The following is a 55,774-nucleotide window of genomic DNA, read 5'->3' as shown; positions in this document are numbered from 1 at the left end:
CCGGCACCGACGCGGTGAGGACCGGGAGCAGGACGCACGCCGCCGAGCGGAACGTCACCAGCAGCACGACGGCGGCGGCGAGCAGGCCGATCCCGGCGTTGCCCAGGTCCGGCGCGGCCGCCGTCATCGCGGCGAGCTCCCCCGACGCCCCGGCGGTCAGGTCGCCGGCGTCGCGGACGACGGCCGCGAAGGCGTCCGCCGTGCCCTGGCCGAGGTCGGCGGCCGGCGCGTCGAACCGGACCGGCAGGACCGCCGTCCGGTGGTCGTCCGACACCTGGCCGGGCAGCGGGCCGACGGCCACGACGTGCGGCAACGCCGCCAGCCGCGCGGAGAAGGCAGCGAGCCGGGCCCGGCCGGTGCCCGAGTCGATCGAGCCGTCCGGCGCGCGGACGACGACGCGTTCCTCGGTGCCGGTGCTGTGCAGCAGACGGGCCGCGGCGCTGCTGTCCGCGGCGGGCAGGTCGACCGTGTCGCGGAAGTCCGCGCCGGTGTGCAGCACGACGGCGACGAGCCCGGCCAGCGCCGCGAGCCACAGCGCGACGACCACGCCGGACCAGCGGAAGCACCACGAAACGACGGCCGTCATGGTGATCACGCTAACTACGGAAAGGGCCGCGAAGATACGGATCCGGCTCACAAATCGTATTCCGGAAACCCTTGCGCCCGTGAGTGTTCCGCCGTTTGTCGAACGGGTGACAAAACCGCGCGGGTCCGTTGGTCTCCACATGACAGAACCGGATCCGGCGGTTGCCAATCTCGTTTCCGTGTGCGTTCATGACCTTCGCGACGATGCGGAAAAGGGGTGGCCATGACCCGGACGATCGCCGTCCCGCACCCCCGTGGCACCGGCCGGGCCCACCAGCTGTGGGGCTCGTTGCCGGCCGAGCTCGCGCGGCGGTTCCGGCCGCACGCCGACCCCCTCGCCCGGCGGATCCTCGACGAGATCCAGCGAGCCGTGCCCGAGTACGCCAAGCCCCTCGAGGGCGAGTTCGGGAAGATGATCGTGCTGGCGATCGAGCGGGCCGTGGTCAGCTGCATCGACAGCATCGACGACGTCGAGTCCACAGAGGACAACTGGCCGAAGTTGTTCCGGGAGGTGGGAAAGCGCGTTCACCACGACGGCGGCAGCCTGAACTCGCTGCAGGCGGCCTACCGCGCGGGCGGCCGCGCGGCGTGGCGGTACGTGGCGGAGCTGGGCCAGGCCCACCGCTTCCCGGCGGCCGTGCTGTGCGTCGGCGCGGAAGCGATCTTCGCCTACGTGGAAGAGATTTCGTCGTACTCGGTCGAGGGGTACACGCTGGCGCAGGCGATGGCGACCGGGACGCTCGAACGCCGTCGCCGGCGGCTGCTCGAACTCCTCCTGGCCAGCCCGCCGTCGTCCCCGGCGACGATCGCGACGATCGCGGAGGCCGCCAAGTGGACCATGCCGGAGTGGGTCACGGTCGTCGCGCTCGACCCGCGCAGCGAACAGCACCTGACGCCGGCTCCGCAGGTCGCCGACGACGTCCTGCTCGACCTCGAAGGCACCGAACCCTGCTTGCTGACGCCGAACCCGGACCGCGACCTGCGGGGTCTCGAAGGCCGGCTGTCGGGCTGGCGCGCGGCCGTCGGCCCCCGGGTCCGGCCGGCCGACGCGGCGACGTCGTCGTCGTGGGCGCGCCGCACGCTCGACCTGGTCCGCCGCGGCCTGGTCGACGACCGCGCGGTGACGCACACGGCCGACCACCTGGCCACCCACTGGTTGCTGCTGGACCGGTTCCTGCTCGACCAGCTGTCGGCGAAGACCCTGGCGCCGTTCGCGGGACTGACGGTGAAGCAGCAGGTCCGGCTGGCGGAAACGTTGCTGAGCTGGCTGGAGCACAACGGGAACACCCCGGACATCGCGCAGGCGCTGGGCGTGCACCCGCAGACGGTGCGCTACCGCGTGAGCCAGCTGAGCGACCTCTTCGGCGACCGGCTGACGGACCCGGCGCAGCGGCTGGAGATCCAGATGGCGCTGCGGGCGCACCAGCTGCTGGGCACGCCGCCGCCGGGTGAGCACTGACCCTTGACCGGGCGGCGCGCCCGCAGCATGCTGTTAGCGCTAACAGAGCGCTGCGGAGGACCGGCCGATGACCCTTTCCGAGCTCACCCGGGAGTTCTTCGGGCGCGTCGGCGGCACCGACGTCCACCGGTACACACTGTCCCGGCCCGGCGGGCTCACCGTCCGCGTGCTCGACTACGGCGGCGTCCTCCAGTCCGTGGCAGCGCCGGACCGTTCCGGGCGCTCGGCCGACGTCGTCCTGGGTCATCCCGATCTCGACGGCTACGTCGCGAACAACCAGCCGGGCGCCTCGCGGGTCTTCCTGGGCGCGGTGATCGGCCGCTTCGCCAACCGGATCGCCGGCGGCGCGTTCACCCTCGACGGGGTTCTGCACCAGGTGCCGGTGAACGACGGGAAGAACAGCCTGCACGGCGGCCCGGCCGGGTTCGACACGCGGGTCTGGTCCGCGGTGCCCGTGCCCTACGGCGTGCGGTTCACGCTGGTCAGCCCGGACGGCGACCAGGGCTACCCCGGCCGGCTCACCACCGAGGTGACCTACCGCCTCGACTCGCGGCTTCGCATCACCTACCGCGCGACCACGGACGCGCCGACGGTCGTCAACCTGACCAACCACACGTACTGGAACCTGGCCGGCGCCGGCTCGGTGTACGACCATTCGCTGTCGATCGCCGGTCGCCACTACTGCCCCACCGACGAGTACCTGATCCCGGTGGGCGACCCGGCGCCGGTCGAGGGCACACCGTTCGACTTCCGCCGCGCGACGACGATCGGCGCCCGCCTCGGCGACCCGGACCCCCAGCTGGCGATCGGGCGCGGCTACGACCACAACTGGGTCCTCGACGACGGCGCGCCGTTCGCCGCCCGGGCCTGGGAGCCGACGTCCGGCCGGCTGCTCACGATGTGGACGACCGAACCGGGTCTGCAGTTCTATTCGGGCAACCACCTCGGCCGCCCCGGCGCGGGGTTCGCGCTGGAGGCCCAGCACTTCCCGGACTCGCCGAACCGGCCGGACTTCCCGAGCACGGTGCTGCGGCCGGGCGAGGTCTACCACCAGGAGACGGTCTTCGAGCTGACGACGGCGGACCGGCCGCCGGTGGCGTGAGCAACATTCGCCCCGCTCGCGGCCGTCCCGGCGGTTAGTCTCGCCGGTCATGGGAGATCTTTCCGCCGACCTCGCGCCCACCGGCGTGCTGCGCGCCGCCATCAACCTCGGCAACCCGGTACTCACCCACGGGACGGCGGCTTCGCCCGGCGGCGTCACGGTCGACCTCGCGCGTGAGGTGGCGGCGCGGCTGGACGTGCCGGTCGAGTTCGTCTGCTTCGACGCGGCCCCGAAGTCGTTCGAAGCGCTGACCTCGGACGCGGTGGACATCTGCTTCCTGGCGATCGAGCCGGTGCGCGCGGCTTCGGTGGCCTTCACCGCGCCGTACGTCGTCATCGAAGGCGTGTACGTGGTGCCGGAGGATTCGCCGCTGGCCTCGCCCGCCGACGTCGACCGGCCGGACGTCAGGATCGGCGTGAACGAGGGGTCGGCGTACGACCTGTTCCTGACCCGGACCCTCGCGCACGCGACGATCGTGCGCGGCCCGGACGGCGTGGTGGCTTTCGAGGAGCAGGGTCTCGAGGTCGTCGCCGGGATCCGGCAGCCGATGACCGCCTATGTGGCCGGGCACCCGGGGACGCGGATCATCCCGGAGCGGTTCATGCAGATCCGGCAGGCGGTCGGGACCACGCCGGCTCGCCGGCCTTCGACGGTCACGTTCCTGCGTGAGCTGGTCGAAGAGCTGAAGGCGAACGGGTTCGTCGCCGACGCGCTGCGCCGCGCGAACCAGCCCGACGCCGCGGTGGCGCCACCCGCGGAGTGACTTCTGCCCGCTAAGGGCGGTCAAGGCGCGGCAGCAAGTGCCTGCGCCGGCTTCGTGCTGCCCACCGCCGTCACTCTGCGCGGTTCCCGGCCCACGGAGTGATATCGCTTCGTTGTCGCCGCCGTCAGCAGTGCGACATAGCGTCTTCTCGACGGTCGCAACGAGTGCTACGTTTCCTACGGTCCAGGTCGAACCGAGGAGCTGCGATGAGGCTTACTCCCAGCGCTCACACCGACTCGTTCTGCCGTGACCGGCTGCCACCCGCGGAACAGTGGCCGCGGCTCGTCTTCGACCTGCCCGAGCTGGCCTACCCCGAGCGGCTCAACGCCGCCACCGCGTTGCTCGACGGCGCCGTCGAGCGCCTCGGCGCCGACCGGCCCTGCCTGCGCTCGCTCGACGAGACGTGGACCTACGGCGAGGTCCTCGCGCGGGCCAACCGGATCGCGCACGTCCTCACCGCCGAGCTCGGGGTCGTCCCCGGGAACCGCGTGCTGCTGCGCGGCACCAACACGCCGTGGCTGGCGGCCTGCTGGCTGGGCGTGCTCAAGGCCGGCGCGGTCGCCGTCTCCACGATGCCGATGCTGCGCCGGAACGAGCTCGACAAGATCGCCGACCGGGCGCGGCCGGCCGTCGCCCTGTGCGACGAGCGCCTGCTCGACGAGCTGCCGCCCGGACTGCCCGTCGTCTCCTACGGCACCGAGCTCGCCGGCCGCTGCGCGCGGCACCCGGCGACCTTCGCCGACGTGCCGACCGCCGCCGACGACGTCGCGCTGCTCGCCTTCACCTCCGGCACCACCGGGACGCCCAAGGCGACGATGCACTTCCACCGCGACCTGCTCGCCATCGCCGACACGTTCTCCCGGCACGTCGTCCGCCCCACCGCGGACGACCTCTTCTGCGGCACCCCGCCCCTGGCGTTCACCTTCGGCCTGGGCGGGCTGCTGGTCTTCCCGCTGCACGCCGGGGCGTCCGTGCTCCTCCTGGAACGCGCGACGCCCAAGGAGCTGGCTTCGATCGTCGCCGAACGGTCGGTGACCGTGCTGTTCACGGCGCCGACCGCGTACCGCGCGATCCTCGGCGCCGGGGACGGGCCGCTCCTCGACGGGGTGCGCCGCGCTGTCTCCGCCGGCGAAGCCCTGCCCGCCGCCGTGGCCGAGCAGTACCGCGACCTCGTCGGCCGCCCGCTCATCGACGGCATCGGCAGCACGGAGATGCTGCACGTCTTCATCGCCGCCGCCGACGAAGCCGCGCGTCCCGGCACGACCGGCACTGTGGTGCCCGGCTTCCGCGCCGCCGTCCTGGACGTCGACGGCACGCCCGTGCCCGACGGCACGCCCGGGCTGCTCGCGGTGCAGGGTCCCACCGGCTGCCGCTACCTCGAGGACCCGCGGCAGGCCGACTACGTCCGGGACGGCTGGAACATCACCGGCGACACCTACGTCCGCGAACCCGACGGCTACTTCCGGTTCGTGGCGCGCAGCGACGACATGATCGTCTCCTCCGGTTACAACATCGCCGCTCCCGAGGTCGAAGAGGTGCTGCTGAGCCACCCGGACGTCGACGAGTGCGCGGTCGTCGGCACGCCCGACCCGGACCGGGGCGCGCTCGTGACCGCCTTCGTCGTGCTGCGGCCGGGCGTCACCCCGGGCCCGGACGTCGTGCACGCCCTGCAGGAGCACGCCAAAGCCGTTGCGGCGCCGTACAAGTACCCGCGCCGGGTGCGGTTCATCGACGCGCTGCCGCGCAACGCGAGCGGGAAGTTGCAGCGCTTCCTGCTGCGCGAGCGGTGACGGGGGTGACGGGCCCGCTGCCGAGGTGGGGTGGCGGTGGGCCCGTCACGTCTGGGGGATGCCGGGGACATGCGTCTATCCTAGCCGGGGATTCGAACACCTGTTCGCGTCTCTTCAGGTGAATTCCAGCTACGAAACGTGACCGCCGCGGCGGCGATTCGCGCCGGGACAACACTTCCGAGTGACGGGCAGTCCTCAATGGACACTCACCGACCACGGCAAACGCGCCGGAAGCCCCGTCCGGGACGCCGTCACGCGACCCATCCCGCGCCGGCGAGCCGGCTGTGCGAACTGTGCGCTGTCAACGATAGAACTCCGGACACCGCACTGACCTGCGCCGGAGGACCATCACCCCGACGCGCCGCGAGGCGGTCGCCGGCCCGGAAAGCCGGTCCCATAAAGTCTTCGCGCAGCCAACCGGAGGTGAACGCCCGCGTGCCCGACGTCGACTACTACGAGGTGCTCGGCATCCGCCGGGACGCCACGGCGGCCGACGTCAAGACGGCCTACCGCCGGCTGGCGAAGACCATGCACCCCGACGGTGGCGGCACGGTCGGCACGTTCCGCCTGCTCCGCGAGGCCTACGACGTCCTCGGCGACCCCATCGCCCGGGCGCGGTACGACGCCGGCGGCGCGACCGTGGTGCCCGTCCCGATCCGGCCGCGGCCCCGGCGGCGCTTCGGGGACGAGCCCGGGTTCGTCCCCGACCTGCCCGAGCTGGACGCCGAAGACCTCGGCTGGTGGCACCTCGCCGGGCAGGACACCCGGATGCGCCACGGCCGCCGCCGCGGGCCCGGGCACACGCCGGTGGTCGCCGCGGTGGGTGGGATGGTGCTGGTGCTGCTGCCGCTGGTCACCGGGGTGGGGTTCAGCACGCCGGTGCTCATCGTGTGGCTGCTGCTGACCGCCAGTACCGCGCTGCTCGTCCAGCGCCTGGCCCGCGGCTACCTGAAGGCGAACAAGGCCCGCGAGGCGTACGCCGAGGAGTTCGGCGGCCGCACGGTGTTCGGCGCCCCCGGCACCGAGCGCGACGAGCTGGCCGAGCGGCTCACCGCCGACCTGCTCGAGAGCTACCTGACCCGCCTGCCCGGCGCGCGGATCTTCCACGGGCTGGCGTGGCCGGGGTCGGTGTTCGCCGACGTCGACCACGCGGTGCTGTGCGGCAAGCGCCTGGTGCTCATCGAGTCGAAGCTGTGGCTGCCCGGGCACTACGAGACGGCCGAGGACGGCAGGCTGCTGCGCAACGGCCGCCCGTTCCGCGGCGGCGGCAGCCGGCTCGCCGAGAGCCTCGCGGCGTACCGCGACCTGCTGCCCGGCGTAGCGCTGCGCGGCGCGATGATCGTGTACCCGAGCCGCAGCGGCGACCTGACGACAGCCGACCCCGGCGACCTGCCCACCGCACCGATGACGCCCGAGGAGTTCCTGCACGAGATCGGCGAGTGGCTCGCCGCGGATCCGTCCACTGTGGACCACCAGGCGCTGCGGACGATGCGCGACCAGGTCGTGGGTGGCGGCGGCCGCGCGGCCTGAGCTGACGCCCGTCGGCACCTTCCCGGCTATCAGGTCGACCCCGCCGCACCGGCACGAGCCGACAGTCGGCTCGCGTGCCCGAGGGGTCGACTCACGTGCCTGGAGAGTCGGCTTGCGTACCGGAAGGGTCGACTCGCGCACCCGGAGAGTCGGCTCACGTGCCCCGAGGGTCGGCTCGCGCGCCCGAAGGGTCGGCTCGCGTGCCTGGAGAGTCGGCTCGCGTGCCTGGGGAGTCGGCTCGCGTGCCTGGGGAGTCGGCTCACGTACCTGGAGGGTCGGCCCGGCGCAGGCGGCCGTGCGAGGCTGGCGGGGTGCATCCTGCCGCCACGCTGGGGACCGTGCTGCTGGCCTACCTCCCGGCGGCCGTCTCCCCCGGCCCGAACTTCGTGCTCATCGCGCACACCGCCGCGGCCGGTACCCGGCGGGCCGCCGTCGCGGTCGCGCTCGGGGTGATCGCCGCCGGTGGGGTGCTGGCCGCCGTTGCCGTCTTCGGGCTCGGCGGGGTGCTCGCCCGGGCGCCGTGGCTGGCCGCTGTCCTGCGCGTCGTCTGCGGTGGCTATCTCGCCTGGCTCGGGGTGCGGCTGTGGCTGCAAGCCCGCGAACCGAAGGCAACGAACCGCCCCGACGAAGCCCCACCGCTCGACCGCCGTGCCGCGAATGACTCATTCGCGGCGCCGGAGGTCCCGAATGAGTCATTCGCGACCTCGCGGACCGGCGCCGCACCGCCCCGCTCCCCGAGCCACTTCCGCCAGGGCGTGGTCAGCAACCTGACCAACCCGAAAGCCGCCGCGTTCTTCGGCAGCGTCCTCACCGCGACGCTCCCCCCGACCGAACCCACCGCCGTCAAAGCCGCCGCGGTCGCGCTGATCCTCCTCACGTCGACCGCCTGGCATCTGAGCGTCGCCCTGCTGTTCTCCGCGCCCGCCACCCAGCGCTGGTACGCGCACGCGAAGCCCACCCTCAACCGGGTCGTGGGCGCGATCCTCGTCGTCCTCGGCGTCGCCCTCGCCGTAACGCCGTGAAGGCCTCCCCGCGCGAGCGAGGAGGCCTTCACCGAACGAACCGGACTACTACCGGACCCCACCCGAAGCGCGCTGCTTCTGCGCGTGCGCGGAACGGGTGCAGACCTCACCGACGTCGACCGTCTGGCCGCGGTCGGCGTACACGTCCGCCACGCCCACGAGCTGGCCCTTCGGCGACGTGCAGGTCAGCTGGTAAGCCTCCTTCGGCCCGTACGTCGGCGGGATCGGCGACGCGAACGACACGTCACCGCTCCAGTCGTCGACCGTGGCCGGGTCGGCCTGGTCGTAGTTGACCACCACGGCGCGGTAGTCGCCGGCCGGCGGGTCGAACAGCACGGCGTGCTCGGTCGTCGTGCCGCCGTTCGCCGACGAGCTGACCAGGTTGCCCGCCGCGTCGTAGATGAACAGGTCCCAGTCGGTGGCCGTGCTCGCCCAGTTGATGTTGACGCTGAACTTCCCGTTGTCGACCTGCGGCAGGCCGTTGACGTGGAAGGTGAACGAGTCACCCGCCGGGTCGGCCGGGTAGTTCTGGTTGATCGGCGGCACCCCGGCCGGGTTGGTCACCGGCTGCCCCTGCTGCGCCGGGCCCTGCGGGTCGCGCCCGTAGCGGCCGGCCACGTACGGCCGGGTCGACGGGTTGACCGACCAGGCGAACCGCCCGCCGGTGGTGGTGAGCTTCGAGTTCAGGTCGTCGGTGACGTAGATCGGCGGCTTGGTGGAGCCGTCGGGCTGGATCACCGGCGACGTCGGCGTCTGGAACGTCTTGTGCAGCTTGAGCTGGTAGCCCTTCGGCGCCGAACCGATCAGCGTCGAGTGCTGCTGCGGGTCGGCCGCGCTGCCCAGCTGGTCCAGGAACGCCTGCCGGTTGCCGCCCTTGCCGGCGCCGGCCGCGGGGGCCAGGCCTTCGTACTCCGCGACGACACTGTCGGCGTAGGGACCGTGGAAGCCGTTGCCGCCGACCTCGATGGTGAAGCCCCAGCCGCCGGTGGCCCAGTACGACCAGTCCTCGGTCGAGCCGGTCGTGTCGTACAGCGCCCAGCTCGGCTGGCTCGTGTAGCCGTTGCGCGAGGCCAGCTTGTCGCCGAGGGCCTTGTAGGCCGGCTCCTCCAGCGGCGGGCGGACGTCGGCCACGCCCGGCGGGCGCAGCACCAGCGCGGCGACGGTGTGCATCGTCATCAGGTTGGTCACCTGGCGCGAGGACACGATCGAGCGGACGTTGCGGACCTCGGGCTCACTGAACGGCGCGGACCCGCGGAACGTGTCACCGCTCCAGGCGAGCTCGGCACCGGCGCCGCCCCAGAAGCCCGCGTAGTTGCGGTTCGGGTCGGTGCCGCGGACGCGGCCGCCGGGGTTGGCCTTGCAGACGCCAGTGGCGTACTGCGGCGGCGAGTCGTTGACGTTGCAGTTCTTGCGCTTCATCTCGTAGTCGAACCGGGTGAAGTCACCCTTCGGCTCGGCCTCGCGGGAGATCTCGAAACCGTCCGTGTTGATGATCGGCACGATGATGTTGCGGGTCTTGCCGACGAGGCTGCGGATCGCGGGGTCCCGGGAGTACCCGTTGACCAGCTCGTACGCCCACTCGATGACGTGCTCGGCGGCCGGCCACTCCCGGGCGTGGTGCACGCCCATGGTGAAGTTCACCGGCTTGCCGTCGGTGATGTTCTTGACGTCGGTCGCGATCTCGACGCCGACGACGTCCCGGCCTTCCCAGGTCGACTCGGGCATGGTGAACGCCGAGACGAGGCCGGGGTTCTTGCGGGCCAGCTCCTTCAGCTCGTAGTTGTAGTCGTAGAGGTGCCGGTAGCTCGTGCGCCCGGACGGCAGCGCCGACGCGGCGGTCTTCGCGGCGTACTGGCGGTCGGTCTTCGCGTCCTGGACCGACTTGGCCGAGAGGTCGGCCTCGAGCACCTTCGACTTGAAGCCGCTGTTCTTGAGCACCTGGCGGTCGGCGTCGTCGGCGAGGACGACCTCGATCCCGGTCGCGTCAGCCTTCTCGGTGACGTCGAGGCCGAGGGCGGTCAGCTTGTTCTTGTCGGCGCGCGTCGGCGTCTCGACCCGGACCAGCTGCGCCTTCTGCGCGGTCGTCGGCGTGCCCTGCGGGGTCAGCGCGAGGAAGTCGACGCCGAGCTGGGCCCGGTCGGCCGAGCCGCCGTAGCGGCAGCCCTGGACGACGAGCTGCTGGCCCTTCTTCACGAAGCTTTCGGCGAGTTCGTGGGTGCGCAACGCCGTGGAGGCGGCGACCACGGCGCCCGTCGTCTTGTCGAACACGGCGACGTCCCAGTCGCCTTCGGTGCCCGAGGCCGGCTTCAGCCGGGCTTGGACCAATCCGTCCACAGAGGACGTCAGCTCGCGTCGATCGGTGCCCGCGGTGCCCTTGGGCAGCACTTTCGCGAAGCACGAGCGCTGCACCGACTTGTCGGCACGCACGATGTTCTGGGCCGCGCCGGCGGTACCGGCCGGTAATGTGACGAACGCCGCCGCCAGCGCCACGACCGAAGCCGCCAGCACCAGTCTTCTTGGTGAATTCCCCACAGGCAAAGGACCTCCTCGACGAGACCGGTACAGCACGGACGTACCGGTAGCGAGTGACCGTAATGGACGAAAACCGACCAAGGTAACCGCCGTAAGTCGTACAGGCTTCACCCGGTTTTCACGCCCGCGTTCACCCCAAAAGACGCTTCACCGGGAGTTCAACCATCGGTCGGCTACTGTCGGTTCATGGTCACGGTCCCTGCGCGACGGACGTCGCTCGCCGTCTCGCTGAGCGGTATCGCCGCTCTCGTGATCGGCGCCGCGCTGGTGCTGCTGCTGCAGGTCATCCCGCCGACCGACGAGATCAGCGCGACCCGCCGCACGATCAGCGAATACGGGCTGTCGGATCACAAGTGGGTGTTCGACCTCGCGGTGATCCTGGTGGCGCTGGGCTCGGCGGCCGGGCTCGCCGTCCTGCACAGCCAGCGGCGGCTGCCCGTGCCCGCGGCCATCCTCGGTACATTGTGGACGGTCGGACTGCTGGTCATCGTCGCCTTCCCGAAGCCGGACTGGGCCACGGTCTCGCGCTCGGACTTCGGCGGCACGCTGCACCGGATCGCGAGCGTCGTGGCCTTCGTGGCGCTCCCGCTGGCCGTGCTGGTCGCGTCGCGTGCGACGTTCCCGGCCTCCGCCGGCCGCCGGTGGCTCGCCCGCGTGCTGGCGATCGCGTCGCTGGCCTGGTTCGCGGTGATCCTCGGGGCGGTGGTGGTCGCCGCGGTGGACGGCGGCCGCTGGTGGACGCTCATCCCGCTCGGGCTCGTCGAACGCGGGATGGCGCTGACGGAGCTGGTCGCGCTGGGCGCCCTGCTCGCTCCAGCGCGTTCTCAGGAGCGGTAGAGCTCCGTCAGCAGGGCGGCGGCCAGGTGCGTCGCCGGGTGCGCGTCGCGGTGGCGCCAGATCAGCCGGACCGGGACGCGGTCCGCGTCGCGCAGCGGCCGGTAGCGGATGCCGTCACGCCGGTACTGCGCCGCGGTCGCCTCGGGGGTGACGCCGACGCAGCGCCCGGTCGCGATGGCCGCCAGCCAGTCGTCGATGTCGTGGGTGTACTCCACCGCCGGCCGGGCGCCTTCGGGCCACAGGTCCAGGGACGTGGTGCCGGTGCGCCGGTCCACGACGAGCGTGCGGCCGCCGAGCTCGCCGAACCCGATTATCCGGCGCCGCGCCCACGGGTCGTCGGACGCGAGGGCGACGACCCGGCGTTCGTGGCCGACGAGCACGTGGGAGTACCGGCGGGTGTCGACGGCGGTGCGGACGACGGCCAGGTCGCAGCGTCCCTCGGCCAGGCCGCCGGTCGCCGTGTTGGTCCGCACCAGCTGCAGCTCGACGTCGGGATACCGGTCCTGCCAGCGCCGCTGGAACTCCGCGGTGTGCCGGCCCACGGCCGACCACGCGTGCCCGAGCCGGAGCCGGGTGTGGCCGGTGGTGACCTCGTGGACCAGCGTTCCGGCGTCGGCCAGCAGCACCCGGGCCCGGGCGAGGACCGTGACGCCGGCCGTGGTGGGTTCGACGGTCCGGCTGGTGCGGTGCAGCAGCCGCACGCCGAGGACCCGCTCCAGCGCGAGCAGCGTCCGCGACACCGTCGCCTGCGAAACGCCGAGCTCGATCGCGGCGTCGGTGAAGCTCCCGGTGTCCACGACCGCGACGAGGTGCCGCAGGTGGCGCAGCTCCAGCGCGGCTTCGGCATCCATGCGTCCAGCGTATAGGTGGCGTGTCGGATGCATTTTGCGTATGCGACACCGGCCCCGATAGTCGGGGCATGACAAGTGAAGGACGCCGGCGCGGAGCCGCGCTGATGCTGGGCAGCGGACTGTCCAACCAGGTCGGGGCGTCGGTCGCGGCCCTGGCCTTCCCGCAGCTCGGGCCGGCCGGCGTCGTGGCCGTCCGCCAGTGGGTCGCGGCCGTGGTGCTGCTCGCGACCGGGCGGCCGCGGCTGCGCGGGTTCACCGCCGCCCAGTGGCGGCTCGTCCTGGCCCTGGCGCTGGTGTTCGGGACGATGAACCTCTCGCTGTACAGCGCGGTCGACCGCATCGGCCTCGGCCTGGCCGTCACGCTCGAGTTCCTCGGCCCGCTGGCCATCGCCCTCGCCGGGTCACGACGGCGGATCGACCTGCTGTGCGCGCTGGTCGCGGCGGCGGCCGTCGTGGTCCTGGTCCGGCCGCGACCGAGCACGGACTACCTCGGCATCGGCCTGGCACTGCTCGCCGCCGCGTGCTGGGCGGCCTACATCCTGCTCAACCGCGCGGTGGGCGCGCGCATCCCCGGCGTCGCGGGCTCGGCGGCGGCCGCGGGCGCGTCCGGGCTGGCGTACGTGCCGATCGGCGTCTTCGCGATGATCGCGCACCGGCCGGGCCTCGGCGCCGTCCTGGCCGCGGTGACCGCCGGTGTCCTGTCGTCGGCCGTGCCGATGCTGGCCGACCTGCTGACCCTGCGCCGCGTCCCGGCATCGGTGTTCGGCACGGTGATGAGCGTGAACCCGGTCCTGGCGGCGCTGGTCGGCCGGGTGGTCCTCGGCCAGCGCCTCGACGCGCTCTCCTGGGCGGCGATCGGCGTGATCGTCGCGGTCAACGTGCTGGTGGTCGTCAGACCGCCCGCAACACCGGTTCCGTCGTCTCCGTCAGCCGTGGGTCAGGCCGTTCCCCCGACATCACCAGGAAGCCCCGAGCCACTCGGAGCAGCAGCGGCCAGTTCTTCGGGTTCTTCTTGTCCACCCCGCCGATCAGCTGCTTGAGCATCGAGAGCGTGTCGAAGTAGATGCGCTCGCACACCAGGCGTTCCTCGGCGTCGAACACGAAGTAGGCCGTCATGCGCACGCGGAAGCGGGACCCGGTCGCCGGGATCGCGCCGAGCGGGCCGAGGTGCGTGCCCAGCAGCCAGAACTCGACGACGACCGCGTCCGCGCTGTGCCGCAGCGCGATCAGCTCGTGGTGCTGGTCGGGGAACGCGGTGCGCGTGTCGTGGTAGTAGCCCCGGACGGCGCCGTCACCGTCGTGGACCGTCATCGTCGCGACCACCTCGTAGTGCGGGTGCGGGAACGTCGAGAGCGTGGCGTCCCAGTCCTGGGCGACCTCGTCGTGGAAGTGGTCGAGCACCAGTTTCTGGCGGGCCACGAGGACTTCGGGTGCGGGGATGTCGAACTCGGTCACCGGCGCTCCTTAAATCTACGACGTAGGTAATCGACGATAACCTACACTGTAGGCACGCTGACGGAAGGGGATGTCGTGACGGTGCTCGACGCAGCTCTGGCCCGGGCCAAGCCCGTCGTCCGGTGGGGCCTCGGCCACGCGCTCCCCCGCACCGTGCTGCGCCGCGAAGCCCGGCGCGGGGACCTCCAGGGGCGGATGGTCGTCGCCGCGGCCGACGGGCGCGACCTGACCGGGCTGTTCGAGGAGATCCGCGCCGCCGGTCCGCTCGCCCGCACCCGCTTCGGCTGGATGACCACGTCGCACGCCGCGGTCCGGGAGGTGCTGTCCAGCGAAGACTTCCGCGTCGGCGTCCTCGGCTCCGACGGCTCGGCGCTCGGCCGGCTGGTCGAATGGTCGGCCGGCGAGCACCTGCACCCGGTGCGGCCGCCGTCGCTGCTCGCCGTCAACCCGCCGGAGCACACCCGCTACCGCAAGCTGGTCACCGGCGTCTTCACCGCGCGCGCCGTCGAGCAGCTGCGCGGCCGGGTCCAGGAGATCGCCGACAGCCTGCTCGACGGGCTCGACCCCGACCGGCCGCTCGACCTCGTCGAGTCCTACTGCGGCCTGCTCCCGGTGACGGTCATCAGCGAGATCCTCGGCGTGCCGCCGGCCGACCTCGGCAAGGTGCTGTCGCTGGGCGCGGCCGCCGCGCCCAGCCTCGACCTCGGCCTGGGCTGGCGGACGTTCCGCGACGTCGAGACGGCGCTGGGCGAGTTCGACGCCTGGCTCGGCGAGCACCTCGACCACCTGCGCCGGCACCCCGGCAAGGACCTGTTCAGCAAGCTCGTCGCGGCCCGTGACGGCGGTGTGGGCCTCACCGAGACGGAGCTGAAGTCGACGGCGGGCCTGGTGCTGGCGGCCGGCTTCGAGACGACCGTCAACCTGCTCGGCAGCGGGATCGCCCTGCTCGCGGGCGACCCCGGCCAGCTCGCCGTGCTGCGCGAGCGGCCGGAGCTGTGGGGCAACGCCGTCGAGGAGGTCCTGCGGTACGACCCGCCGGTCCTGTTGACCGGCCGCCTCGCGACGCGCGCCACCGAGATCGCCGGGGTTCCCCTGCCGCGCGGGGCGCTCGTGACGACCGTCCTGGCCGGCGCGAACCGCGACCCCTCGGTGTTCACCGATCCGGGCACCTTCGACGTCACGCGGACCGGCGCGCGCGACCACGTGGCGTTCGGCGCCGGCCGCCACCACTGCCTGGGCGCGTCCCTGGCGCGCATGGAGGGCGAGATCGGCTTGCGCACGATCTTCGACCGGTTCCCCGGCCTGCGCGTGCTGCCCGGGGGCCGGCGCCGGGAGACGCGGATCCTGCGCGGCTACGAAAGCCTGCCGGCGGTGCTCTCCTCGTGACGGCCCGCCGTGGCCGTCCCCCCAGGGACGCGGACGTCCTGTCGCGCGCGCGAATCCTGAAGGAGGCGCTCGCGCTCGTCGACGAAGAGGGCTTGGCCGCCGTCAGCATGCGCAAGCTCGCGCGCCGTCTCGGCGTCGACCCGATGAGCCTGTACAACCACGTCGACGGCAAGGACGCCCTGCTGGACGGGGTCGCCGAGGTCCTGCTGGCCGCGATCCCCGCGCCGACGCCGGGAACCGGCCTGCGGGAGACGATGTCCGCGCTGGCGCACGGGTTCCGGGCCGCGATGCTCGGCCACCCGCGCGCGGCGCCGCTCGTGCTGACCCGGCAGCTCGCGTCGATGACGGCGCTCGCGCCGGTCGAGGCCGTGCTCGGCCCGCTGCTCGCGGCGGGCTACCCGCCGGACCGCGCGGTGCACGGGCTGCGGGCGGTGCTGGCGTTCCTCATCGGCACCCTGATGCGGGAGGTCGACGCGGCGCCGACGTTCAGCGGCGCCGGCGACCGGGGCCGGCTCGCGGACCTCGAAGGGTCCGGGCTGCCGGCCGTCTCCGCGGCCGCGCCGTACCTCGCGGTGTGCGACCACGAAGCGGAGTTCGAGTTCGGGCTGGGCATCCTGCTCGACGCGCTCGCGCCGTGATCCGGGGTCAGCGGATGCGTTCGTGCAGCGCCGCCATGCGGGCATCGAGGTCCGCCGCCGTCCTGGCCGCGGCCGCGAGCTCGCCCGCGAAGTCCTCCGGGACGCTGTCGGAGTACTTGTACGACAGCTTGTGCTCGACCGCCGCCCAGAAGTCCATCGCGATGGTGCGCAGCTGGACCTCCACCTTGACCTTCTCGACCCGGTCGGAGAGGAACACCGGGATCCGGACGATCAGGTGCAGGCTGCGGTAGCCGTTGGCCTTCGGCCGGGCGATGTAGTCCTTGGTGCGCAACAGCTCGACGTCGTCCTGCGCGGTGAGCATGCGGGCGACCTGGTGGACGTCGGACACGAACGGGCAGACCACGCGGATGCCGGCGATGTCGTCGAGGACGTGCGCGGCGGCGATCCAGTCGTCACCGAGGCCGCGGCGGTGGACTTTCTCCTTGATCGCCTCCGGCCGCTTGACCCGGCTCGTGATGTGCTCGATCGGGTCGTGGCTGTGGACGAAGTCGAACTCCTCGCTGAGGATCCGCAGTTTCGTCATCAGCTCTTCGATGGCGAACTTGTACATCAGCAGGAATCGCGGGAGCTGCCCGGCGACGGCGAGCTCGTCGGCCGCCTCCCGCAGGTCCTCGGCCGCCGGATCGGTGGTCACTGAAGCCTCGTGCTGTCGTCGGTCGGTTGGGCGCACCAGGTTACTGCGCTCCACTGGATCAACGAGCATCGACGGGCCGGAGTTCCCGCCGGTCACCGGATCGGGTCAGCAAAGCCGTAGAGCCGGCGCGCGTTGGCGCCGAGGACCGCCGCGCGGGTGGCGGGGTCGGGGACCCAGTCGGCGAGCAGGTCGACGAGGTCGCCGTCGTTCGGCATCGGGCCCCAGTGCCCGACGTGCGGCCAGTCGGAGCCGTAGACGCACCGGTCCGGCGCCGCAGCGACGAGCTCCCGGGCGAACGGCACGGTCTCGGCGTACGGCGGTTCGGCGAGCCGGTTGGCTCCCGACAGCTTGACCCAGGCACCGTCGGCGACCAGGTCGCGCACCAGCCGGTTCCTGGTCCCGGCCGTGACGTCGGGGACGCCGAGGTGGTCGAGCACGTACGGCACGCGGAGCTTGGCCAGCCTCGCCGGGTTCAGCGTGGCCGCGTCGGCGAACAGCTGCAGGTGCCAGCCGTGCTCCGCGCAAATCGCTTCAAGGCGGTCCAGTGCGCTGAAACCGACGCCGCCGCCGGTCAGGGTGTTGATCCGCAGCCCCGTGACGCCGGCGTCGTGGAGTTCGGCGAGCTCGCGGTCGCCGACGTGGGGGTCCACGACGGCGACGCCCTTGAGCCTGCCGGGGTGGGCGCGGAGGGTGTCGACGAGCAGGGTGTTGTCGGTGCCGTGCACGCTGACCTGCACCAGGACGCCGTAGGTCATGTTCGTGGCGTCGAGCATGGCTAGATAGTCGGCGGCGGTGGCCGGTGGCGGGGTGAAGCTGCGGTCTTCGACGAAGCCACGGTCGCCGACGACGTGCGCGTGGGTGTCGACGGCCCCGGGCGGCACGACGACCCGGACCGGGGCGCGGGGCCGCGGGTCCGGGCCGGGGCAGACGGCGAACTTCCGTTCGGGGGCGAACTCCACCGGGTCAGTGTCGCAGGTAAGGCTGACGGAGGGTGTGCACCAGCCCGCCGCCGGTGCACACCCTCCTGGTCTCACTTTCCTTCGGTTGCCGATTCGGTGGCGCTGTCGGGCGCGGTCTCGGTGCCCGTTGCGGTTGCGGTTTCGGTGCCGGTGTCCGCCGAGGCGGCGACGCACTTTTCCGCTACCGCTGCCGCGGCCGCCTGGTCGGCCGCGGCTTCGGCGTTCTTGTTCTTGCCCTTGGCTTTCTGGTGACCATTGCCGTTCTGGTCAGCGGCCATGCCGTTCTGGTCTGCCGCCATGCCGTTCTGGTCCGCGGCCATACCGTTCTGGTCGGCAGCCATTCCCTGCTGGTCCGCGGCCGCGCCGGAGTCGGCGGTGGCTTGGGTTACGCAGTCGAGGATGGCGGCACAGTCCTGCTCGGAGACTTCGTTCTGCGCCGCGGCATCATCCTGGGCCGCGGCTTCGTTCTGTGCAGCCATACCGTTCTCGTTGGCCATGCCGTTCTGGTCGGCTGCGCCGTTCTGGTCGGCCATGCCGTTGTCGGCGGCCGCGCCGTTCTCGGCGGCCATTCCGTTCTGCTTGGCCGCGCCGTTCTGCTTGGCCATACCGTTACCGTCGGCCATGCCGTTTTCGTCGGCTGCGCCGTTCTGCTCGGCCATGCCGTTCTCGGCGGCCATGCCGTTGGCGTCGGCGGCTCCGGCGGCCTGGGCCACGCACTGCTCCACCACACCGCAAGCCTCGGCAGCGGCGTCGTCCTGAGCGGCGGCGTCCTGCTCGCCGGCCATGGCGTTGTCCTCGGCGGCGCCGTTCTCCGCCGCCTTGGCCTGCTGCTTCGCCTTGCCGTTGCCGGCCATGCCGTTCTCGGCAGCGGCGCCGTTCTCGGCGGCCATGCCGTTCTCGTCCGCCGCGCCGTTCTCGTCCGCCGCCTTCTGCTGGGCGGCCTTGCCGTTCTTGGCCTTGCCGTTGCCCTTCGCCATGCCGTTCTCGTCGGCCTGGGCGTCCTCGCCGGCGACCGCGTCCTGCGCGGCCGCGTCGGCGATCGCCGCGCACTGGGCCGCTACCGCGTTCGCCGCCACCGCTCCGCCGCAGCCGGCCGCCGCGCGGCGTTGCTGGATCTGGTCGACCACCGCCTGGCGGTTGACTATCCGGGCCGCCGACTGCGCGTCCGGGGCCGCCTGCTGACCAGCGATGAACGTGAGGTTGTTCTGCAGCGCCGTGTCCAGGCCGCCGCAGCTCTCCGTCGCCGCGTTGCTCGCCGGGCTGCTGAGCGCGATCGCCGTCGCCGTCGCCCCCGCGACTCCCAGCAGCGCCGCCAGCCCGATCGTGGCCTGTTTGCGGTGTCGTCCGGTACTGCGTCCGTGGGGCATCAGCCCCTCCTCTCAGGTCGCCACCTCACCACGGCACACGGCGCCCCGCCGTGAATGGTTCACCGATCACCGAAAGGGATTTACCGGAACATCCACTATGGACACTGAATCAGGCGCTGAACAGCCGGTCGAGCCGGTATTCGACGAGCGCGGAAGCTTGTTCGGCCGTGTACGCTCCGACGAGGATCCCGGTGACGAGGCCGGCGGCCATCGTCGCGAGGGTGCCGGCCTCCAGCGCCGCGTCCAGGTCCGGGCCGACGCGATCGCCGTTCTGCGCCAAGCGGATCTGCTCGGCCAGCCCGCGGACCAGGTGCGGCAGCAAGGCTTCCTGGTCCGGCTGCGCGCCACCGCGGGTGACGTCGGCGGCGAAGTACGCGATCTGCACTGCACACAGGAGCCGCGCACGCTCGTCGGACGGCAAGACCGCGGCGAGGTAAGCCCGCACGACCACGCGTGCGTCGCCGGTCTCCAGCGCGCGGCCGACCTCGACGGCGGCCCGCTCGGCGCTCAGCTCCACCATCCGCCCCCAGGCGAACCGCAGCATGTCGTCCTTGGCCGGGAAGTAGTACTGGACGAGGTTCATCGAGATCCCGGCTTCGGCGGCGACCGCACGCAGCGTCACGGCCGCCAGGCCGTGGTGCGCGGCGATCCGGAACACGGCCTCCGCGATCTCACGCCGGCGCTGCTGGTGGTCGACGCGTTTCGGCACGCGGTCACTCTCCCACAGTCCTTCGATCTCACAGCCGTCGATCTCGACAGAATCGGACACGTACTGTTATCGTGCGTTTGCACTATAAAAACACCAGGGGGTACCGATGCTCGGAGAGTTCAAGGACCGGCGGGCCGAAGAGGCCTACCTGGCCGCCTACGACGAGGTCGCGAAGCACTGGCCGGCGCGCGAGCTGGACGTCGAGACGCGCTACGGACCGACCCGCGTGCGGACCAGCGGCGATGCCGGACCGCCGGTCGTGCTGCTGCCGGGCGGGATGGGCACGTCACTGTCGTGGTACCCGCACGTCGCCGAGCTGGCCGCCGCCCACCGCGTGTACGCCGTCGACACGATCGGCGAGCCCGGCCGGTCCCGGCAGACGCGCCCGATCACGGACGACGCCGAGTACGCGGACTGGCTGAGTGACGTGCTCGACGGCCTCGGCCACGACCGGGTCCTGCTCGCCGGCGTCTCCACCGGGGGCCGGCACGCGCTCGGCCTCGCGGCGCGGGGGTCGTCCCGGGTGGCCGCGGTGGTCGCGATCGAGCCGTCCGGGTTCGCGGCGATCGGCTCGAGCTTCATCTGGTGGAGCTTGCGGGAAATCGTGCGCTGGTTCGACCCGCGCCCGCGGGCCGCGGTCCGGCGCACCTTCCGCCCGCTGCTGTTCGGGGCGCTCAAGTTCCGCGCTCAGCTCCCGCCGCCGCGCCTGTTCACCGACGACGAGCTGCGCGCGATCACCGTCCCGGTCCGGCTGCTGCTCGCCGAACACAGCGTGATCCACCCCGCGCGCGACGTCGAACAGCGGGTGAAGCACCTCAACCCGCTGTTCGACGTCGAGATCGTGCCCCGCACGACCCACGCGCTGCCGCTGCAGCGCCCGGAGCTGGTGACCGCGCGGATCCTGACCGCCGCCGTGGCTTAGCCGAACTCGGCCAGCCGCGGCACGGCCGGCGCCATGCCCTCGATCCACGCGGCCGGCGAGCCCGTGGTCGGCGTGATGATCGCCGCCTGCACGCCGAGCTTCGCGTAGTCCGCCATGGCCCGGACGAAGTCGTCACGGGTTTCCGGCGACGGGCGCGGGTTGTTCGCCAGGACCGTCTTGCGGATCTCGTCGTAGTCGCGGCCGACGTCGTCGCAATGGCCGCGCAGCACGTCCAGCTTGTGCGCGACGTCCTCGGGCGAGGACGCGAAGAGGTTGCACGCGTCGCCGTACTGCGCGACGAGCCGCAGCGTCTTGCGCTCTCCCCCGCCGCCGATGAGCACCTTCGGCCGGCTGATCGGCTGGGGCGAGCACAGCGTCTCGGCGAGCTGGTAGTGCTTGCCCTCGAACGGGCCGTTGTCCGCCGGGTCCCACATCTGCCCGCAGATGCGCAGCGTCTCCTCCAGCCGCTCGAACCGCTCGGCGATCGGCGGGAACGGCACGCCCATCCCCCGGTGCTCGCGCTCGAACCAGGCCGCGCCGATCCCGAGCGCGGCCCGGCCGCCCGAGACGACGTCGAGCGTGGTGACGATCTTCGCGAGCAGGCCGGGGTGCCGGTAGGTCACGCCCGTGACGAGCAGGCCCAGCTCGATCCGGGACGTGTGCGCGGCGAGGAAGCCGAGGGTGGTGTAGCCCTCCAGCATGTTCGACTCGGCGGGCCGGCCGGTCGGCTCGATCTGGAAGTAGTGGTCCATGAAGGACAGCCAGGTCGCCCCGGCCTCCTCCGCCGCCGCGCCCACCCGGGCGAGCTCACCGGCGATGGCGGTGGTCCCGCCGTCGATGTCGAAGATGGGAAGGTGGAAACCGAGCTCCATGAAGCGTTCTCCTGACGTGCGGTCGGCGTGGCCCTCACGTTAGGACCTGGAGCGCACTCCAGGGCAAGCCCCGGCTTCAGCGCAGCCGCGCCACCAGGTCCGTGGCGATCCGGTGCTCCACCGGCGCCGGGACCGGCTGGACCTCGGCCGCGAGCCCGCCCGCGGCCACCGCCGCCAGGCTGCGGACCTGCAGGGTGAGCCCGAGGTCCATCGCCTGGATGGAGTTGCCGTTCGCGGCGGTCAGGTTGAGCATCCGGCCCCGGTCGAGGACGACGATCTCCCGGCCGTCGGCCAGGACGTGCCCGACCCGGCGGCCCGGCTCGCCGTACTCGACCGTGCGGACCGTCGCCGCCCGCAGCGCGGCCGCGTCGATCTCCCACGCGAAGTGCCCGACCCCGGCGAGCAGTGCGCCATCAGGCAAGGCCGCCAGCTCCGCGGAGCCGACGACGCCCGGAGCGCCCGTTGCGGTGAACACCGCCTGTGCATCGGTGAGGACTTCGATGGACGAGCCGACCCGGTGACCGTCCAAAATGGCCTGGAGCGCCCGCATCGGGTCGGTGTCGCACACCGCGACCCGCGCGCCGAGGCGCGCCAGGGTGTCCGCGACGCCCTTGCCGCACGGCCCGTAGCCGAGCACCGCCGCGCGCATCCCCGGCACCATCAGGTTGGTGGCGTTGAGGAATCCCTGCACGACGCTCTGGCCGACCCCGAACTCGTTCTCCACCAGCAGCTTCAGCCGCGAGTCGTTGATCACGACGACCGGGTGGCCGACGCGCGCTTCCCGCAGCCGCCGGCCGCCCGTGGTCGTCTCCTCGGTGCCGCCGAGGTACCCCGCGGGCGTCCCGGACTCCAGCAGCGACAGCGTGAGGTCGGCGCCGTTGTCGAGGGTGAGGTCCGGCTCGCACCCGAGGACCTTCGCGACGTTGCGGGCGTGAGCGGCGTCGTCGTCGGCGCGGCGCGTGTGCACCCGCACGTCGAGCGCCCGCAGCGCGTCGGCGACGTCGTCGTGGGTGGTGCCGGGCGAGCCGGTCAGCGTGACCTCGACGCCGGCGCCGGCCAGCAGGGTGACCAGCGCCGCCGTCTTGGGCTCGACGTGCAGGCACATCGCCAGGCGCCGCCCGGTGAGCAGCGGCGCGGTCTCCTCGACGGCGGCCGCGGTCAGCGGCATGTGCTTGAGCGCCCAGCTGGTACCGGCGTGCGGGGATGAAGGCATGACTTTCCTTACGGTTGAGGAGAAAGAGGACCCGGAGCGGGGCCGATCAACCGTAGAAGTCGCAGCGGTAGGAGTGGTCGCCGAAGATCGGCGCCACGAGTCCCGGTCCGCTCATGCCCCCAAGCTACCGCACGACCGCGGCCAGGAAGTCCGCCACCGCGGCCGGTTCACCGTCGCCTGCCGTCACCGGGACACCCGCCGTGCGCAGGTGGTCCGCGAACTCGGCCGACTTCCGGCCGCCCTGCCCGATCAGGAACGGCGGCGCGCCCGAGCCCGGGTAGGAAAGCGGGCTCGCCTCCCGCAGCGTCGCCGGGGAGCGGCCCAGGGCGAGCAGGATCGAGGCCCGGGTGAGCGGGTCCTGACCCACGAAGTCGAATTCGGCCGGCGCGTCCAACGCCGCCACCGCCCGGACCGCGCTGTCCGGCTCGCCGGTCACACCGAGCAGCGACGCCAGCGTGCCGCCCGTTCCCGTGCCCACGGCCGCGATCCGCGCCGGGTCGACGTTCAACGCCACCGCGTTGGCCTTGAGGAACCGGACCGCGCACCTAGCGTCCGTCAGCGGCGCCGGCCAGCGTGCCGCGGGTGCGAGGCGGTAGTCGATCGAGGCGACCGCGAACCCCCGCGCCGTCAGGGCGTCGCGCAGCGGGACGAGCCGCGACCCGGCGAGCAGCGCGCCCGGGCCGGCCGGCTTGCGGTTGCCGAGGATGAGCCCGCCGCCGTGCAGGAAGAGCGCTACCGGGGCGCCCCGGACGTCCGGTCTCGGCCGGGCGATGTCCATGACCAGGGAGATCCCGTCCGGGCGGCAGTATTCGACCGTGCTGCCGTCGAGCAGGCTGGGGGCCGCCGTGCCGGTGACGTTGTCGCCGGCCGCGACCGTTCCCGCCGCGCCGGTCGCGAGCACCAGCAGCAGCACGGGGAACAGCACGATCCACGCCGACACGCGCCGAAGCGTCGACGGCTGTGGGTGCGCCCGCCGCCGGGCGACGACCAGGAAGCCGAAGATGGCGATGACCTGCAGCGCGGCCGCGGCGTAGTCGGTGAAGCCGGCGACGGTGTCCGCCGGCTGCCAGGGGTCGAACCGCGTCAGCAGGCCGAGCGGCCGGCTCGCCACCCACAGCGCGAGACTCGCGGCCGCGACGAGCGCGCCGGCCCGGGCGGTCTTGCGGGTCGGCCACCCGAGCACCGCGACGAAAGCGACCAGCTCGACGGCGGCGAACAGGCCGAACAACATGGCGTAGAACTGCCAGACCCGCCAGAGCGCGGCGAGCGAAGCGGCCGGGATCAGGGCGCCGCCGAGGGCCGCGAAAGCGGCCGTGACCAGCACCGGACCGCGTCGCAGCGGCGGTGGCGTGGCGTAGCGCGCGGTCGTCGACGGGCGGCGTGTGCCGTAGTACCCGTCGACGACCTTCATGGCGCCAGTGTCACCCCGGCACCGGGTCCACCGCCACGAATCCGGCGAACCCGGCCAGTAGGCGCACCTCGATCGGGGCGGTGACCCGGGTCAGGCGTAGCACTCGGCCAGGGCGCCGAAAGCCGCCTTCGGTTCCCAGGGCACATCGCCGTACGTCCGGCCCGAGCCCTCTTCCAGCACCTTCACCACGCCCCAGCTCGCCATGTCCAGGTCCTCCCGCGGGTCGGCGCGGTGGACCAGTCCGTAACACACGAACGTGCAGGCGAAAGCCGCGTCGACGCCCTCCGTCGTGAAGATCTCCAGCAGCTCGCGGAAGTACCGCGCCTGCTCCTCCTCGTCGCGGACGTACTCGCCCTTCAGCCGGACCGGCAGTTCGCCTTCGTACTCCACGATTTCGCCGCTGCGGGCGCCGAGGTCGGCCGCTCCCCGGTACGGCGTCACGCCGAACTCCGTGATCGCCACCGGTTTGCCCGACGCCACCAGCGTGCGGACACCTTCGCGGTACACGTGCGCCACCTCCTTCGAGCGGTGCGCGTCCACCGAAATGATGTCGAACGGCTCCCAGTCCACCCGCTCCAGCGGGATCGCCGCGTACGTCACGCGGCCGCCGAACCGGGCACGGACCGCCTCGACCGCCCGGGCCAGGAACGCGTTGACCCGGTCCGAGAGCCCGGCAATGAGCTCTCGCGATGCCAGCAGCCCGGCCAGGCGCTCCTCGATCCCGTCCCCCGGCAGGAAACCGTGGTTGAACAGGCTCAGCTCGGCCCCGGTGACGAACACGACCTCGGCGCCCGCCGACCGGAGACGTTCCGCGCGCGAAGCGCCGTCGGCGAGCAGGGACAGGATCTCGTCCGGGGTGTGGTCCCAGGGGAACGGCGAAAACCACACCTCCAGCCCGAGCGCGGCCGCTTCCCGCGCCGCGTGCTCGATCCGGTCGAGGTCGGTGCCGATCAGCCGCACCGCCGTGCAGTGCAGGTCGTCGCGGATGATCGTCAGCTCGCGGCGGACCAGGTCCGGGTCGAACGGGCGGTTGAACCGCCCGCCGCGCTCGAAGCCGGTGTCGTAGCCGATGCCCTTGGCTCGCACGGTTCCTCCAGAATTTAGGGTACGGTCCGTACCGTACCCTAAGGCGGTACACTGCGGCACATGGCCGAGAAGACCCGGCGCCGCGGCGCCGAACTGGAAGACGCGATCCTCCGCGCCGCCGCGGACGAGCTCGCCGATGCCGGCTACCCCGCCCTGACCATGGAACGGGTCGCGCAGCGGGCCGGCACCAACAAGAACGCGATCTACCGGCGCTGGCCGAGCCGCGCCGCGCTCGGCGTCGCCGCCTACCGCCACCTGGCCGAGGACACCCTCAAGCCACCCGACACCGGCGAACTGCGCGAAGACGTCCTGGCCCTGTTGCGCGCGATCAACTGCGGCCAGTCCTCCCCCGCCGGCCGGATCCTGCGCAGCCTCCTGACCGGCGTCGGCGACGAGCCGGAGCTCCGCGAACAGCTGCACGAGCAGGCCGTCGAGGGCGGCACGAAAGCCTGGCTCACCCTCCTCGACCGGGCCGTCGCCCGCGGCGAAGCGCGCCCCGGCGCCCGGCATCCCCGCGTCGCCACCGTGGCGCTCGTGCTGCTGCGCAACGAACTCCTCACCCGCGGACTGACCACAGTGGACGACGACGTGCTCGCGGAGATCGTCGACGAGGTCTACCTGCCGCTGGTGGGCGCGTAGATCGTCAAGCGCAGCGCGGGATCCTCGGCGACCTGGAAGGTCGCGTAGTCGAACTCCTCCGGCGCCGGGCGGTACAGCGTCTTCCGCCCCGGTCCGCTCCGGCCGACGTCGTGGCGGTCCCACCAGGTCGCAAAATCCGGGCAGCCCGACCGCAGCCGCACCGCCAGCGCGGTGAACGCCGGGTCGCCGGCCCACAGGTCGTGGGCGGCGCGGAACTGCGCCACCGTGTGCTCGGCCTGCGCGGCCCAGCCCGCGCCGAACAGCCGCCGCCCGCGCTCGCCGAGCAGCAGGAAGACCAGGACGTTCCGGTCGGCCTCCGGAAGCGCGCCGAAGTCCGTGAACAGCGCGGCCGCCGCGCGGTTCCAGGCCAGCACGTCCCAGCGGCGGCCGGTGACGTAGGCGGGCTCGGTCAGGCCTTCGACGAGCCGCCGGGTGGCTTCGGGCACCTGCTCCCGGCCGAACGGGGTCCGAGCCGGGTTCCGGGCGAGCGCCCGCAGGTGGGCGCGCTCGGCGTCGTCGAGCCGCAGTGCACTCGCGAGAGCCTCGACCGTCGCGGACGACGGGCTGACCGTGCGGCCCTGCTCGAGCCGGATGTACCAGTCGACGCCGATGCCGGCCAGTTCGGCGACCTCTTCGCGGCGCAGCCCCGGCGTCCGGCGGCGGCGCCGGTCCGGCAGGCCGAGCGCCGCCGGGCTCAGCCGCTCACGCCGGGACCGCAGGAACTCCCCCAGCCCGGCCCGGGCCGAGTCCGGCATGACGACCTCCGTGGCACTCGGCAGTCCCAGGATGATACCAGGCCTGGATGCCGTCGTTGATCTTCCCGACGATGGGGACATGAAAGCCGCTGTCCTCGAAGAATTCGGTAAACCGCTCTCGGTGCGCGAGGTGCCCGCGCCAGTGCTCGGCACGGGCGAAGTGCTCGTCGACGTCGTCGCCGCACCGGTGCTGCCCTACGCCGCGGAGGCGTTCCGCGGCGAGCGGAACTACGCGCTGACACTGCCGGTCGTGCCCGGCGCCGGCGCGGTCGGCCGGGTGCGCGCGACCGGCCCGGACGCGACGCGGCTGGCTCCCGGTGACTGGGTGCTGTGCGACCCGGCGATCCGCTCCCGCGACGACGCGCTGACCCCGGACATCACGCTGCAGGGCCTGAGCGCCCGCGGCGAAGGCGGGCTGTTCCTGCAGCGTCACTTCGGCCACGGCTCGTACGCCGGGCAGGTCCTCGTCCCGACCGAGAACGCGATCCCGCTCGGGCGGATCGACCCGGCCGAAGCCGGGCGGTGGACCGCCCTCAGCCAGTGTCTCGTGCCCTACGGCGGTCTGCTCGCGGCGGATCTGCGGCCGGGCGAGACCGTGCTGGTCAGCGGCGCCACCGGGAACTTCGGGAGCACCGGGGTCGCCGTCGCGCTCGCCATGGGCGCGGCGTGCGTGGTGGCCCCGGGCCGGAACGAGGCAGCGCTCGCCGATCTCGACCGCCGGTTCGGCTCGCGCGTCCGGACGGTGCGGCTGACCGGCGACGACGACACGGCCCGCCTCCGCAACGCGGCACCCGGCCCGATCGACGTCGTCCTCGACCTGCTGCCGCCGTCGGCGGGCACCGCGCCCGTGCGCGCGGCGGCGATGACGGTCCGCGAGTACGGCCGGGTGGTGCTGATGGGCGGGGTCGGCATGCTCGGCGGCGACGACCTCGCCCTGCCCTACCCCTGGCTGATGCGCAACAACATCACCCTGCGCGGCCAGTGGCTGGCCCCGCGGACGGCGAACGCGAGCCTGATCGCGCTCGCCCGCGCCGGGCTCCTGGATCTGGATCAGTTCGCGGTCACGGAGTTCGACCTGGACGACATCGTCGCAGCTCTCGACCACGCGGCCGGCCAGGCGACGCGGTTCGCCCTCACCGTGGTTCGTCCTTGAGTACCGTCGAAGCGTGACCCGACTCGCCCGACACGAGAAGATCGCCGCGGCCCTCGAGGACGCACCCGACGACCTCCTGGCGTCCGCGCGCCCGCTCGGCACCGGGATCGGCGGGTCGACCTGGCAGCTGACCGTGGCGGGCGAGCCGGTCTTCGTGAAGCGGGTCGCGCTGACCGACATCGAGGTGCGGCACGAAGGGTCGACGGCCGACCTTTACGGCCTGCCGGCTTGGTACCACTACGGGGTCGGCTCCGCGGGCATCAGCGCCTGGCGCGAACTGGACGCGCACCTCGCGGCGACCGGCTGGGTGCGCACCGGGCAGTGCGAGAACTTCCCGCTCCTGCACCACTGGCGCGTCCTCCCCGGGCTGCCGCGTCCCCGCGCCGACCTCGAGCGGGACGTCGCGTTCTGGCACGGCGATCCGGGCGTCCGGCGCCGGCTGGCGGCTCTCGACGGCGCCACCACGGACCTCGTCCTGTTCCTCGAACACCTGCCCCAGAACCTCGCGCAGTGGCTCGGCGGCAACCCCGGCGGCGTGACCATGGCACACCGTGACCTCCGCGGCATCACCGAGTTCCTGGGCGGCCAGGGAGTTCAGCACTTCGACGCGCACTTCGAGAACATCCTCACCGACGGGGAACAGCTCTACCTCACCGACTTCGGGCTCGCCGCGATGCCGGACTTCGCGCTCTCGCCGGCCGAAGCGGCGTTCCTCGCCGAGCACTCCGCGCACGACCAGGCCTACGTGCTGACCCGCCTGGCGAACTGGATCACCCGGCACGACATCGACGACGACGGCCAGTGCAGCCGCTACGCCCCGCTGGCCGCCGTCGTCAACGACTTCTACTTCGCGCTGCACACCGAAGACCGGCGGACTCCTTACCCCGCCGCGGAGATCGCTCAGCAGTTGGAGCGGGCCGGCTTGCCCGCGAACCGGTCGCCCAGGTAGTTCACGACGTCGCCGGCGGAGAACGCCAGCGTCGTCACGTGCTCGCCGACGTAGGTGCCCCACGTGACGTCCACCCCGGCCGCGCAGTACTCGCGCCGCAGCGTCTGCGCCTGCGACAGCGGGATGATCTCGTCGAGGCTGCCGTGGAACAGGAAGACCGGCGCCTTCGGCGGGCGCGCGCCCAGTTCGTTCTCCGCCAGCCGGGCCTGCCACTTCGGGGTGGTCAGCGGGTTCGACGTCGTGTAGTCGGCGATGTGCCCGAAGGCGTAGCCGAACACCGCGTCGACGCACGCGTCCTGCTGCGTCTCGTACAGCGTCCGGCCGCGCTCGTTGAGGTAGGCGGGCAGGTCCAGCTCCGGGTACGCCGCGTCCAGGCCCAGCGCCGAGAACAGCAGGAAGCCGAAGCCGATCCCGCCTTCGAGGTTCTTCGCCACGACGTTCAGGTCCGCGGGCGTCCCGCCGGCCGTGATGCCCGCGACCTTCAGCTCCGGCGCGTACGACGGCGCCAGCTCGCCCGCCCACGCCGCTCCCCCGCCGCCCTGGGAGTAGCCGGAGAACGCGACCGGCCCGCCGGCGGCCAGGCCCGCGGCCGGCAGCCGGGTGGCCGCGCGGACGGCGTCGATCACCGTGTGGCCTTCGGACCGGCCGACGACGTAGGTGTGCAGGCCGGGCGTACCGAGGCCCTCGTAGTCGGTGATCGCGACGGCCCAGCCGCGGCTCAGCATCGCGTCGACGAACAGCGGCTTTTCGTAGTCCGGCTGGAACTTCGACGGCGCGCAGCGGTCGCCGATGCCGCGGGTGCCGCTGGCCACCGAGACGATCGGCCGCGGCCCGGCGCCGGTCCACGGCGTCGCCGGCACCAGGACCCGGCCCGACACCGCGATCGGCGTGTCGGTCGCGGACCGCGACCGGTACAGCACCAGATATTCCTTCGTACCGCCGGAGTCCGGGAGCGGTCGCCACCAGACCACGTCGCCGTCGGCGCCGTCCGGCAGCGGGCTCGGCGGCGTGTAGAAGGCGTCGCCGTTCGGGCCCGGCGGCGGATCCGCGGCGGCGGCACTCGCCGACACGGTAGAGAGCAGGGAGGCGATGACGGCCAGCAGGACCGTCCAAACAGGACTTCGGCGCACGGGAACTCCTCGTTGAGGTCCGGACTTCAGAAGACGCGGTCGACGTCTTCGGCGATCAGGTGGTCCAAGGCCCGCTCGGCGACGGCGGCGATGGTCATCGACGGGTTGCAGGCGGCGGTCGTGCCGGGCATCAGGGCGCCGTCGAGCACGTAGAGGCCGCGGTGGCCGAGCACGCGGCCTTCGAGGTCGCAGACCGCGCCCATCGCGGCGCCGCCGAGCGGGTGCCAGGTGCTGGGCACGACGGCGGTCGTGTCGAGCAGCACGCCGAGCGGGCCGGCGATGCGGGAGATGCGTTCGTGGATGCGGGCGCTGAGCTGGGCGTCGGCGTTCGAGGGCCAGTGCAGGACGGCGTCGTCCTTCGCTGCGTCATAGACGAAGCGGCCGCGGCCCGCGCTGATGCCGTAGCCGACGAGCATCGTGGTCCGCAGGTCCGGCAGCGGCGGCAGCGACGCCTGGATGACGGTGTTGGCCGTCGCGGGGTCGTCCCACTCCTTGCTGCCGTAGACGACCGGGCCGCCTTGCGGCGCGCCGAAGTCGTCGGCGAGGTTCGTCCAGGTGTAGATGCGGTCGCCGTTGGTGCCCCAGCCGGCGCCGAGCGCGTCGGGCAGGTCGCGGATGTCGCCCTTCGCGCCCGCGCGCATCAGCAGCCGCGTCGTGTTCGCCGTGCCGGCCGCCATGACGAGCGCCTTCGCCGTGAGGACCTTCTTCTCCAGCACAGTCCCGGAGGTGTCGATGCGGTCGACGCGGATCTCCCAGCGGCCGTCCGGCGCGAGCGCGACGTCGGTGACGTTGTGCAGGGTTGCGACGGTGCACCGGCCGGTGGCCTCGGCGGCCGCGAGGTAGGTGACGTCGACCGAATGCTTGCCGCCGTTGTTCACGCCGAGCGCGCAGTCACCGTTGGTGTAGGACGGTTTCATCTCGCCGTCGAGCTCGCGCAGCGCGTAGTCCCAGTCGATCGGCATCGGGATCTTCTCGACGGCGTAACCCGCGTCGCGCGCGTTGCGGGCGAAGACCCGCGAGGCCTTGTACGGCTTGCTCTCGACGAGAGCGTCCGGCGCGGTGGCGATGCCGAGCATGGCCGCGACGCGCGGGTAGTACTCGGCGTCCAGCCGCGCGTAGTCGAGCTGTTCGGGGAAGCAGGCGTGGAACAGCTCGGCCGTCGGCTGCAGCGTCATGCCCTGGTAGACCAGCGAGCCGCCGCCGACGCCGGCCGCGCACATCATGCTCATGCCCTGGCCGGCGACCTGTTCGAGCAGCCCGGTGTAGCGCTCGAACGGCGGCAGCGACGGGAGGCCGGGCAACGCCGGCGCGGAGCCGAGCCAGAAGATCCGTTTGTCCGGCGACGACGTCGGATGCGGGAACGTCTCGGCGTCCGGCCCGGTCGGCCAGCGGCGACCGCGTTCGAGCACCAGCACCGGCACCCCGGCCTGCGCGAGTCGCAGCGCGGTGACCCCGCCGCCGAACCCGGAGCCGATGATCACGACCCGGTGCTCCTCCCGCGTGACCGGCACCCGGCCCGCGCCGAGCGCCGCGACGCCCGTGACGGCGGCCGCGCCCCGCAGGACGGTTCGGCGGTTGAGGCTGTGCATCGGCGGACTCCTTCGTCGCTGGTGACCGTCGGTGACTGTACGAACCCGAACCGAGAGATGGAACGGATTGCCGGTCTCACTACTCGCGAGTAGCATTCCGGGCCATGCGCGCTGTGCGACCGTCCGCGGCCGTGCCCCGGCGCGTCGACGCCCGCCGCAACCGTGAAGCGATCCTGCGCGCGGCCGACGAAGCTTTCAGCGAAGACGCCGACGTGGCCCTGGACGAGGTGGCCCGCCGCGCCGGTCTCGGCCGCGCGACGGTCTACCGGCACTTCCCCGACCGCACCGCGCTGGCGCTCGCCGTCGCGGCTCACCACCTGGCGGCGTTCAAGATTCAGGTGCGAGGCCAGGAGTCCTTTCGCGAACTGCTGCGGACGGTGCTGGCGATGCAGGCCCGGCGGCGCCCGCTCGTCCGGCTGTTCCGCGAGCTGCCGGAGCGCAGCCAGCGCCAGTACACCCACGCCCTGGTTTCGTTGCTGCGCCCGGCTTTCGAGGAGGCACAGCGGGAAGGCAGCGTGCGCGCGGACCTGGAGCCCGCGGATCTGGCGCTGCTCTTCGAGATGCACGAGGCGGCGCTGGTGTCAGGACTGTCCCCCCGGGAGCCGGCCGAACCGGCGGAGCGTCTGGTGCGCGTGTTCCTCGACGGCCTGGCTTGCTCCGAACGTGTGAATGCGCTTCCCCGGAACGAAGATCCGCAGGTCGGACCCCAGAAAGGTGATTGACGGCCGGAGCGCTTGGGTACTTCTGGATCACGGCACCGGAGCCCGGACCCCAGGTCTCCCCGCACCGGGCCGCACCCTCCGCCCGCGCCCGGGTCCGCCCCCGGCACGGCACCGCCACGCACATTTTCCCGTCCACCGGAGCACACCATGACCAATGACTCAGGAGCATGGCACGCCAAACTGCAGCGCGAACAGGAAGCGATCCAGCGGAAGCGGGCGCAGCAGGCCACGCGAACGCCGGCCGGGACGTCCGCCACGCCCCGCTGACCGACTGTCCACAAAGGATGCCGCGGTGCCCTGGCAAAGGCTCCGCGGCATCTCTCATTCCGGCCGGGTCAGGAGTGCTTCGCAGTTCTTGCGGAACGCCGCCACGAGCCGGTTGCGCTCGCCCGCGCGCGTCGCCACCGCCACCTGGCTCGGCTCGACGTCGGCCAGCGGGACGGTCGTCAGGTCCGTGCGGAGGCCGGTGACGTTCCCCGGCGCCGCCGGGATGATCGCCACCGCCTGCCCGCTCGCCACCAGCTCGATCTTGTCCTCGATCGCGTCGATGAGCGGGCCACCGGGCGCCGGGCGGCCGTCCGGGCGCGGGTCGACGCGCCAGAACGCGTCCCACTCCGCGTCGAGGGCCCGCGGTAACGGCTCGTCGGCGATGTCGTCGAGCGTCACGGACTCCTTACCCGCCAACCGGTGGTCGCTCGGCACCAGGAGCACGCGGGGCTCGTCGTAGAGGACCGTCACGTGCAGCCCCGCCGCCCGCAGCGGCAGCCGGACGACGGCCACGTCGACGCGGTGCTCCAGCAGCGCCGCGCGGGCGTCGTCCCACGCGAGGTGCTGGGTGCGCACCTCGGCGCCGGGGTGGCGGCGGCGCAGGTCGCGCACCGCCGGCGTGACGATCAGGTTCCCGGTGTAGCCGACGGTGATCCGGCTGGGCCGCGCGACCGCCCGCGCGTGGGCCGCCGCGTGCGCCGCGGCCCGGAGCAGGTCCGCGGCGAGCGGGAGGAACGCTTCGCCGGCTTCGGTGAGCCGCGTGCCCTGCGGGGTGCGGTCCAGCAGGCGGGCGCCGACCTGCTGCTCCAGCCGCACGATCTGCCGGCTCAGCGACGACTGCGTGAGGTGCAGCTCGGCGGCGGCGCGGCCGAAGTGCCGGTGTTCGGCGATGACGGCGAAGCCGCGCACCAGCCGGAGATCGAGGTCGGCCATGCCGCCAGCGTAGCCCGATGAGCTGCGGTGATGCACGGATCGCGTCACGTCTCGCGAAACAGTCATTGGACCTGACCCGCTCCGCGGCGCCACGGTGGAAGGACCACACCACCTCAGAAGGAGTTCCATGGCGACCTTGGGGCCCATCGGCGTCTACCTGCCGATTTCGTTCACCCGCACCCCACCGGCCGAGAGCCAGCGCGAGGCCGTGCGACGGCTGGAGCAGGCCGGGTACCGGACCGTCTGGACGAACGAGGTCGTCGGCGGCAAGGACGCCCTCGTGCAGCTGGCGGTGCTGCTGGCCGCGACGGAACGGCTGACGTTCGGCACCGGCATCGCGAACATCTGGGCCCGCGAACCGCAGACCCTGCACGCCGCCGCGGCCTTCCTGGCCGAGGCGTACCCGGACCGGCTGGTGCTGGGCGTGGGTGTCGGCCACCCGCCGCAGGCCGAGGCGACCGGCCGGGACTTCGGCAGTCCCCTGGCCACGATGCGCGGCTACGTCGAACGAATGGATGCGGAGACCTGGCCGCCGGCGCCGCAGGCGAAGTACCCCCGGATCCTCGGCGCGAACGGGCCGAAGATGCTCGCCCTGGCAGGCGAGATCGCGGACGGCGCGGTCCCGGCCAACCTGCCGCCGGCGTTCACCGCCGAGGCCCGGTCGGTGCTCGGCCCGGACAAGCTGCTGGTCGTCGGCCTGGCCGTGGACCCCGACCCCGATACCGACCGCGCGAAGGCGGCGGCGATCGAGCGGATCTCGGGAACGGTGAGCATGCCGGTCTTCGCGAACGCCCTGCGCCGCCTGGGTTTCGCACCGGACGACCTCGCCGGCATCGCGGAGGCGATCGTCGCCTACGGCGGCCCGGACGCCATCGCGGCCAAGGTGCGCGAGCACCTCGCCGCGGGCGCGGACCACGTCCTCCTCATGCCCCCGACGACGGACGACTTCACCGCCGACGTCACGGCACTGGAGCGGCTCGCCCCGGCGTTCGACGGCCTCGGCTGACGGGCGCCGGGGCCCGACCGGCCTCTTGACCAGCGGACACGGCGGCCTCTATGGTCGGCGTGCCCCGCTTGATGTTAACGCTAACATCACGACTGGTCCCCGACGCGCCCCGAAGGATCGACAACGATGAAGTTGTTCTCCCCGCGCCGTTTCGGCGTCGTGCTGGCCGTGGTGGCCGCACTCGTCCCCCTGGGCACCGCCGGTGCCGGGGCCGCTCCCCCGTCCGACGCCACCGGCGCTGCCGCGGGTGCCCTGTCGGTGCCCGGCGTCGACGATGTCCGCGGCAACCTCACCCTGCCGACCGCCGGTGCGGGTGGCACGAGCGTCACCTGGACGTCGTCCGCTCCCGCCGTCGTCACGCCGACCGGCGAGGTCACCCGGCCGCCGACCGGCGCCAAGCCCGCGAAAGTCGTCCTGACCGCGAAGGTCAGCCTCGGCCGGGAGAGCACCACGCGGCGGTTCACCGCCACCGTCGTCCCCAAACCGGCCCAGGAACCCTTGGCGGGCTACAGCTTCTTCTACTTCACCGGCGAAGGCACCTCCGACGGCGAGCAGATCTACTCGGCGCTGAGCACCGGCAACGACCCGCTGAACTGGACCGAGCTGAACCACGGCCGTCCGGTGCTCAAGTCGAGCCTCGGCGAGCTGGGCGTGCGCGACCCGTTCATCCTGCGCTCGCCCGACGGCGACAAGTTCTACCTGCTCGCCACCGACCTGCGGATCTACGCCGGCCGCGGCTGGGACGCCGCGCAGCGCTCCGGCAGCCGGTCGATCATGGTCTGGGAGTCCACCGACCTGGCGCACTGGTCGCGCCAGCGCAGCGTCGAGGTGTCCCCGCCGACCGCGGGCAACACATGGGCGCCCGAAGCGTCGTGGGACGCCAAGCGCGGGACGTACGTCGTGTACTGGGCTTCGAAGCTGTACGCGGAGAACGATCCGAACCACACCGGCGACAGCTACAACCGGATGATGTACGCGACCACGCGCGACTTCGTCACCTTCAGTGCGCCGCAGGTCTGGAACGACCCGGGCTACTCGGTCATCGACTCGACGGTCATCAAGGACCAGGACACCTACTACCGCTTCACCAAGGACGAACGCAACAACACCTCCTCGACGCCGTGCAGCAAGTTCATCACCGAGGAGAAGTCCACCGACCTGCTCGACCCGCACTACGGCTTCGTCGCCGACTGCATCGGCAAGGCCACGGCGACCGGCCCGGGCCTCTCCGCCGGCGAAGGACCCACCGGGTTCAAGTCCAACACCGAAGACAAGTGGTACCTGTTCATCGACGAGTTCGGCGGCCGCGGCTACGTCCCGTTCGAGTCCACCGACCTCGCCTCGGGCCAGTGGACGATGTCCACCGGCGCGCACCTGCCCGCGTCGCCGCGGCACGGCACCGTCCTGCCGGTCACGCAGGCCGAGATGGCCCGGTTGAGCGCTCCCCCGCCGCCGGTGCGAGCGGACGCGAACGGCCTCGTCGCGCACTGGCCACTGGACGCGAAGTCGGGTCAGGTCGCGACCGACTCCACCGGCCACGGCTACGACGGCGCCCTCGCCGGTGACGTCTCGTGGGCCGGCGGCTCACTGGCGTTCGGCGGCACGAACGGACACGTCCAGCTGCCGGACAACCTGCTGACCGGCGCGACCGCGGCCACCGTGTCCGCCGACGTCCTGGTCGACCCGGCCCAGCAGACGCCGTACTTCCTGTGGGGCTTCGGCAACACAGCGCCATCGGGGGCCGGCGACGGCTACCTGTTCACCACCGGCGGCACCGCGAGCGGTGGCCTCCGCGGCGCGATCGCGTCCGGGAACTGGACGACCGAGCAGCAGGTGGCCTCGAGTGGCGGGCTGCCGCGCGGGGTCTGGAAGAACCTGACGCTGACCGTCGGCGACGGGGTGGCGGTGCTGTACCTCGACGGCGTCGACGTGGGCCGCAACACGAACGCCACGATCAAGCCGTCGGACCTCGGCGGCGGCGTCACGGTGGCGAACTACCTGGGCCGGTCGCTGTACGCGAGCGACAAGTACTTCCGCGGCAAGATGAAGGACGTGCGGCTCTACGACCGGGCCCTCTCGGGGCTTCAGGTGGCGGCGCTGCCGTCGAACAGCACGACGATCCGGTCGGTGGAGCTGGCGTCGCTCAAGACACCGGCCGTCATCGACTCCGGCGCCTCGACCGTCGTGCTGCCGGTGCAGCCGGGAACCGACCTGCGCCGGCTGTCGCCGAAGTTCGGGCTGGCACCGGGAGCCACGATCACGCCGGACACCCGGACGGTGGACCTGAGCCGGCCGCGGCGGTTCACGGTGACCGGCGTCGGCGGCGACCGTCGCGTGTGGACGGTCGAGGCGCACGAAGCGCGCAGCCCGGTCCTTCCGGGATACCACGCGGACCCGAACATCGTCGCGTTCGGGGACACGTACTACCTGTACCCGACGACGGACGGGTTCGACGGCTGGAGCGGCACGAAGTTCTCGGCGTGGTCGTCGAAGAACCTCGTCGACTGGACCGACAACGGCGTCATCCTCGACCTGGGCCCGGACGTGAGCTGGGCGGACAAGAACGCCTGGGCGCCGACGATCGCGCAGCGCAACGGGAAGTACTACTTCTACTTCTGCGCGGAGGCCAAGATCGGCGTGGCGGTGAGCGACTCGCCGACCGGCCCGTTCGCCGACTCGGGCAAGCCGCTGATCGCGACGAACCCGGACGGCGGCCAGGCGATCGACCCGGCGGTGTTCGTCGACCGCACCGGGCAGCCGTACCTGTACTGGGGCAACGGCAACGCCTACGTCGTGCCGCTGAACGACGACATGGTCTCGTTCGATCCGGCGAAGATCACCCGCCTGACCGGGCTGGACGGCTTCCGCGAGGGCCTGTTCATGGCGGAGCGGACCGGCACGTACTACCTGAGCTGGTCGATCGACGACACCCGCAGCGAGGACTACCGCGTGGGCTACGCGACGGCACCGTCACCGACCGGGCCGTTCACCAACCACGGCCTGATCTTGAGCAAGGACGCCCACCTGGGCATCCTCGGCACCGGCCACAGCTCGATGCTGCAGGTCCCGGGCACGGACGACTGGTACCTGGCCTACCACCGCTTCGGCATCCCGGGCGGCGACGGCACCCACCGCGAGACGACGATCGACAAGCTGACCTTCCGCCGCGACGGGACGATCGTCCCGGTGACGCCGACGCTGGAGAGCGTGCGGCCGGAGCGGGTCCCGTACTGCCGAGGGAGGGTCCGCTACAGCTGAACCCGGTGGTCCCGGGCTTCGCCGTGCAACGGACACGGCTGCCCGGGATCCCGCGGGCACAGCACCCACATCTCCGCCGCGACCACCGAGTACATCCGGTAGGGCGACGCCCCGGACACGTCTTCGAGCGTCACCGTCGAAGCGCCGTCGCCGTCACCACGGGGATAGCTCGCCAAGGCGCGGTCCAGCGCCTCGCCCGACAGCTCCCGCGCCTCCCCCACCGCGTACACGGCCCGCCCGTGGTACGGCGCGACCGTCGAGTCGAAGACGACCAGGCTCACCCGCGGGCGCGCGGCGAGGTTGCGCGAGTGGCGGGCGTCGGCCTCCGAGACCCACACGAACGTGTGATCGTCTTCCGGGGCGAAGTACACCGGGCACGTCCAGGGAGCGCCGTCGTCACCGGTCGTGCCCAGGGTGAGGTACGCGTTCGCCGCTATCAGGGTGCGGGCGTGCGCCGCGAGGGTGTGATTCGTCATCAGGGTCCCGATTCTGCCACCCGAACCGGTGAGACGGAGATCACGAGCGCTCGCGTTTATCCGGTTCGAGGCGGGGTAAACGGCGGGAGTTCAGGTTCCTCAGCTTCTTCCGTCCAGGAGTCGTTTGATGACCAGCGTTCTGGAGAACGCCCGCGCCGTCCCGGTACCGCGTCGCCGCCCGGTCGAGTCCGACGCGCTCGCCGAACTCGCCCGCCTCGCCGCATTGGCGGAGCTCGCCCGCAGTTCGTCGCCCTCGCTCATGCACCACGCGATCCTCGCCGGCACCAGCCCCGTGACGGTGGCCGCCGCCGCGGAGGTCGACGTCGCCGAGGCGCACCTCCGGTGGCACGCGTGGGCCGAGACCGCGGTGGGCCTCGACGAGTACCTGCGGGTGCACGCCGCCTTCGCCGAAGCCGTCATCGCCCGGCACGAAGCCTTCGAGGACGAACAGTGAAGACCCAAGAGACGACGCTGGCCGACCTCGAAGCGCTCGGCGACGCGGCATCCGAGCTGCTCCAGCAGATCACCGAAGAACTGGCGACCGCGGCGTCACGACGCTGAGTCGGCGGGCCAGCGCCGCCAGACCGCCACGTGCAGGATCACCGCCAGGCTGAGCGCGTTCAACGTCGTGTGCGTCGCCCACCCCGCGACCAGCCGCTCCGGCACCCCGGCCCAGTGCGCCACCTGCGGCAGTGCCACTGACAGTGCCGCAGTCAGCAGCGCCACCAGCACCAGCACCAGGCTGCGGCCCGGCAGCGGGGTCAGCCGGATCGCCGGCCACGCTTCGAACAGCATCGCCACCACGAGCACCGACGCGATGGCCGCGCCCGCGACCGGCGTGAGCCGCTCCGGCGACCCCACCACGACACAAGTGGCCCAGGCGCAGGCGATGACCACGCCGTGCGCCGTCGCCAAGCGGACCGCGCGCCGCCGGATGCGGGCGAACGGCCAGCCGCGCAGCGCCACGTACCAGACCATCTGCCAGGCGCCGAGCACGGCGAACCACGCGCCGTAGTCCTCGCCCGGCACCAGGCCGGTCCGGACCAGGCCCAGGTACAGCGCCAGCCCCGCGCCCCAGCACACCGCCAGGGCCGCGACGCCCGGCCAGCGCGAGCCGCGTCCCCGCAGCGGCCAGCCTTCCCCGACCAGGGTCAGCTGCAGCATCAGCGTGAAGATGCCCGCGGCCAGCGGCACCGACGCCGTCCCGGTGACGGCCCGGCCGAGCAGCGTCAGCGCCGCGCCCCCGGCCACGACGAGCGCCGTGTCGGACAGCCCGGACCAGCCGCCGCGCAGCAGGCTGCCCGGCCAGTCCGCCCACCAGAACGCGATCATCGCAACGATCGGCAGCGCGAACGTCACCGGCGGCCCGAGCACCTCCAGCGTGCGCGCCGGGCCACCCACGCCCGCCGCGAGCAGCGCGGTCACCGGGAGGACGAACGCCAGCCCGATCAACGCCCGCCGCGGCTGGTTCCGGCGCGCGTCGGCCAGCTCCTCCGGGCTCAGCGCGTCCGGCTTGCAGATCGCCGGGCGGTCGTCCAGGACCTCGCTAGAGGACGTCATCGAGGCGGATCGGCAGCCGGTGGTGGCGCTTGCCCGTGGCGTGGTGGACGGCGTTCGCCACCGCGGCCGCGACCCCGACCATCGCGACCTCGCCGAGCCCCTTCACCCCGACCGGGTTGAACAGCAGGTCCGGCTCGTCCACGAACCCGACGTCGATGCGGTGGACGTCGGCGTTGACCATGATCGGGTACTCCTCGAGCGTCGAGTTGAGGAAGCCGCCGAACCGGTCGTCGGCCAGGCTCTCCTCGCGCAGCGCCCCGCCGATGCCCCACACCACGGCGCCACGAACCTGGCTCGCCGCGGTCACCGGGCTGGCCACCCGGCCGCAGTCGACGACGCTGACCACGCGCGGCACGCGGATCCGGCACGTCGTCGGCTCCACGCGGACCTCGACGAAGTGGGCGACCCAGCTGAACGTGCTGAACTCGGGGAAGACCGGGCCGGAGATGGCCAGGTGCCCGGCCTTCGCCTGGTCCAGTGCCTCGGGTGGCTGCCCGGGCCCGAGCGTGCTCACCTCGACCTCCACCGGGTGCCCGGCGCGCTCGACCGCCGCGGCGACGTCGACCTCGCCGGTGTCAGCGACGTTCAGGTGCTTGCGCAGCTCCCGCAGTCCGGAGTGGACGGCCGGCAGCGCGCTCGCCGTCCCCCACGAACCCGCGGTGAGGTGCTGGGCCGCGTACCGCGTGTCGCCGACGCGCACTTCGACGTCGCGCGCCGGGATACCGAGGTCCCCGGACACGAGCAGCGCGATCGCCGAGCGGATGCCCTGGCCCATTTCGTGGCCGTCGACGCCGACGGTGACGCGCCCGTCCGCGGTGGCGGTCAGGTGCGCGACGGCGGGCACGATGCTGCCCGGGTAGTTGCCCGCGGCGACACCCCAGCCGATGAACGAGCCGTCGTCGGCACGCATCGAGCCGGGCTCCGGGTTCCGGTCCGCCCAGCCGAACTCCTCGGCGCCGCGCCGGAGGCACTCGGCGAGGAACCGCGTGGAGAACGGCCGTCCGGTCACCGGGTCGGTCATCGTGTCGTTGGCCAGCCGCAGCGCGACCGGGTCCTGGCCGGTGGCGTAGGCCAGTTCGTCGACGGCCGACTCGAAGGCGAACGTCGCGGAGCTCTCGAACGGTGCCCGCATGTAGCCCGGAGTCTGCACGTCTGTCTGCACGAGGCGGTGCCGGCCGCGGAACGCCGGGAAGCCGTAGAGCCGCGACGTGATCTCGGTGTGCATCGCCGGGAACAGGTCGTGCCGGGACGTCTGCTGGTCGACCTCGTGGACGGCGGCGAGGATCTTGCCGGTCTCGTCCGCGCCGAGGCGGACGCGGTGGCGGGTGGCCGGGCGGAAGCTCCCGTTGTGGAACGTCTGCGTACGGGCCAGCACGAGCTTCACCGGGCGCCCGAGGCGCCGCGCCACCAGGGCGAGCGGGCCGAGGTGCGGCTGCAGGGAGTTCTTCTGGCCGAAGCCGCCGCCGACGTACGGCGAACGCACCTCGATGTTCGCGGCGTCGAGGCCGAGCTGCTGCGCAAGCCCGTGCCGCAGCGCCGCCGCGTTCTGGGTGCCTTCGTGCACGACGAGCGTGTCGCCCTGCCACTCGACGACGCCGCCGTTCAGCTCCATCGGCACGGCGTGCTGCGCCGCGTACTCGTAGGTGCTGTCGATCCGGACCGGGCTCGCGTCGACCGCCGCGTCGGCGTCGCCGACCTTGATGTCGGCGAGGAACGGCAGCGGGATCGCTTCTTCCTGGACCAGGGTGGTCGCGCCCTCGGCGCCGAGGTGGACGGCGAAGGGCTCGGTGTCGTACTCAGCGGTGACGAGCTCGGCCGCCTCGGTCGCGGCGACCAGGGTCTCCGCGACGACCAGGGCGATCGGCTGGCCGCGGTAGGCGATGTGGTCGTCCAGCAGCGGCTGCAGGCTCTGGAAGGAGAACCCGCCGCCCATGATGAACCCGGCGCCGCCCAGCTCTTCGGCGTCGAAGCGGGTGACGGCGAGCAGGACGCCGGGCACGGCTTCGGCCGCGGTGGTGTCCACACGGGACACCCGGCCGCGGCCGATCCGGGCCAGGGCGAGCATCGCGTAGGCGAGGCCCTCGGGGACGCGGTCGGTGCCGTAGGCGGCCTGTCCGGTGACCTTTTCGTAGGCGTCCACCCGGCGTGTGTCGGTCATCGGGTGACCCTCTCCGCGGCAATGCACACCGCGTCGGCGACGGTGCGGATGCCCAGCTCGACTCGGAATCCGTTGTAGGTGCCGGGACGCGCACCGGCGAACGCGACTTCGCCGGCGTGCCGGGCGGCCTCGGGCGTCAGCGGCGCGCCGCGCAACGTCCGTTCGGCCTCTTCTGCCCGCCACGGCCGGGTGGCGACGCCGCCGAGCGCGATCCGGCAGTCGCCGACCACCCCGTCCTCGATGGTCAGCGCGACCGCCGCGGAGGCGAGCGCGAAGGCGTAGGACTCGCGGTCGCGGATCTTCAGGTAGGTGGAGCCGCGGCCGGCGGACGTCGCCGGGACGCGGATGCGCAGGATCAGCTCGTCGGCGTCCAGGGTGTGCTCGCGCGCCGGGTCGTCGCCCGGTTCGACGTGCAATTCCTTCAGGGGAACCGTGCGCTCGCCGCGGGGGCCGACGACGTCGACGACCGCGTCGAAGGCGAGCAGCGCGATGGCCCAGTCACCGGGGTAGGTCGCGATGCACGCGTCGCTGGCGCCCAGCAGCGCGTGGGTGCGGTCGTGGCCTTCGAGGGCCGCGCAGCCGCTGCCGGGTTCGCGCTTGTTGCAAGGGAACTCCGGGCCGCCGCGGAAGTAGCCGCACCGGGTGCGCTGCAACAGGTTCCCACCGACGCTCGCCATGTTCCGCAGCTGCTGGGAGGCGGCCCGCCAGAGCGACTCGGACAGGGCGGGGTACTCGGCGCGCACGACCGGGTGGTCGGCGACGTCGGCCATCCGGGCGCCGGCGCCGAAGACCAGCTCGTCCGGGCCGGCGTCGATGGTGTTCAGCTCGGGCAGCCGGTGCACGTCGACGACGGCGGGCGGGGTCTCGATGCCGAGCTTCATCAGGTCGTAGAGCGTCGTGCCGCCGGCGAGCACCTTCGTGCCGGGCGCGGCGTCGCGGAGGGCGTCGACGGCGTCGGCGAGGCTGCCGGGCGCGACGTAGGCGAAGGGACGCATCAGCCTTCCTTTGCTTCGGCCGCTTGGCGGACGGCGGCGACGATGCCGACGTAGGCCCCGCAGCGGCAGAGGTTGCCGCTCAGGTACTCGCGGATCTGGTCGTCGTCGGCCGTGTGGCCTTCGGCGATGCAGGCGAGGCCGGACATGATCTGGCCGGGCGTGCAGTAACCGCACTGCAACGCGTCGTTGTCGACGAAGGCCTGCTGCAGCGGGTGCAGCGCGCCGCCGGGGCCGGCGACGCCTTCGATGGTGGTGACGTCCTGCCCGGCGGCCTGCACGGCAGGCGTCAGGCAGGAGACCACGCGCCGTCCGCCGAGGTGCACCGTGCAGGCGCCGCAGTGGCCCTGGTCGCAGCCCTTCTTGGTGCCGGTCAGGCCGAGCCGTTCCCGCAGCACGTCGAGCAGCGACTCGCGGGGATCCAGCTCGAGCCGGACGGCCTCGCCGTTGACGGTCGCTTCGACGGTGGTTTCTGGAGTGGACACGCGGCGACGCTAACTCTCGCGCGGGTGGGGCGCCTTCCCGTGGTTGCTGCGGGGGAGGTCGTTTATTGCTGGTGCCGCACCGAGGTCCGATATCCGGAAGGTGAGACTCCGATTTGGGCGCGGAACGCCGAAGCGAACCGGGACGGCGTCGCGAATCCGCACGTCTGCGCGATTTCCGTGACGGAAAGCTCGCCGCGTTCCAGGTGCCGGCAGGCCCGTTCGACGCGGACGCGGGTCAGGAACCGGTACGGCGTCTGGCCGGTCGCCGTCTTGAAGACGCGCAAGAAGTGGAACGGGCTCAGCTCCGCCGCGGCCGCCATGTCCCCCAGCGACAGCGGGAGGTGGTGGTTGTCCCGGATGAACTGGACCGCGCGACGGGTCCGCAGCTCGTCGCGCCCGAGCTCGCGCGGCCGTGGCGCTTCGGCGTGCCGGGTCAGCAGGTGGACGGCGAGGAAGGTGGCGGCCGACTCGGCGTAGAGCTCGTCGGCCCCGGCGAGGGCGGCGGCCTTGAGCGCTCCCATGACGGACGCGAGCACGGGATCCTCGACGGCGAGCGCGTCGGGCCGGCCGAGCCGGGTGGCGTCCCGGCCCCAGAGGTCGAGAGCGGTGCGGTCGATCAGGGCACCGGGGAGGTGCACATGCGTCGTCTGGAGGCGATCCGTTCCGCGCCAGCGGATCCGCGTCGGATGCCCGGGAGCGGTCATGCCGAGCGAGCCGGGATGGTAGCCGGCGCGTCGCCAATGGGCGCCGTGCAACGATTCGATCGTCGTGGTCCCCTGGCTCACCAGCACGATGGTCTGGTCACCGACGGGCGGCAGGTCGAGCTCGGCTTCTTCGGCGTTGTCCAGCAGCCGAACGAGCACAGAGGACCAGCCGTTGTCCCGGCGGCTGCACAGCCGCACCCGGGCAGCGGCCCCCGGATCGAACGTCAACGCCTCGGACACGCGACTCCACGGTTGGTTCCGGCCGACGTGTCGACACTAACAGCCCCGGTTCGAGGTGGCGGTTCGAATTTGAACTGTCGGTAGTGTGGACGACATGGGTCGCACGCGGTGGCTGAGCGCCGAGGAGAAGAGGGCGTGGACGGCACTGCGAACGACGTACGCCCGGCTGAACCAGCGCATGGACCAGAGCCTCAAGCGCGACGCGGGCTTGTCCCACCTGCAGTACGAGATCCTGTCCCGCTTGGCGGCGGCCCCGGAGCGCGAGTTGCGGATGGCCGAGCTGGCGTGCGCGGTGGCTGGTTCCAAGAGCGGGTTGACGTATCAGATCGGTCAGCTGGAGCAGGCGGGTCTGGTTGCGCGGCGCACATGCCCGGGTGATGTGCGGGCGGTTTATGCGGTGTTGACCGAGGAGGGCTCGTCCCGATTGCTGCGGGCGGCGCCGGGGCATGTGGCTTTGGTGCGCGAGCTGCTGGTGGATGTCTTGAGCGCGGAGCAGTTGCGGGCGTTGGCTGATGGGCTGGATGAGGCGAACCGCCGTATGCAGGCTTCGGAGGACTGCGGCGGGTCGTTGGGGTGATTCTTCGCCGCGGTGCTTGGCTGCTGGGGAGTCTGTCGCCTTTGGACGCCTTGGGTTGGGTGGCTGCCGTTCATGGGGTTCTCGGGCGTGGGTGCGGATCCGGAGCCGGGGTGCCGCTCGGTCGGTGCCAGGTGTGGGCGGGTTCGATGCCTGCTGAAGGTGAATGGACTGCGGCGAGGGTGCCGGTGCGCATGGGGACCTGGCGCCGGTGGCTTCGGCGCGATGGCGATGGCGGCGCCGGGTAGCGCCGGTGCTGCGGCTGCGTTGGCGTGGCAGCGGCCGGCTCCGGGCGCGCCGGTAACGGTGACTGCGGTGGCACCGGGGTCGCGGCTGCGGCAGTGGCTGCGGCAGTGGCTGGCGCTGCGGGCACGCCGGTGGCCGAGGCGGCGGCGGCGGTGGCTGCGGCGGTGGCTGCGGCGATAACGGTGGCTGCGATGGCGATGGCGGCGCCGGACTGGGGCCGCGGCCGCGCGGCAGTGGCTGGCTCTGCGGCGCGCTGGTGGCCGTGGCGGCGGTCGCGGCGTCGGCGATGACGGTGAGGGTGGCTGCGATGGCGGGGCCGGGCGGGGCCACGCAGGCATGGCAGTGGCTGGCGCTGCAGGCGCGCCGCTGGCCGTGGCGGTGGCTGCGGCGATGACGGCAACGACGATGCGATTGCGATGGCAGCGCCGGGGCCGCGGCCACGCGGCATGGCAGTGGCTGGCGCTGCAGGCGCGCCGGTGACCGCAGCGGTGACAGTTGCCGTGGCCGTGACTGCGGAGGTAGCGATAGCGGGGCCGCGGCCACGCGGCATGGCACTGGTGGTCGCTGCGGGCGCGCCGGTGGACGCGGTGGCGACGATGGCCGTCGCTGCGGTGATGGCGGCGGCGGGGCCGCGCGGCATGGCAGTGGCGGTGGCGGGCGCGCCGGTGATGGTTGCCGTGGCGGTGACGGTGGCTGCGTGATGGCGGGGCGGGGCGCGGCGGGGCTGCGGCAGTGGCAGTGGCAGGTGCCGGGGACTGCAGAGGGGGCTGCGGTGGCGGTGGCGATGCCACGGTCGAGCGTTGTCTCGTCTGGCCGGTTGTTGCCGGGCGGGTGGTCGTTGACGTCCGCAGCTGGGTGATTGCTGCGGTCTCGTCGGGATGTTGGCAGCCCACCTTGTGACATTCTGGGCGTGGGTGTGGGCCCGCAGCCGGTGGCTGCGGGCCTTTCCCGTGTTCGGTTGGTCAGGCTGCGAATGGCAGTGGTTGGTGGAGGTTGTTGCGTCTGGGTTTTCGGCGCCTGTCCAGGAACACCGGTGGCAGGAATTCGGGTAGGCCGTCGGCGGCGATGCGGACTTGCCAGCCCGAGCGGTGCAGTAGTCGGTGGTGGTGGGCGCACATCAGGACCAGGTTGCCGAGGTTGGTGGGGCCGCCGTCGGCCCAATGGCGGATGTGGTGGCCTTGGCAGTGTCGGGGTGGGCGGTGGCAGCCGGGGAAGGCGCAGCCGCGGTCGCGTAGGTAGAGGGCGCGGCGGATTCCGGCTGTGACCAAACGGCTTTGGCGGCCGAGGTCGAGAGGTTCGCTCTTCTCACCCAACACGGCGGGGATGAGTTTGCAGTCGCAGGCGTGGATCCGCGCTTCGGCCGCGGAGATGGTGCCTGTGTCGCCGAGGATGGCCCGGCCGACACCGGACTTCAGGTCCTCCAACGACACCGCGACCATCACGTGCGCTCGTTCGCCTGCCTGCATCGGCAAGTCCGGCGCGTTCAGAGCGAGGTTGATCGCGTCGGAGAAGGCGTCGCCGTAGCGTTCCTGCGGGGACGCAAGTCCGGGCCTTCATCGGTGGTGCGGCGCTGGGCCAGGGTGTCGAGCAGGGCGCTGGCGCGCATGCCGGTCTCGTCGTCGAAACGGCCGTTCAGCTCCCAGACCCCGGTTCTTTTGCGGCGCAACGACAGCTCGCGGGCGGGGGTGGCCGGTTCGGTCTCGTCGGGTTCGGTGCCGTCGGGGTCGAGGTGGGCCACGATCCGCGCACCTAGAGCGGCGACCTGCTTGTGGCCAGCGTCTTCGGCGAAGGTCAGCAAGTCGCGTTCGGCGTCGTCGCGATGCTCGGGCGGGACCTGGGTGAGAGCGCCGACGATGGTGTCGATCATCGGAGTGCTCAACCGGCCATCCAAGGCAGCAGTGCCGGTGGCGGGAGCTACCGCGCGGATGGGAGTGCCGTCGAGGTTGCGGCCGGACGTGAGGGCCCGGGCTCGTTTGACCGCGGTCTCAGCGGCAGACTTGGGTACGTCGGCGAGATGTTCGAAAAGCCGCGCCACAGAACGGTATCCGAACAACTCCATGACACCGTGGGACTCGATTTCGACGAGCAGCGAACCGATCTCAGCCTCGGCAGACCGCACAACGGTGAGCAGCGCTGAGATGCGATCGGCCAAGGCCACCGCATCCGCTTTCCACACCGTTTCGCTGTCCACACACCAAGATTACCGGCAGTCGAACGCACGGTCATCACACGACAGGGTGATCCACTATGAGTTCGGCAGGGGCACCGTAGCGTGGGGAATCGGCGCTCCCACACCGAGCAGCAAGCAACCACAGGAAGCGCCGATTTCCCACGCCCCGGCGAAGCCGCATCTTGAAAAAGCGAGTTCCGAAAGGGAACACCGCTGCCGCCACCCGCACTGAGCAGCCCCCGTTTTCAACGCTACCCGAAGCCACCGACAGTTCCGGACCGCCGAGTCAAACCCGGGAGGCGTCGTAGCCGTAGATCCAACCGTTGTCCCGCAACGAATCCCCCGCAGCGAAAGCCAAGTCCCGCGACTCCTGCTCCGGCCCATCCGGCAAGTGGTTGACGTGCCCACGGCCGTGGCTGGCCTCCTGTAAGCGCGTCGTACGCGGCCTTCGCAGCTCCTCGTAACGCCGCAACGCCTCCTCCGGTCCGGTGAAAGAAGAAGCGGAAGCCAAACACCGGGCCAATACCGCCGCGTCCTCGACCGACTGGGCCGCGCCCTGGCCGAAGAAGGGGAGCATCGGGTGGGCCGCGTCGCCGAGGAGGGTCACCGGGCCGTGGCTCCAGCGCTTCAACGGGGCGCGGTCCAGCAGGGCCCAGCGGCCCGGGGTTCCGCTCGCGCGGATCAGGTCTCGCAGGCGCTCGTCCCAGCCCTCGAACTCCGACAGGAACTCCTCGACGGTTGCCGTCGCCGACCAGGACTCCGTTGCGTGGCCGACCGCGGGTACGACTGCCACCAGGTTCACCCACCGGCCGCCGGACAGCGGGTAGTGCACCAGGTGGTGGCCCGGGCCGATCCACAGCGTCTGCGCGGGCCGCAGGGCCAGGGACGGCGCGCTCGACGCCGGGACCAGCGCCCGGAACGCGCACGTCCCGGAGTACGTCGGGGCGGCCGGCTCGCCCAAGGCCGCGCGCACCGTCGAATGCACGCCGTCCGCGCCGATCACGACGTCGGCCTCCGCGAGAGAGCCGTCCTCGAAGCGCAGGGTCACGCGCGAACCCACCTCGACCGACACACAGCGCTTGCCGAGCCGGACCGTTCCCGCCGGGACGGCCGCGGCGAGCGCGGCCAGCAGGTCGGCCCGGTGGAGCGTGTACGTGCGCTCGCCGTACAACGTCCGGCACGACTCGCGGAGGTCCTCGCTCGAGAGCACCGTCCCGTCCTGCCAGCGGCGGAACTCCCAGCCGATGTCGAGGGGCACCGCGTTGGCGGGCAAGGCGTCCAGCTCGCGCAGGAGCCGCGTCAGGTTCGGCGCGGCCATCAGGCCGGCGCCCACCTCCTTCAGCTCGCGCGCCTGTTCGTACACAGTGGACCGGAGCCCGGCCCGGTGCAGGAAGGCGGCCGTGGCGAGACCGCCGATCCCGCCTCCGATCACGGCGATTTCGGCAGCAGCGCTCATGCCGCGAGGATACGGCGGCCCTCGCGCTCCTGGGAGTGACAGGACCAGGCACGGGCGCGCGGGCCGACCTACAGTCGAAGCATGACCGACGAGCCGAACCTGCTGGGCGACCACCTGCGCGCCCGCCGTGAGCTGCTCACCCCCGCGCAGGCGGGCCTCCCGGTCGCCGGCGTGCGGCGGGTCCCGGGCCTGCGCCGGGAAGAGGTCGCGATGCTGGCCGGCATCAGCGCCGACTACTACCTGCGTCTGGAACAGGGGCGCGACCGCAACCCGTCGAGGTCGGTCCTCGAATCGCTGGCCCGCGTGCTGCAGCTCGACGACGACACGACGGCGTACCTGATCGGCCTCGCCGATCCGAAGCCGCGCCGTGCGCGCCGTCGCCGCAAGGAGACCGTCCCGCCGAGCATGGTCAAGTTCCTGGCGGCGCTGTCGCTGCCCGCGTTCGTCGAGGGCCGCTACCTCGACGTGCTGGCGGCCAACCCGCTCGCCGCGGCCATCTCGCCTCGTCTCGTCCCGGGCGCCAACCGGCTGCGGGACGTCTTCCTCGACCCGGCCGAGCGGGAGCTCTTCCCGGACTGGGAGCTCGCCACCCGGGGCCTGGTCGCCGGCTTCCGCCAGTCCGTCGGCACCGAGACCGACGACCCCCGGTTCATCGAGCTCGTCGGCGAGCTTTCGCTGGCCAGCCCCCGGTTCCGGGAGCTGTGGGCCCGGCACGACGTCGCGAACCGGCGGGGCGCGACCGTGCGGTTCGACCACCCGCTGGTCGGCGAGCTGGTGCTCAACCGGGAGAAGCTCCTCGTCAGCGAGGCCCCGGGGCTCGTGCTCGCCGTCTACCACCCCGACCCCGGCACTGACGCCGCCGACAAGCTGGCTCTCCTGGCCTCCGCGGCGCTGCCGCCGGCCCCTGCCCGCACCACTACCGAACAGGACAACCACGCATGAGCAAGCTCGCCCTCGTCACCGGCGCCACCTCCGGGATCGGGCAGGCGTTCGCCGAACGCCTCGCCGCCGACGGCCACGACCTGGTGCTCGTCGGCCGCCGCCAGGAGCGCCTCGACGAGTTCGCCGCCACCCACACCGGCGTCAAGGTCCGGACCGTGGCCGCCGACCTCTCCACCGACGAAGGCATCGACGCCGTCGCGGAAATCGCCGCCACCGAGCCCCTCGACCTGCTGGTGAACAACGCGGGCGTCGCGCACTACATGCCGCTGGCCGACCTGCCCGCCGGCCAGGCCCGCGAACTGGTCAAGGTCAAGGTCCTCGCCCCGACGATGCTCGCCCGCGCCGCCGTCGCGGGCATGCAGGAACGCGGCCGGGGCACCATCGTCAACGTGGCGGGCATGATCGCGTTCAGCGGACCGGCGCCCCACGCACAGATGCCCCGGCGCGCCGTCTACGCCGGCTCCCTCGCTCACCTGGTGACACTGTCGCAGACCTTGAGCGCCGAGCTCGAAGGCACCGGCGTCCGGGTGCAGGTGGTGTGCCCCGGGGTGGTCGCGACGGAGTTCCACGAGCGCCAGGGCCTGGACCTGAGCGCGATCCCGCGGATGAGCGCGGCCGACGTCGTGTCCGCCTCGCTGCGCGGCTTGGAGCTCGGCGAGGTCGTGTGTGCGCCCGGCGTCGAGGACACGAGCCTCCTCGACGCCGTCTTCCGGGCCGAGCTGGCCGCTTTCGGAGGTCAGCGCACGGAGCTCGCCGGGCGGTACCGTCAGATCTCGTAGGTGACCAGCGCGAGCCCGACGTTGACGCTCTTGACCCGGATCTCCAGGAGCGACAACGTGTTCGCGGGCCAGCTCACGCGGCCCGTGGCCCCCTTGCCGCAGCCCAGGGACTGCCACGGGCGTTCCTGGCGCACGCTGGCCATCCGGCCGTCCACGCAGCCGCGCTGCTGCGTGCCCGCCTCGACGAACCAGGTGACCTCGAGGTACCCGCGCCACTGCGGCGGGCTGGTGAAGCTGCACGACTTCGACACGGCCCCCCACTTCCCGGGGAAGCCGACCGCGTTGCCGCGGCAGAAGACGTCCGAGCGGGTCGACGCGGCGGCCGGGGCCGACAGCGACGCCAGCATGAGCAGGGCGACGACCAGAACTCCCCAAGATCGTTTCATGGTTCGAGGCTAGCGCCGGGGCTCGCCTTTTCCTGTCACTCGAACGGTTCTTTCTGGTCAGGGAACGACCAGCACCGGCCAATGGCCCGCCCGGATGAGCTTCGTCGCCACCGAGCCCGCGAAGCGGTGGCCCGCCTTCTGGGACGCGCCGACCACCACGGTGTCGGCCCGGCAGCGGTCGGCCGTGTCGCGCAGCGCCGTGTACGGGTCGCCGAACGCCTTGACCAGCGTCACCGGGACCCGCAGCTCCTCGGCCGACGTCCGCATCTGGTCGCGCAGCTCGGCGTACAGGTGCGTCGCCGTGTCGTGTTCGAGCACCGTCGCGACCGCGGGCCGCAGCGGTGTCAGCGGTGCGGGGCACGCCACGAAGACGACGATGAGCCGGCTGTCCTGACGGCGTGCCATGCCGAAGGCGAAGGCCGCGGCCCGCATGGCCGTGTCCGTGCCGTCGATGCCGGCCAGGATGGCCCGCGCCGGGACTTCCCGGCGCGGGCCGAACCGCTCCACAGTGGACTGGTAGGCACCGGGCCCGCCCATCGTCGGCTCCCCTACCCCACCACCGCGTCGGAAGCCGCCGGTTCGTCCGCTTTCTCCGCGAGGTCGATGGTGGTGCGCAAGGTGATCGGCTTGAGCGCCCACGCCGCGATCACCCCGACGACGGCCACCGCCGCGGAGATCAGGAAGATGTGCGCGGTCGCGTCGCCGTACACCGTGTGCACGACGGCCTGCACCTGCGGCGGCAGCGCCTTGAGGTTCAGCGCGCTGACCCCGCCCGTCGACGCCTGGCCTGCCGGCACGTGCAGTGCCGCGGCGAGGTCGGCGGAGACGCGGTTCGCCAGCACCGCGCCGAGCACCGAGACGCCGATGGTGCCGCCGAGCGACCGGAAGAACGTCACCGACGCGCTCGCCGCGCCGAGGTCGCGCAGCGGGACGTCGTTCTGCACGGCCAGCACGAGGTTCTGCATCGTCATGCCGACCCCGATGCCGACCACGGCCATCGCGATCCCGACGATCCACAGTGGCGTGGCGTGGTCGACCATCCCGAGCCCGAGGAACCCGAGCACCAGGATCACCGCGCCGGAAACGATGTACGGCTTGATCTTCCCGGTGCGGCTGATCAGCCGCCCGGACACCGTCGAGGACACGAGCACGCCCGCCATCATCGGCATGGTCAGCAAGCCGGCTTCGGTGGGCGAGTACCCGCGGCCGATCTGGAAGTACTGGCCGAGGAACACCGCGCCGCCGAACATCGCCATGCCGACCGCGAGGCTCGCGATGATCGCGAGCGCGGGCGTGCGCTGGACGACGATGTGCAGTGGCACCACCGGTTCGCGGACCTTCTTCTCGACCAGCACGGCGAACGCGAGCAGCACGAGACCGGCCGCGACCATGACGCCGGTCTGCCACGACAGCCAGTCGAACGTGTTGCCGACGAACGACACCCAGATCAGCAGGACGCTCACGCCGGCGGCGATGAGGCCGGCCCCGAGGTAGTCGACCCGGACGTTCTCCCGGCGCACGGTCTCCAGCTTCAGCGTGCGCTGCAGCACGACGAACGCGAGCACCGCGATCGGCACGCCGACGAAGAAGCACCACCGCCAGCCCAGCCACGGCACGTCCACGATCAGGCCGCCCAGCAGCGGGCCGCCGACCGTCGCCACGGCCATGACGGCGCCGAGGTAGCCGTTGTAGCGGCCGCGCTCCCGCGGCGGGATGATCGCGGCGATCACGACCTGGACCAGCGCCTGCAGACCGCCGACGCCGATGCCCTGGAACGCCCGCGCGGCGATCAGCTGCCCGGTGTCCTGGCTGAACCCGCTGATCATCGACCCGGCCACGAAGATCACGATCGCGACCTGGACCAGCGTCTTCTTGTTGAACAGGTCGGCGAGCTTGCCCCAGATCGGGGTGGTGGCCGTGGCGGCCAGCAGCGTGGCCGTGACGACCCAGGTGTACTGCGTCTGGCTGCCGTTCAGCGAGCCGATGATCAGCGGCAGCGACGTCGACACGACGGTCGAGCTGATCATCGCCACGAACAGCGCGAGCAGCAGCCCGGACAGCGACTCGAGCACCTCACGGTGCCGCATCGACCCGGACGAGTCGGTTCTTTCGGACTTCATGGGATCCCTTCGCACGTTCCGGACCATCATTGCGCACTGGGCAAACTTGCACAATGAGCAATTACACTCCGGCGCTACGCTGATCCCATGGACACCCTCGACACGCTCCGCACCCGCAAGAAGGCGGCGACGCGGCAGTCGTTGCACGAGGCCGCGCTGCGCCTGGCGATGGAACGCGGGCTCGACGGCGTGACGGTCGAGGACATCGCCGACGCGGTGGGCGTGTCCCGCCGGACGTTCTCCAACTACTTCACGAACAAGGAAGACGCGATCCTGCACGCCGATCGCGAGCGCACCGGCGTGTTGGTGTCCCTGGTCGAAAACCGGCCGGCCGACGAACAGCCGTGGCAGGCGCTGCGCACGGCCAGCCGCGAGCTCTACCGCGGACGAGCGGTCCCCGACCGCGAATGGGTGGCGCAGCTGCGCCTGCTGCGGCGGCACCCGTCACTGCTCGCGCACCAGGCCGGTGACCAGATCACCCTGGAGCGCGACTTGGCCGCGGCACTGCTGGCCCGGCGCCACGATCTCGACGAAGCGTTGGCGCGCCTCATGACGGCGACGTTCCTCGCGGCCGTGCGGACCGCGAGCGTGCTGTGGCTGGAGGGCTCCGGCGACCAGCCGCTGCCCGACCTCGTCGACGAGCTGCTGGGCCGGGTCGCCTTCCACTGAGGACGGACCCGGCTACGGACCGAAGGCCCTCAGCGTCGTCGCGACCAGGGCGTCGGCGTAGCTTTCGGTCAACGGTCCGGTGCGCAGCAGCCACCGCTGGTACAGCGGCGCGTAAAGCACTTCGAGCACCAGATCCAAGTCGGCGTCAGAAGCCAGCTGGCCCGCCCGCTGGGCACTGCGCAGCCGGTCCTTCTTCGCCTCGTCGACGGGGGCGGCGAGCCGCTCGCGGTAGAGCGCAGCCAGCTCCGGGTCGTTCGCGATCTCCGTGTTGAGCGCGCGGATCGGGGCCTCGAACGCCGGGTCGGCGAACTCGGCGACCGTCGCGCGCATCACCGCGCGCAGGTCGGCTTCCAGGTCACCGGTGTCGGGCAGCGGGGCGACCGCGCCGGAGGGGTCGGCGCTGAGCTCGAGGACCGAGTCGAACACGACCGCGCCCTTGGCCGGCCACCACCGGTAGATCGTCTGCTTGCCGACGCCGGCGCGGGCGGCGATCGCGTCGATCGACACCTTGGCGTAGCCGAGCTCCACGATCAGCTCGCGGGTCGCCGCGAGGATCGCCTGGCGGGAGCGCTCGCTGCGCCGGGCGGCGTCGGGCTTCTTGGCGACCATGCGCGACAGCCTAGCGTGCGACGAGACGAACCGTTCCGTCTTGACACGCCGCCGCCCGGCGCGCACACTCGTCGTCGCGAGACGAGACGATTCGTCTCGCGAACCGCAAGGGGGTAGGCCATGACGGCCACCGACAGTCAGGTTTGGTTCGTCACCGGGGCTTCGCGCGGCCTGGGCCGGGCGATCACCGTGGCCGCGCTGAACGCCGGGCACCGCGTGGTCGCCGCGTCCCGGACGCCCGGCGAGCTCGACGCCCACCCGGGCCGGCTCGTCCACATCCCGCTGGACGTGACCGACCGCGCCGCCGTGTTCGAGGCGGTGGAGCGCGCGGCCGGCGTGTTCGGCGGTCTGGACGTCGTCGTCAACAACGCCGGGGTGATGCTCTACGGCATGGTCGAAGAGGCCACCGAAGAGCAGGTCCGCGCGCACTTCGACGTCAACTTCTTCGGCGCGCTCTGGGTCGCCCAAGCCGTGGTCCCCCACCTGAAGGGCGGCGGCAGGCTGCTGCAGGTCACGTCCATGGGCAGCGGCGGCGGGATGGCGTCCGTCGGCTTCTACGGGGCCGGCAAGGCAGCGCTCGACGCCTTGAGCGACGCGCTGGCGATGGAAGTCGAGCGCTTCGGCGTGCACGTGACGAACCTGCAGATGGGCGGCTACGCCACCGGCCTCTTCACCAGCGGCACGACGACCACCACCCCCGACCCCGCCTACCGGGAGCTGCGCAAAGAGCTGGAAGAGATGTGGGGTGACGACGCCGGTCCCGCACCCGAGACGGCGGCGCCAGTCGTGCTCCGGGTCGCCGCCCTGGACGACCCGCCACGACGCCTCGTCGTCGGCAGCGCGTCGTTCGACATGGTGCAGGAGCTCGCGCGGATGCGCGCCGAGCAGTACGTACGGTGGGAAGGCCTCAGCCGTCAAGCACCCGGCTGAGGCCGCCCACTCAGACCAGACCCTGCTGCGCCAGCCAGTCCTTCGCCACGTCCGCGGCCTTCTCGCCGTCGGAGTCGACGCGCTTGTTCAGGTCGCGCATCCCTTCCGTCGTGAGCTTCGCGCTCACCGCGTTGACGGCGGCCGCGAAGTCCGCTCCGCGCTCGTCGAGGACCTTCTTGGTCACCGCCGGGACCACGTTCTCGGTCGGCACCATGGCCAGGTCGTCCTTCAGCGCGACGTACTTCGAGTCGCCGGCCTGCGGGCTCACCGAGTCGACCGGGATGACCGTGACGGCCCCGGAGTCGAGCTGCTGCACCCGCGGCCCGAGCTCCTGGACGGTCTGGAACGTCGCGTTCGTCAGCTTGTAGACGTCCGTGAGGCCCTTGAAGCACGTCAGCCGCTTCTCGCACTCCGGGCCACCGGCCAGGATGACCTTGTCGAGCTTCTTCAGGTCGCTGATGCTCGCGAGGCCCTTCGACTGCGCGAGGTCGGCCTTGACGATGTAGGTGTTCTTGTCTTCCGCGGCGGCGTAGTCCAGCAGGGACACCCCGCTGGGCTCGAGCAGCTTCGCCAGCTGGTCGTGCTCGCCCTTGGCGTCCTTCACCGGGTCCGCGCCGAACCCGGCGGCGATGGCCGAGCCCTGGTACTCCGGGATGAACTGCAGCTCACCGGACTTCAGCGACGGGTAGATCAGCTCCCGCGAGCCCAGGTTCAGCTTCCGCGTCACCGGGTA

The 55,774-nt window shown here is 72.2% G+C and carries 51 protein-coding genes and 2 pseudogenes (1 of these 53 cut by a window edge); 24 read left to right on the top strand and 29 right to left on the bottom strand.

The features are described from left to right. Positions 1-586: the 5' end (the start) of an MMPL family transporter gene (locus tag AB0C38_RS28445; RefSeq protein ID WP_360678815.1), read on the bottom strand. The gene continues 1,409 nt to the left of window position 1, outside the view; 586 of the gene's 1,995 nt are visible here — the first part of the coding sequence; its start codon is at positions 584-586; the stop codon falls past the left edge of the window. 222 nt (positions 587-808) lie between these two features. Between AB0C38_RS28445 and AB0C38_RS28440 the strand changes: the two genes are divergently transcribed. From AB0C38_RS28440 to AB0C38_RS28415, 6 genes are all read left to right on the top strand, one after another. Beyond that, a complete protein-coding gene (locus tag AB0C38_RS28440) occupies positions 809-2,044 on the top strand; it encodes a helix-turn-helix domain-containing protein (RefSeq protein WP_360678812.1) in 1,236 nt (411 codons plus the stop codon). A 67-nt stretch (positions 2,045-2,111) separates the two neighbouring features. Then, positions 2,112-3,146 carry an aldose epimerase family protein gene (locus AB0C38_RS28435; RefSeq protein ID WP_360678809.1) on the top strand — a complete coding sequence of 345 codons (1,035 nt, stop codon included), beginning with the start codon at positions 2,112-2,114 and terminating at the stop codon, positions 3,144-3,146. A gap of 49 nt (positions 3,147-3,195) precedes the next feature. Then, complete coding sequence (locus AB0C38_RS28430; protein ID WP_360678806.1) at positions 3,196-3,909, top strand: transporter substrate-binding domain-containing protein; 714 nt, start codon at positions 3,196-3,198, stop codon at positions 3,907-3,909. 206 nt (positions 3,910-4,115) lie between these two features. Then, positions 4,116-5,699: an AMP-binding protein gene (locus AB0C38_RS28425; protein ID WP_360678804.1), complete on the top strand. Its 1,584-nt coding sequence runs from the start codon at positions 4,116-4,118 to the stop codon at positions 5,697-5,699. Between the two features lie 435 nt (positions 5,700-6,134). Beyond that, positions 6,135-7,229: a DnaJ domain-containing protein gene (locus tag AB0C38_RS28420; protein WP_360678802.1), complete on the top strand. Its 1,095-nt coding sequence runs from the start codon at positions 6,135-6,137 to the stop codon at positions 7,227-7,229. A gap of 311 nt (positions 7,230-7,540) precedes the next feature. Further along, positions 7,541-8,251, top strand: coding sequence for a LysE family transporter (locus AB0C38_RS28415; protein ID WP_360678799.1), 711 nt, complete (start codon positions 7,541-7,543; stop codon positions 8,249-8,251). 48 nt (positions 8,252-8,299) lie between these two features. Here the strand turns inward: AB0C38_RS28415 and AB0C38_RS28410 are convergent, their stop codons facing one another. After that, entirely contained in the window at positions 8,300-10,759 is a 2,460-nt protein-coding gene (locus tag AB0C38_RS28410; RefSeq protein ID WP_360678796.1) for a M14 family zinc carboxypeptidase, read from the bottom strand. Positions 10,760-10,969: 210 nt separating this feature from the next. Here AB0C38_RS28410 and AB0C38_RS28405 point away from each other — a divergent pair, with 210 nt between their 5' ends. Beyond that, on the top strand, positions 10,970-11,620 hold the full coding sequence (locus tag AB0C38_RS28405) for a DUF998 domain-containing protein (RefSeq protein WP_360678793.1): 651 nt from the start codon (positions 10,970-10,972) through the stop codon (positions 11,618-11,620). On the opposite strand, the gene AB0C38_RS28400 is transcribed toward AB0C38_RS28405, so the two are convergent. Further along, positions 11,608-12,471, bottom strand: coding sequence for a LysR family transcriptional regulator (locus AB0C38_RS28400; protein WP_360678791.1), 864 nt, complete (start codon positions 12,469-12,471; stop codon positions 11,608-11,610). The genes AB0C38_RS28405 and AB0C38_RS28400 overlap by 13 nt on opposite strands. 68 nt (positions 12,472-12,539) lie before the next feature. Between AB0C38_RS28400 and AB0C38_RS28395 the strand changes: the two genes are divergently transcribed. Next, on the top strand, positions 12,540-13,511 hold the full coding sequence (locus AB0C38_RS28395; protein WP_360678788.1) for an EamA family transporter: 972 nt from the start codon (positions 12,540-12,542) through the stop codon (positions 13,509-13,511). Positions 13,512-13,560: 49 nt separating this feature from the next. Here the strand turns inward: AB0C38_RS28395 and AB0C38_RS28390 are convergent. Next, positions 13,561-13,872: pseudogene (locus AB0C38_RS28390) on the bottom strand (ester cyclase); the annotation flags it as partial. Between the two features lie 135 nt (positions 13,873-14,007). Between AB0C38_RS28390 and AB0C38_RS28385 the strand changes: the two are divergent. Further along, entirely contained in the window at positions 14,008-15,312 is a 1,305-nt protein-coding gene (locus AB0C38_RS28385; RefSeq protein ID WP_360679122.1) for a cytochrome P450, read from the top strand. Next, on the top strand, positions 15,309-15,950 hold the full coding sequence (locus tag AB0C38_RS28380; protein WP_360678785.1) for a TetR/AcrR family transcriptional regulator C-terminal domain-containing protein: 642 nt from the start codon (positions 15,309-15,311) through the stop codon (positions 15,948-15,950). Before AB0C38_RS28385 ends, AB0C38_RS28380 begins: the two co-directional genes overlap by 4 nt. A gap of 7 nt (positions 15,951-15,957) precedes the next feature. Here the strand turns inward: AB0C38_RS28380 and AB0C38_RS28375 are convergent, their stop codons facing one another. From AB0C38_RS28375 to AB0C38_RS28360, 4 genes are all read right to left on the bottom strand, one after another. After that, positions 15,958-16,605: a GTP pyrophosphokinase family protein gene (locus AB0C38_RS28375; RefSeq protein ID WP_360678783.1), complete on the bottom strand. Its 648-nt coding sequence runs from the start codon at positions 16,603-16,605 to the stop codon at positions 15,958-15,960. A gap of 92 nt (positions 16,606-16,697) precedes the next feature. Further along, positions 16,698-17,564, bottom strand: coding sequence for an amidohydrolase family protein (locus AB0C38_RS28370; RefSeq protein WP_360678780.1), 867 nt, complete (start codon positions 17,562-17,564; stop codon positions 16,698-16,700). 71 nt (positions 17,565-17,635) lie between these two features. Further along, complete coding sequence (locus AB0C38_RS28365; RefSeq protein WP_360678778.1) at positions 17,636-18,931, bottom strand: hypothetical protein; 1,296 nt, start codon at positions 18,929-18,931, stop codon at positions 17,636-17,638. A 109-nt stretch (positions 18,932-19,040) separates the two neighbouring features. Continuing rightward, positions 19,041-19,700 (bottom strand): TetR/AcrR family transcriptional regulator, encoded by a 660-nt coding sequence (locus AB0C38_RS28360; protein ID WP_360678775.1) that lies wholly within the window; start codon positions 19,698-19,700, stop codon positions 19,041-19,043. A 46-nt stretch (positions 19,701-19,746) separates the two neighbouring features. Here AB0C38_RS28360 and AB0C38_RS28355 point away from each other — a divergent pair, with 46 nt between their 5' ends. Then, positions 19,747-20,562 (top strand): alpha/beta hydrolase, encoded by an 816-nt coding sequence (locus tag AB0C38_RS28355; protein ID WP_360678772.1) that lies wholly within the window; start codon positions 19,747-19,749, stop codon positions 20,560-20,562. On the opposite strand, the gene AB0C38_RS28350 is transcribed toward AB0C38_RS28355, so the two are convergent. From AB0C38_RS28350 to AB0C38_RS28335, 4 genes are all read right to left on the bottom strand, one after another. Beyond that, the gene (locus tag AB0C38_RS28350; protein WP_360678769.1) at positions 20,559-21,434 is read right to left on the bottom strand and encodes an LLM class F420-dependent oxidoreductase; all 876 of its coding nucleotides are present in this window, start codon (positions 21,432-21,434) and stop codon (positions 20,559-20,561) included. The two genes, AB0C38_RS28355 and AB0C38_RS28350, sit on opposite strands and share 4 nt — an antisense overlap. A 76-nt stretch (positions 21,435-21,510) precedes the next feature. Beyond that, the gene (locus AB0C38_RS28345) at positions 21,511-22,647 is read right to left on the bottom strand and encodes an adenosylhomocysteinase (RefSeq protein WP_360678766.1); all 1,137 of its coding nucleotides are present in this window, start codon (positions 22,645-22,647) and stop codon (positions 21,511-21,513) included. Between the two features lie 124 nt (positions 22,648-22,771). Next, the gene (locus tag AB0C38_RS28340; RefSeq protein ID WP_360678764.1) at positions 22,772-24,058 is read right to left on the bottom strand and encodes an alpha/beta hydrolase; all 1,287 of its coding nucleotides are present in this window, start codon (positions 24,056-24,058) and stop codon (positions 22,772-22,774) included. Positions 24,059-24,148: 90 nt separating this feature from the next. Continuing rightward, on the bottom strand, positions 24,149-25,144 hold the full coding sequence (locus AB0C38_RS28335) for a hypothetical protein (RefSeq protein WP_360678761.1): 996 nt from the start codon (positions 25,142-25,144) through the stop codon (positions 24,149-24,151). 60 nt (positions 25,145-25,204) lie between these two features. Between AB0C38_RS28335 and AB0C38_RS28330 the strand changes: the two genes are divergently transcribed. Continuing rightward, the gene (locus AB0C38_RS28330; protein ID WP_360678758.1) at positions 25,205-25,783 is read left to right on the top strand and encodes a TetR/AcrR family transcriptional regulator; all 579 of its coding nucleotides are present in this window, start codon (positions 25,205-25,207) and stop codon (positions 25,781-25,783) included. Here AB0C38_RS28330 and AB0C38_RS28325 read toward each other — a convergent pair. Next, entirely contained in the window at positions 25,759-26,538 is a 780-nt protein-coding gene (locus tag AB0C38_RS28325) for a helix-turn-helix transcriptional regulator (protein WP_360678756.1), read from the bottom strand. The genes AB0C38_RS28330 and AB0C38_RS28325 overlap by 25 nt on opposite strands. A 79-nt stretch (positions 26,539-26,617) precedes the next feature. On the opposite strand from AB0C38_RS28325, the gene AB0C38_RS28320 reads away from it, so the two are divergent. Both AB0C38_RS28320 and AB0C38_RS28315 read left to right on the top strand, forming a co-directional pair. After that, the gene (locus AB0C38_RS28320; RefSeq protein WP_360678753.1) at positions 26,618-27,691 is read left to right on the top strand and encodes a zinc-binding alcohol dehydrogenase family protein; all 1,074 of its coding nucleotides are present in this window, start codon (positions 26,618-26,620) and stop codon (positions 27,689-27,691) included. Between the two features lie 13 nt (positions 27,692-27,704). Further along, positions 27,705-28,640: a hypothetical protein gene (locus AB0C38_RS28315; protein ID WP_360678751.1), complete on the top strand. Its 936-nt coding sequence runs from the start codon at positions 27,705-27,707 to the stop codon at positions 28,638-28,640. Here AB0C38_RS28315 and AB0C38_RS28310 read toward each other — a convergent pair. Together AB0C38_RS28310 and AB0C38_RS28305 are read right to left on the bottom strand one after the other, a co-directional pair. Next, positions 28,592-29,770: a lipase family protein gene (locus AB0C38_RS28310; RefSeq protein ID WP_360678748.1), complete on the bottom strand. Its 1,179-nt coding sequence runs from the start codon at positions 29,768-29,770 to the stop codon at positions 28,592-28,594. The genes AB0C38_RS28315 and AB0C38_RS28310 overlap by 49 nt on opposite strands. A 26-nt stretch (positions 29,771-29,796) precedes the next feature. Continuing rightward, complete coding sequence (locus tag AB0C38_RS28305; protein WP_360678746.1) at positions 29,797-31,359, bottom strand: GMC oxidoreductase; 1,563 nt, start codon at positions 31,357-31,359, stop codon at positions 29,797-29,799. A gap of 131 nt (positions 31,360-31,490) precedes the next feature. Between AB0C38_RS28305 and AB0C38_RS28300 the strand changes: the two genes are divergently transcribed. Further along, positions 31,491-32,081, top strand: coding sequence for a helix-turn-helix domain-containing protein (locus AB0C38_RS28300; RefSeq protein WP_360678744.1), 591 nt, complete (start codon positions 31,491-31,493; stop codon positions 32,079-32,081). Between the two features lie 321 nt (positions 32,082-32,402). On the opposite strand, the gene AB0C38_RS28295 is transcribed toward AB0C38_RS28300, so the two are convergent. After that, positions 32,403-33,281, bottom strand: coding sequence for a LysR family transcriptional regulator (locus AB0C38_RS28295; RefSeq protein ID WP_360678742.1), 879 nt, complete (start codon positions 33,279-33,281; stop codon positions 32,403-32,405). A gap of 127 nt (positions 33,282-33,408) precedes the next feature. Here AB0C38_RS28295 and AB0C38_RS28290 point away from each other — a divergent pair, with 127 nt between their 5' ends. Continuing rightward, positions 33,409-34,287 (top strand): TIGR03620 family F420-dependent LLM class oxidoreductase, encoded by an 879-nt coding sequence (locus AB0C38_RS28290; protein WP_360678740.1) that lies wholly within the window; start codon positions 33,409-33,411, stop codon positions 34,285-34,287. A gap of 126 nt (positions 34,288-34,413) precedes the next feature. Further along, the gene (locus tag AB0C38_RS28285) at positions 34,414-37,545 is read left to right on the top strand and encodes a family 43 glycosylhydrolase (protein WP_360678738.1); all 3,132 of its coding nucleotides are present in this window, start codon (positions 34,414-34,416) and stop codon (positions 37,543-37,545) included. Here the strand turns inward: AB0C38_RS28285 and AB0C38_RS28280 are convergent. Continuing rightward, positions 37,536-38,021, bottom strand: a complete 486-nt coding sequence (locus AB0C38_RS28280) for a pyridoxamine 5'-phosphate oxidase family protein (protein WP_360678736.1) — start codon at positions 38,019-38,021, stop codon at positions 37,536-37,538. The genes AB0C38_RS28285 and AB0C38_RS28280 overlap by 10 nt on opposite strands. A 127-nt stretch (positions 38,022-38,148) precedes the next feature. Here AB0C38_RS28280 and AB0C38_RS28275 point away from each other — a divergent pair, with 127 nt between their 5' ends. Further along, positions 38,149-38,475: a hypothetical protein gene (locus AB0C38_RS28275; RefSeq protein WP_360678734.1), complete on the top strand. Its 327-nt coding sequence runs from the start codon at positions 38,149-38,151 to the stop codon at positions 38,473-38,475. Positions 38,476-38,570: 95 nt separating this feature from the next. On the opposite strand, the gene AB0C38_RS28270 is transcribed toward AB0C38_RS28275, so the two are convergent. From AB0C38_RS28270 to AB0C38_RS28250, 5 genes are all read right to left on the bottom strand, one after another. Then, a complete protein-coding gene (locus AB0C38_RS28270) occupies positions 38,571-39,581 on the bottom strand; it encodes a hypothetical protein (RefSeq protein WP_360678732.1) in 1,011 nt (336 codons plus the stop codon). Next, positions 39,568-41,739 (bottom strand): xanthine dehydrogenase family protein molybdopterin-binding subunit, encoded by a 2,172-nt coding sequence (locus AB0C38_RS28265; protein WP_360678730.1) that lies wholly within the window; start codon positions 41,737-41,739, stop codon positions 39,568-39,570. The genes AB0C38_RS28270 and AB0C38_RS28265 overlap by 14 nt, the downstream gene beginning before the upstream one ends. Further along, on the bottom strand, positions 41,736-42,734 hold the full coding sequence (locus AB0C38_RS28260; protein ID WP_360678728.1) for a xanthine dehydrogenase family protein subunit M: 999 nt from the start codon (positions 42,732-42,734) through the stop codon (positions 41,736-41,738). The genes AB0C38_RS28265 and AB0C38_RS28260 overlap by 4 nt, the downstream gene beginning before the upstream one ends. Further along, positions 42,734-43,216 (bottom strand): (2Fe-2S)-binding protein, encoded by a 483-nt coding sequence (locus AB0C38_RS28255; protein WP_360678726.1) that lies wholly within the window; start codon positions 43,214-43,216, stop codon positions 42,734-42,736. Before AB0C38_RS28255 ends, AB0C38_RS28260 begins: the two co-directional genes overlap by 1 nt. A 62-nt stretch (positions 43,217-43,278) precedes the next feature. Continuing rightward, positions 43,279-44,160, bottom strand: a complete 882-nt coding sequence (locus AB0C38_RS28250; protein WP_360678724.1) for an AraC family transcriptional regulator — start codon at positions 44,158-44,160, stop codon at positions 43,279-43,281. Between the two features lie 94 nt (positions 44,161-44,254). Here AB0C38_RS28250 and AB0C38_RS28245 point away from each other — a divergent pair, with 94 nt between their 5' ends. Both AB0C38_RS28245 and AB0C38_RS28240 read left to right on the top strand, forming a co-directional pair. Continuing rightward, entirely contained in the window at positions 44,255-44,737 is a 483-nt protein-coding gene (locus tag AB0C38_RS28245; RefSeq protein ID WP_360678722.1) for a MarR family transcriptional regulator, read from the top strand. 791 nt (positions 44,738-45,528) lie between these two features. Further along, on the top strand, positions 45,529-45,681 hold the full coding sequence (locus AB0C38_RS28240; RefSeq protein WP_360678720.1) for a hypothetical protein: 153 nt from the start codon (positions 45,529-45,531) through the stop codon (positions 45,679-45,681). A gap of 261 nt (positions 45,682-45,942) precedes the next feature. Here the strand turns inward: AB0C38_RS28240 and AB0C38_RS28235 are convergent. Both AB0C38_RS28235 and AB0C38_RS28230 read right to left on the bottom strand, forming a co-directional pair. After that, positions 45,943-47,171: pseudogene (locus AB0C38_RS28235) on the bottom strand (DUF222 domain-containing protein). Between the two features lie 265 nt (positions 47,172-47,436). After that, positions 47,437-48,606 (bottom strand): FAD-dependent monooxygenase, encoded by a 1,170-nt coding sequence (locus AB0C38_RS28230; RefSeq protein WP_360678718.1) that lies wholly within the window; start codon positions 48,604-48,606, stop codon positions 47,437-47,439. 81 nt (positions 48,607-48,687) lie between these two features. Between AB0C38_RS28230 and AB0C38_RS28225 the strand changes: the two genes are divergently transcribed. Both AB0C38_RS28225 and AB0C38_RS28220 read left to right on the top strand, forming a co-directional pair. Beyond that, complete coding sequence (locus tag AB0C38_RS28225; RefSeq protein WP_360678716.1) at positions 48,688-49,548, top strand: helix-turn-helix transcriptional regulator; 861 nt, start codon at positions 48,688-48,690, stop codon at positions 49,546-49,548. Next, positions 49,545-50,327, top strand: a complete 783-nt coding sequence (locus tag AB0C38_RS28220; RefSeq protein WP_360678714.1) for an SDR family NAD(P)-dependent oxidoreductase — start codon at positions 49,545-49,547, stop codon at positions 50,325-50,327. The genes AB0C38_RS28225 and AB0C38_RS28220 overlap by 4 nt, the downstream gene beginning before the upstream one ends. Here AB0C38_RS28220 and AB0C38_RS28215 read toward each other — a convergent pair. From AB0C38_RS28215 to AB0C38_RS28205, 3 genes are read right to left on the bottom strand one after another with little or no spacing between them, the layout of a single operon-like run. Then, a complete protein-coding gene (locus AB0C38_RS28215) occupies positions 50,315-50,713 on the bottom strand; it encodes a hypothetical protein (RefSeq protein ID WP_360678712.1) in 399 nt (132 codons plus the stop codon). The genes AB0C38_RS28220 and AB0C38_RS28215 overlap by 13 nt on opposite strands. Positions 50,714-50,770: 57 nt before the next feature. Continuing rightward, positions 50,771-51,250 carry a universal stress protein gene (locus tag AB0C38_RS28210; protein ID WP_360678710.1) on the bottom strand — a complete coding sequence of 160 codons (480 nt, stop codon included), beginning with the start codon at positions 51,248-51,250 and terminating at the stop codon, positions 50,771-50,773. An 11-nt stretch (positions 51,251-51,261) separates the two neighbouring features. Then, positions 51,262-52,833 (bottom strand): MDR family MFS transporter, encoded by a 1,572-nt coding sequence (locus AB0C38_RS28205; RefSeq protein WP_360678708.1) that lies wholly within the window; start codon positions 52,831-52,833, stop codon positions 51,262-51,264. 87 nt (positions 52,834-52,920) lie between these two features. Here AB0C38_RS28205 and AB0C38_RS28200 point away from each other — a divergent pair, with 87 nt between their 5' ends. Beyond that, a complete protein-coding gene (locus tag AB0C38_RS28200; protein WP_360678706.1) occupies positions 52,921-53,502 on the top strand; it encodes a TetR/AcrR family transcriptional regulator in 582 nt (193 codons plus the stop codon). Positions 53,503-53,514: 12 nt separating this feature from the next. Here the strand turns inward: AB0C38_RS28200 and AB0C38_RS28195 are convergent, their stop codons facing one another. Next, entirely contained in the window at positions 53,515-54,111 is a 597-nt protein-coding gene (locus tag AB0C38_RS28195; RefSeq protein WP_360678704.1) for a TetR/AcrR family transcriptional regulator, read from the bottom strand. 120 nt (positions 54,112-54,231) lie between these two features. Between AB0C38_RS28195 and AB0C38_RS28190 the strand changes: the two genes are divergently transcribed. Next, positions 54,232-55,041, top strand: coding sequence for an SDR family NAD(P)-dependent oxidoreductase (locus AB0C38_RS28190; RefSeq protein ID WP_360678702.1), 810 nt, complete (start codon positions 54,232-54,234; stop codon positions 55,039-55,041). Positions 55,042-55,051: 10 nt separating this feature from the next. On the opposite strand, the gene AB0C38_RS28185 is transcribed toward AB0C38_RS28190, so the two are convergent. Further along, the coding region (locus AB0C38_RS28185; protein WP_360678700.1) for an ABC transporter substrate-binding protein at positions 55,052-55,774 on the bottom strand (723 nt) is incomplete at its 5' end.

This window comes from Amycolatopsis sp. NPDC048633 (genome assembly GCF_040650695.1).
GTDB lineage: Bacteria > Actinomycetota > Actinomycetes > Mycobacteriales > Pseudonocardiaceae > Amycolatopsis.
Note: the sequence above shows the minus strand (reverse complement) of the source record. Positions and strands in the feature narration are given on the sequence as shown.

What these genes read in the sequence shown, in the direction of transcription:
- AB0C38_RS28440 (WP_360678812.1), top strand. Translation starts at nt 809, where the DNA reads ATGACCCGGACGATCGCCGTCCCGCACCCCCGTGGCACCGGCCGGGCC.
- AB0C38_RS28435 (WP_360678809.1), top strand. Translation starts at nt 2,112, where the DNA reads ATGACCCTTTCCGAGCTCACCCGGGAGTTCTTCGGGCGCGTCGGCGGC.
- AB0C38_RS28430 (WP_360678806.1), top strand. Translation starts at nt 3,196, where the DNA reads ATGGGAGATCTTTCCGCCGACCTCGCGCCCACCGGCGTGCTGCGCGCC.
- AB0C38_RS28425 (WP_360678804.1), top strand. Translation starts at nt 4,116, where the DNA reads ATGAGGCTTACTCCCAGCGCTCACACCGACTCGTTCTGCCGTGACCGG.
- AB0C38_RS28405 (WP_360678793.1), top strand. Translation starts at nt 10,970, where the DNA reads ATGGTCACGGTCCCTGCGCGACGGACGTCGCTCGCCGTCTCGCTGAGC.
- AB0C38_RS28400 (WP_360678791.1), bottom strand. Translation starts at nt 12,471, where the DNA reads ATGGATGCCGAAGCCGCGCTGGAGCTGCGCCACCTGCGGCACCTCGTC.
- AB0C38_RS28395 (WP_360678788.1), top strand. Translation starts at nt 12,540, where the DNA reads ATGACAAGTGAAGGACGCCGGCGCGGAGCCGCGCTGATGCTGGGCAGC.
- AB0C38_RS28365 (WP_360678778.1), bottom strand. Translation starts at nt 18,931, where the DNA reads ATGCCCCACGGACGCAGTACCGGACGACACCGCAAACAGGCCACGATC.
- AB0C38_RS28355 (WP_360678772.1), top strand. Translation starts at nt 19,747, where the DNA reads ATGCTCGGAGAGTTCAAGGACCGGCGGGCCGAAGAGGCCTACCTGGCC.
- AB0C38_RS28350 (WP_360678769.1), bottom strand. Translation starts at nt 21,434, where the DNA reads ATGGAGCTCGGTTTCCACCTTCCCATCTTCGACATCGACGGCGGGACC.
- AB0C38_RS28345 (WP_360678766.1), bottom strand. Translation starts at nt 22,647, where the DNA reads ATGCCTTCATCCCCGCACGCCGGTACCAGCTGGGCGCTCAAGCACATG.
- AB0C38_RS28340 (WP_360678764.1), bottom strand. Translation starts at nt 24,058, where the DNA reads ATGAAGGTCGTCGACGGGTACTACGGCACACGCCGCCCGTCGACGACC.
- AB0C38_RS28330 (WP_360678758.1), top strand. Translation starts at nt 25,205, where the DNA reads ATGGCCGAGAAGACCCGGCGCCGCGGCGCCGAACTGGAAGACGCGATC.
- AB0C38_RS28325 (WP_360678756.1), bottom strand. Translation starts at nt 26,538, where the DNA reads ATGCCGGACTCGGCCCGGGCCGGGCTGGGGGAGTTCCTGCGGTCCCGG.
- AB0C38_RS28320 (WP_360678753.1), top strand. Translation starts at nt 26,618, where the DNA reads ATGAAAGCCGCTGTCCTCGAAGAATTCGGTAAACCGCTCTCGGTGCGC.
- AB0C38_RS28305 (WP_360678746.1), bottom strand. Translation starts at nt 31,359, where the DNA reads ATGCACAGCCTCAACCGCCGAACCGTCCTGCGGGGCGCGGCCGCCGTC.
- AB0C38_RS28295 (WP_360678742.1), bottom strand. Translation starts at nt 33,281, where the DNA reads ATGGCCGACCTCGATCTCCGGCTGGTGCGCGGCTTCGCCGTCATCGCC.
- AB0C38_RS28290 (WP_360678740.1), top strand. Translation starts at nt 33,409, where the DNA reads ATGGCGACCTTGGGGCCCATCGGCGTCTACCTGCCGATTTCGTTCACC.
- AB0C38_RS28285 (WP_360678738.1), top strand. Translation starts at nt 34,414, where the DNA reads ATGAAGTTGTTCTCCCCGCGCCGTTTCGGCGTCGTGCTGGCCGTGGTG.
- AB0C38_RS28280 (WP_360678736.1), bottom strand. Translation starts at nt 38,021, where the DNA reads ATGACGAATCACACCCTCGCGGCGCACGCCCGCACCCTGATAGCGGCG.
- AB0C38_RS28275 (WP_360678734.1), top strand. Translation starts at nt 38,149, where the DNA reads ATGACCAGCGTTCTGGAGAACGCCCGCGCCGTCCCGGTACCGCGTCGC.
- AB0C38_RS28270 (WP_360678732.1), bottom strand. Translation starts at nt 39,581, where the DNA reads ATGACGTCCTCTAGCGAGGTCCTGGACGACCGCCCGGCGATCTGCAAG.
- AB0C38_RS28265 (WP_360678730.1), bottom strand. Translation starts at nt 41,739, where the DNA reads ATGACCGACACACGCCGGGTGGACGCCTACGAAAAGGTCACCGGACAG.
- AB0C38_RS28260 (WP_360678728.1), bottom strand. Translation starts at nt 42,734, where the DNA reads ATGCGTCCCTTCGCCTACGTCGCGCCCGGCAGCCTCGCCGACGCCGTC.
- AB0C38_RS28245 (WP_360678722.1), top strand. Translation starts at nt 44,255, where the DNA reads ATGGGTCGCACGCGGTGGCTGAGCGCCGAGGAGAAGAGGGCGTGGACG.
- AB0C38_RS28240 (WP_360678720.1), top strand. Translation starts at nt 45,529, where the DNA reads ATGGCACTGGTGGTCGCTGCGGGCGCGCCGGTGGACGCGGTGGCGACG.
- AB0C38_RS28230 (WP_360678718.1), bottom strand. Translation starts at nt 48,606, where the DNA reads ATGAGCGCTGCTGCCGAAATCGCCGTGATCGGAGGCGGGATCGGCGGT.
- AB0C38_RS28225 (WP_360678716.1), top strand. Translation starts at nt 48,688, where the DNA reads ATGACCGACGAGCCGAACCTGCTGGGCGACCACCTGCGCGCCCGCCGT.
- AB0C38_RS28220 (WP_360678714.1), top strand. Translation starts at nt 49,545, where the DNA reads ATGAGCAAGCTCGCCCTCGTCACCGGCGCCACCTCCGGGATCGGGCAG.
- AB0C38_RS28215 (WP_360678712.1), bottom strand. Translation starts at nt 50,713, where the DNA reads ATGAAACGATCTTGGGGAGTTCTGGTCGTCGCCCTGCTCATGCTGGCG.
- AB0C38_RS28210 (WP_360678710.1), bottom strand. Translation starts at nt 51,250, where the DNA reads ATGGGCGGGCCCGGTGCCTACCAGTCCACTGTGGAGCGGTTCGGCCCG.
- AB0C38_RS28205 (WP_360678708.1), bottom strand. Translation starts at nt 52,833, where the DNA reads ATGAAGTCCGAAAGAACCGACTCGTCCGGGTCGATGCGGCACCGTGAG.
- AB0C38_RS28200 (WP_360678706.1), top strand. Translation starts at nt 52,921, where the DNA reads ATGGACACCCTCGACACGCTCCGCACCCGCAAGAAGGCGGCGACGCGG.
- AB0C38_RS28195 (WP_360678704.1), bottom strand. Translation starts at nt 54,111, where the DNA reads ATGGTCGCCAAGAAGCCCGACGCCGCCCGGCGCAGCGAGCGCTCCCGC.
- AB0C38_RS28190 (WP_360678702.1), top strand. Translation starts at nt 54,232, where the DNA reads ATGACGGCCACCGACAGTCAGGTTTGGTTCGTCACCGGGGCTTCGCGC.